The organism is Pseudomonas sp. TWP3-2 (assembly GCF_049897765.1).
Taxonomy (GTDB): domain Bacteria; phylum Pseudomonadota; class Gammaproteobacteria; order Pseudomonadales; family Pseudomonadaceae; genus Aquipseudomonas.
Genome location: NZ_JAFCWW010000017.1, coordinates 1 through 55,279, shown reverse-complemented (window position 1 = coordinate 55,279; position 55,279 = coordinate 1). Strand labels below are relative to the sequence as shown.

Below are 55,279 nucleotides of genomic sequence, written 5' to 3'. Positions count from 1 at the left end.
TGGGGAGCTGGAAGCACTCGTAAGCTATTCGCATTCATCGTCTTGCTGGGCGCGGCTGTGTCGGCTCTGTTCGCTAATGACGGAGCGGCATTGATCCTCACACCCATCGTGATCGCGATGTTACTGGCGTTGCGTTTTTCTCCTGCTGCTACGTTGGCATTCGTCATGGCAGCTGGTTTTATCGCCGATACGGCGAGCTTGCCACTGGTGGTTTCCAACCTGGTCAACATCGTTTCTGCCGACTATTTCGATATCGGCTTCAACGAATATGCTTCGATCATGGTGCCGGTAAACATCGTCAGCGTGGCGGCGACATTAGCCATGCTGCTGTGGTTCTTCCGCAAAGATTTACCGAAGACCTATGACCTCAACCAACTGGACAATCCGGACGAGGCAATCCACGACCGTGCCACTTTTGTCGCCGGTTGGTGGGTGCTGGCACTACTGCTGATCGGCTTCTTTGTCATTGAGCCATTGGGAGTGCCAATCAGCGCCATTGCAGCGGTCTGTGCATTCATTCTCTATGTCATCGCAGCGCGTGGTCACGCCATCAACACAAGCAAGGTGCTCAAAGAGGCGCCATGGCAGGTGGTGATTTTTTCTTTGGGTATGTACCTGGTTGTTTATGGACTGAAGAACGCCGGCCTGACCGACCACATCGCGCAGATCCTGAACGTGTTCGCCGGTTATGGCGTTTGGGGCGCGGCCCTAGGTACAGGACTGCTAACAGCGTTGCTTTCTTCGATCATGAACAACATGCCCACCGTTTTGGTAGGCGCCTTGTCCATTCATGCCGCCGAAGTCGATGGTGTAATCCAGCAAGCGATGGTTTACGCCAACATCATCGGCTGCGACTTGGGCCCGAAGATCACCCCAATTGGGAGCTTGGCCACTCTGTTGTGGCTGCACGTGCTGGCCCGGAAAAACATAACGATCAGTTGGGGTTACTACTTCAAGACTGGGATCGTGCTGACCTTACCTATCCTCGTCGCCACATTGTCCGCCTTGGCACTGCGCCTCAGTTTCTGAATCAAGGAATCGTCTGATGAAAGTCTTGTTCATGTGCACCCACAACAGCTGCCGCAGCATTCTGTCCGAGGCGCTTTTCAACCACCTGGCGCCCGAGGGTGTTGAAGCCGTCAGCTCAGGAAGCTTTCCCAGTGGCCGGGTGAATCAACGCGCATTGCAAACGCTGGAGGCGGCGGGTATCTCCACGGCGGGCTTGAGCAGCAAGGCTTCAGATGCGTTTGAGGGTTCGCCTCCTGACATCGTAATCACGGTCTGTGATCGGGCTGCAGGAGAAGCATGCCCCATCTTCTTCGGCCCAGCCTTGAAGGCACATTGGGGCCTGGCTGATCCGTCCGATGCCACCGGGTCGGAAACAGACATTACCGCAGCGTTCGAAACCACACTCGCCAAAATTCACGAGCGCGTGAGCGCATTTCTTGCGCTGCCATTGAACACCCTTAGCGCTGACCAGTTGAAAGCTGAGCTGAGTCGCATCGGTTCGCTTTAAAGACCAACCGAGGCGGTGCCCAACCTGGCGCCGCCATAGGAGTTTTTATGCAAGACACATTGCCGAACGTACACGCCGACCTGATCGACATTCCTTCGTTAGAGCAACTGTCGCCTCGTACGCCTTCGCTCCATAAACCTCGCATTCTTCTGCTGTATGGATCAACGCGAGAGCGCTCATTCAGCCGGCTAGTCACGCAAGAGGCGGCACGCCTGCTGAATGAGTTTGGCGCTGAAACCAAGATCTTCGACCCATCAGGGCTACCGCTGCCGGATGACGCTCCTGATACACATCCCAAGGTCGCTGAGCTGCGGGAGCTGATGCAATGGTCTGAGGGGCAGGTTTGGTGCTCCCCTGAGCGTCACGGCTCCATGAGCGCAGTTTTCAAGGCCCAAATTGACTGGGTTCCGCTGGCGATGGGCGCTGTACGACCTACGCAAGGCAAAACCCTTGCTGTGATGCAGGTCTGTGGCGGTTCCCAATCCTTTAACGTGGTTAACCAACTGCGGGTACTTGGACGGTGGATGCGGATGTTTACCATCCCTAACCAGTCTTCCGTGGCCAAGGCATTCACTGAGTTCGATGAAGCAGGCCGTATGAAACCTTCCTCGTACTACGACCGTCTCGTGGATGTGATGGAAGAGCTGATGAAGTTCACCCTGTTGTTGCGGGATCGCCAGGATTACTTGGTTGATCGGTACTCCGAGCGTAAAGAGTCCGCCGAAGATCTGTCCAAACGCGTCAACCAGCGCTCCATCTAACGTCAGCACGAGGAAGCGATATGAGCCAGATCACGATCTACCACAACCCCGAATGCGGCACCTCTCGCAACACCTTGGAGTTGATCCGTAACAGCGGGGAAGAACCGACGGTTATCGAGTATCTGAAGACCCCGCCTGATCGCACCACACTTGTCAGACTCATTGGAGATATGGGTATCGGGGTGCGGGCTCTTTTGCGTATCAAAGGCACTCCGTACGAGGAGCTGGGATTGGGCGTTGCATCGCTGACTGACGAGCAGCTCATCGATGCCATGATGGCTCACCCTATCCTGATCAATCGCCCCATCGTCGTGACGCCGTTGGGCACACGTTTGTGTCGCCCGTCAGAGGCCGTTCTAGACCTTCTGCCTCAGGAGCAGAGCGGCAGTTTCGTCAAGGAAGACGGACAAGTCGTCATTGATGAGAATGGCAACAGGGTTTGATCCCTCCCGAAGTACGTGGCCTCGGAGTGCCACTCGCACTCCGCTCGGCCCTCGTTTGCAGTCGACCCGACCAACGATTGCATCTGATTTGACCTGCTCGCTTTGGCAGCATCATAGCAACGAGCGGCCAATAGCAGAGACCTGGTCATCCTGTTCCGCCCTTCCTCCTATTTGAAGCCTCAGTTTCAGCAAATAGCTGTTCATGAGCTTTCCGTCAAACGGCGCTTGCATAGGTATAGGGGGTATACCTATCATGCGCTTATGCACAGTCAGAGGGAGTTCTCCCATGGGCCATATAGCTTCAAACAAAGACGATCTTCTCAAGCGAGTAAAACGCATCGCGGGGCAAATCCAGGCCGTTGAGCGTGCGCTCGAATCGGATGCCGATTGCGCGAAAACCTTGCATCTCGTAGCTGCCACACGTGGAGCTATCAACGGATTGATGGACGAAATTATTGAGGATCACGCCAGAGAGCATGTAGCGAGCCCAACGCTTAGCGATGAAGAGCGCAACAAGGGTGTCGAAGAGCTTCTTGAAGCCATTCGCCGCTACTCCAAATGAAAAATCCAGGTACATGCTCATGAGCAGCAGCCACAACATCGAAATTAACCACGTACATGACCACGTGTTCCTTGGGTCAGCACACGAAGAAAATGCCAAGCGTACCCTTTGGGTTGTGGCGCTAACGGTGGTGATGATGGTTGGCGAAATCGTCGCCGGCTATATCACTGGCTCGATGGCTTTGCTTGCCGACGGCTTTCACATGGCAACCCATGCAGGCGCTTTGGGCATCGCTGCAGCTGCCTACGGTTACGCAAAACGCCACGCTTCCAGCAGTCGCTATAGCTTCGGTACGGGCAAGGTTGGAGACTTAGGTGGATTTGCATCGGCGCTCATTCTCGGCATGGTGTCCTTGGTAATCGCCGTAGAGTCGGTCATGCGCCTTTTGCAGCCGACGGAGGTTCAATTCGGAACCGCTACGCTCATTGCGATTGTGGGTTTGATCGTAAACATTGTGAGCGCGCTTCTGCTTGGCCACGGTCACAGCCATGGGCACGATCATGATCATCATGGGCATGGGCATGGTGATAACAACCTGAAATCAGCTTATGTCCATGTGATAGCGGACGCTCTGACCTCCGTCCTGGCAATTGCAGCACTGCTCGCTGGCCGGTATCTCGGATGGGTGTGGCTGGATCCGGTAATGGGCATTGTGGGCGCCATTGTTATTGCGCGTTGGGCATGGAGTTTGATGGGTGTCACCTCTGCTGTACTGCTGGATCAAACTGATGAGCACGTTGCAGATGAGATCCGCGAGCTGGTTGAAAAACCGGGTGATGCAACCATTACAGACCTGCATGTCTGGCGGGTCGGGCCAGAAGCGCATGCGGCTATCGTAAGCGTCCTTGGCGAATCTACTGCGAACGCAGAAAGCATTCGTGAACGACTCAAGCCTGTCCATGAAGTCAGCCACCTTACAGTCGAGTTTCGATTGGTTTGATTAACCGACTCACTGACCCCGACTTCATAGGAACTTGCGATGCCACTTGGGAAACGTGAGCTTGCGCGGATCGAGCGTCGATTAATTACCACGCTCACCGAAGCATGCGAAACAGCGAAAGGGGAGATCGAAGGATTTACTTGGCTCACCCACACCGCCGACATGAATGCGCTGGCTGAAACCCTAAAGGTAATCTGGGTGTTCGAAACTCTGGCTAACAAGAAGCTCGCTCAGGCTAACGCGAAGGCGCGCATTGTTGAGTTGACTGCCATCGCGCTGAATGAGGCCGGCATCAACTTGAACCTTTCAGACCGCAATTTCCGCTTCGACTCTGAGGAGGAATGCCAACGTACGCATGGGGGCAACTGGAAAAATCGTTTGGCTCAAACAAGCGCGGACAAAGGTAACTAACAATGGCTAAAGAAATCGAAAATCCCTGTATCTCAGTTTGCCAGTTGAGTGGTGACCTATGTGTTAGTTGCGGGCGAAGTAAGGAAGACATCAGAAAGTGGAAACGCATGAAACGGCCCGAAAAAATGGCCGCTGTGCAAAGAGCGATTGTGCGATTGAAAGGCCTGAAGAAAGCGCATGCATAATCACTTGCACTGGATGACCGCTATGGGTCGTTCTCTACCGGTCATGTCTAAGCATGTTGCTGGTCTAACCCTCACCGCTCGATGTAGTCAAGCCAGTGCAAAGCTATCTCACTGGCATAGTTTGATGGCACCCGACGTACAGCGGATGCACTTACTGAGATGCGGATTCAAGCTGGGGGAAGAGAATAGGCTCTAGAGGCGGAGTTTCCTGGCACAGCCCGAGCCGCCAGTAACCGACGTCGTGCCATATCCCAAGTTTGAAGCCCACCTCTGGATACGTGCCGATGTGGACGAATCCCAGCGACTCATGAAGACCCACACTGCCTTCATTGGGTTGCGCAATTCCAGCATAAGCTGCGCGATATTGCTGTTTATCTAGCATCGGAAGCAAAGTTTCGTAGAGTTGGCGGCCAATACCCTGACGGCGCGCCGACTCGGCTATGTACACCGTTACGTCCACAGCCCATCGGTAAGCCGGGCGGGCCCGATGTTGGCTTGCATAGGCATAGCCCTTGATTTCTCCTCCCTCTTCGGCAACCAAATAGGGATATGTCTGAAGCGTGGTCGCTATCCGCTGTGCGATTTCCTCAGCGCTTGGCGGGATCTCTTCGAACGAAATTGCCGTTGTTGAAACAATGGGGGCGTAAATGCGCTGGATGCTTACTGCATCTGTTATCACCGCCGTACGAATCTTCAAAGCCATGTGTGTCGTCCCTGATTCTAAACCCTAACATTACCCGTTTTGGATTACCGTTGGACATGAACGAAATAACAAAATGTTCGGTTGAGGCTGACCACCTATGGCCTTCCGGTGCAGGTCTGGGCTCGGACAACAAGGAGTTTGTTGAAAAGTTTGATTGGGCTGGGTCTCGGAGTTCGATCTACATTCCCAGCTCAGCCTCAAGCCGGGCCCCCTTTAAACTTGGCGGAAGCTTTCCGACCGGCAAGGCATGCAATAACCCATGTGCAAGATGCTCGGCGTGCGCGGAATAGATCGCGCCCCGTCCTGACTCAACCGGCCTGTTTGGATTGGCTGTATTCCAGGCGAACCAGCGGGCATATCCAGCACCGCAACTCCACCGAGGTCGAGGTGATTCGAGTTCTCCAGTTAAAAATAATACTTACCTACCGCAGCATCCGCCGCCGTTCCCGCCACAGCCCGAAGTTTTCTTAATCGCTACGCTTTCCACTGTCGCCAGCTGTGCTGGATAGCCCGCGTTCTCCAGGGCCGCAAGCAGCGCTTGGCTGTCCGAATCGCCGCTAACCTTCACCCGTCCGGCTTGTAAATCCACCGCTACGTCACTGACGCCTTCAAGTGGGCGCAACGCTTCGGTGACATGTTTGACACATGAACCACAGCTCATGCCTTGGACTTGCAGTTCAACAGTTTTCATTGGTGACTCCTCACAACAAAGTTGATCATGGAAAGACGGACGCATGAGGCTTTTCTGCGGCGTAGGCTTATCCTCAACCTTGCTGTCATGGCAAGGTCAAGCGGTCGTTTTCACTCAATCAATGGAAGCCTGGCGCAGACGCAAGGCGTTGAATACTACCGACGCCGAGCTCACGCTCATGGCCAGTGCGGCAATGAGCGGTGACAGAAGGTGACCGGTAAGTGGAAAGAACAAGCCGGCAGCCAGTGGGATACCCATGGCGTTGTAAAGGAAGGCGAATGTCAGGTTCTGGTGCATATTTCTCACCGTTGCGACTGACAGGCTGCGAGCACGCAGGATACCGAGCAGATCCCCCTTGACCAGGGTGACCTGAGCGCTGTTCATCGCCACGTCAGTGCCAGTGCCCATGGCGATACCTACATCAGCGCGAGCCAGTGCGGGGGCATCATTGATTCCGTCGCCGGCCATCGCCACCCGGTGTCCGGCTTGTTGCAGAGATGCCACCAGACGTTTTTTATCTTGCGGTTTGACCTCGCCGTGAACCTCCTCGATGCCCAATTGGCGAGCTACGGAGCGAGCAGTCGTAAGGCCATCGCCAGTGGCCATGATGACCTTGACGCCATCCGCCTGCAGACGCTCGACGGCCAGCTTCGTGGTGGGTTTGATGGGGTCGGCAACAGCCAGCAAACCCGCCAGGGCGCCATCGATTGCCAGGTACATGATGCTCGTACCGTCGCCGCGTAGCTTCTCGGCATGTGCTTGCAAGCTCTCGGTGGAAACGCCCGCCTCCTGCATCAACGCGGTATTGCCTAGCATCAGGCGGCGACCCTCCACCTGACCGCTTACACCGATACCTGAGGCTGACTCGAAGGTTTCAGGTGTCACCAGTTTTAGCCCTGCGGCACGAGCCTGCTCGACGATGGCGTGGGCCAATGGATGCTCGCTGCCCTGATCGAGACTTGCGGCCAGGCGCAACACTTCATCCTGAGTAAATCCGTGTACGGCCTCGACGCTATGGAACGCTGGTCGACCTTCAGTGAGGGTGCCAGTTTTGTCGACTATCAAGATGTCTATCTTGCGCAGGTTTTCGATGGCGGCGGCATCGCGAAACAATACGCCACTGCCAGCAGCCTTGCCGGTGGCAACCATGACTGACATCGGTGTCGCTAGGCCAAGGGCACAGGGACAGGCGATGATCATGACCGCGACAGCGTTGATTAGTCCGAACACCCAACTTGGCTGGGGCCCCCACAGCCCCCAGCCGAGTAGAGTCAGCGCGGCGATAGCAATCACCACAATCACAAAGTAACTGGCAATCACATCTGCCAGCCGTTGCATCGGCGCTTTTGAGCGTTGTGCCTGCACAACCATCTGCACAATCTGTGCGAGCAGGGTCGCTGATCCTATCTTCTGCGCCTGCATCACCAGACTGCCGTGGATGTTGAGAGTGGCGCCAATCAGCGCGTCGCCGGCTCTCTTCATGATCGGTATCGGTTCGCCGGTGAGCATCGACTCATCTACAGCGCTTTCGCCTTGTATCACCTGGCCGTCGACAGGCACTTTTTCGCCCGGTCGAACACGTAACGTGTCGCCGCTGTGTACGTGCGTCAGAGGGATGTCTTCTTCCGTGCCATCGGCATTGATCCGTCGCGCAGTTTTGGGTGCCAGTCCAAGCAGCGACTTGATGGCAGCCGAGGTTTGCGAGCGAGCCTTGAGTTCAAGCATCTGGCCGAGAAGGGTCAGTGAGATGATCACAGCCGCCGCTTCGAAGTACACACCGATGCGGCCCTCCATCATGAAGTTGCTGGGGAATACATCGGGGGTCAGGGTGGCCACGACGCTGTAAAGGAAGGCCGCCGCCGTGCCGAGGCCGATTAGCGTCCACATGTTCGGACTTCGCTGAATCACCGAACGCACACCACGCACATAAAACGGCCAGCCAGCCCACAGCACGACGGGAGTAGCCAATCCCAGCTCGACCCAATTTTGCGTGGTGCCATGGAACAACTCCAGGGCATGGCCACCCATTGCCAGCACGGTTACGATCACTGTCAGTGGCAATGTCCACCAGAAGCGCCGGGTGAAGTCCCTGAGTTCTAAGTTCTCTTCTTCCTCCAATTCGGGAATCACCGGCTCCAAGGTCATGCCGCACTTAGGGCAGACGCCGGGGCCGATCTGGCGAATTTCCGGATGCATGGGGCATGTGTATTCAGCGGCACCCGTTAAGGGTTCTGCTGTTGTCTGAGGGATTTGTTCGATTTTCAGTTGAGATATTCGATAACGCTCGGGCGCTGCCCTGAATGTCGTTTGGCATTTCTGGCTGCAGAACCGGTAGTTTTGCCCCTCATATTCCGTGCTGAACTGGCTGTCGTTACTGACGTTCATGCCACATACCGGGTCAAGGGAGTCGGTGGGTTGAGATTCTAAGTTCTGTATTGCGCCGTGCTCTTGACGAACCTCAGGGGTGTGCATGAGCTAACTCCTGTTCGCATCTTTGGTTGAGACTGAGGTTTCGCCGTGATGACTGTGACCACCGTGGTGGTGCCCGAAAAAATGCATCAGCGGGCACAACAGCAAAATCATGTAAGGCAGTAAGCCCAGCATATGGCCGTAGTGTTCTCTTGCTAGATAGAACAGCACGATCACCAGCAGCATGCCCAGCGCTATGCCGGGTTTGCTCCTCAAAAATGTTGGAGCGGTGTTAGCGGAATGTGGTGAATTCATCATGGTTCTGTACTCCTGAGGGAGTGCTGTTTAGTGATACGTCGTAAAGGTGCAACGGGCGGCAGTTTTACCCTTGGCATATTGGCTAAAGTAAAACCGTCGCTGCATTGCCTACAGGCTTGTGCGCGTCACTTGCTCATCGGCATGTTCATCATGCTCGTTTGCTGATCCATCATTTTCATCATCATGTTCATCATTCCCATGTCCATGCCGTCTTTGTTGCCGTCCATGCCCTTGCCATGACAGTTCTTATGCATCACGGCCATGCTGTCCTTCATCGTCTTCATGCTCTCCTGCATGGCGGCGTGTCGCTCGGCTGGGGTCTTGGCTGCGGCTGCCTTGTCGTGTGCAGCCTGCATTTTTTGCATTTGCTCGGTCATGACATTGTTTTGCATCGGCGTAGCTGCCTCGCTTGTCTTGGCGGGCGCGGTCTGCCCCTCCGGGTGATGCTCATCGACTGCCGAGACGATGAGTGGGCTGCTCACGAGCAGGGTGGCGAGGAAAAATTTCAATGTGGCATGCATGGCAATCTCCAAAGGGTCAGGACAACTCAGGTAATACCAAGCCGCGCCAGGTTGGCGCAGTCAGACAGGGCGCCGAGAATCGGCGCGCAGAAGGTCGGATTAATCGTTGAAACGGACGAAAATCAGGCGGGAAGGAGGTCTGGCCGGTAGAGGGCGCCGTAATGCAAGAAAGGCAAAAGCGGAGGGATTGGCGGGATACAAAATCAGCAACGCTGGGATAAGGAGCAGAAACGTCCAACTGAACAGGTCAAATACTTGAAGATGGAGCGAAGGACTTACGGCTATTGCCGCATCGGCGCAGTGCTTAAGGCAACCGAGGGCATGGGCGGCGTGGCTATCGTGATCTTGCGCGGTGTTCAGCGAGACATGAGTTGTAGCCGGATTGTGGCTGGGCTGTACCAGACATCCCTGGGTCGCTGCCAGACCAAACGCTAACACCCACAGCACGACGGCGAGGCGTATGAACGTTGGTTGACGATGGCGAAACCAGAACATGGAGAATCTCCGGTACTGATTAGCAGATTTTGATTTTTCAACATACGCCACATTGAAGTGCCACGGTTGATCTACATCAATTTATGCAGCCGGCTGTCGGTTCGCTGGTGCGGTCAAATTTCATGACGCCGTCGATCTTTCAGATTTTGAGTTTCTCCATGTGCTGTCAAAAGTGTAATCACTGGCTAAGCGTGCTGACAGGTGCGTCCCCTCATCATCCTCATCGAGCTGACGCTCAAACTCTCTGGTTTCATCGAGAGTCAATTCCTTGAAGGAGATGCACTATGAAAGCAACCAACGTTGTGATTCTTACATTCAGCCTGGCTATATCGTCCCTGGCCTTTGCCGAAGGTGGCGGCGACCGTGCGGTTGAGCGCATGGAACGAGCTCGCGAGACGGCAATGGCCACCGGAAAGTCTGCCCCAGGAGCTGGGGCGCAAGAAAATATTGCACAACAAAAGCTCAAGGCTGAAAAGCAGCCTCACCATTGCTGAGCCAACCAGCTTACTGAAATGTAATCATCCCGTTTGCTGGCTTATGTCATCTTTCGATACATCAAGCACACCAGCTCGTCTAGCGTTAGCCCTCGGGGGCACGCCCAGTGCGCACATCTAACATTCGACTGACGGGACATGAATCGGTATGCAAGCCAAAACCTCTCGGCGCACCTTTGTGAAGGGACTCACCGCAGGCGGGATTCTCGGTGGTCTAGGCCTCTGGCATACCCCTATCTGGGCCGCCCCTAGAGCGGGCGAGACCAATGTCTTGTTAGGTACAGAGTTTGACCTCTTCATCGGAGAAACACCGGTAAATATTACTGGGAACTCTCGGACGGCCATGACTATAAATGGCGGGATTCCTGGGCCACAGCTGCGCTGGCGGGAAGGCGATACCGTGACGTTGCGGGTCAAGAACCGCCTCAAGGATATGACTTCTATACACTGGCACGGGATTATCCTTCCGGCAAACATGGACGGTGTGCCAGGTCTGAGCTTTCATGGGATTGAGCCTGATGGCATGTACGTTTATCAGTTCAAGGTCAAGCAGAACGGAACGTACTGGTATCACAGTCACTCCGGATTCCAAGAACAGGTTGGTGTATACGGCCCACTGGTCATCGATGCCAAAGAACCTGAACCTTTCGAGTATGACCGCGACCTCGTGGTGATGCTTAGCGACTGGACTGATGAAAATCCTGATTCGCTGATGAAAACACTGAAGAAACAGGCGGACTACTACAACACCCATAAGCGAACAGTGGGTGACTTCATCAATGACGTGGCTGACAAAGGTTGGTCAGCAACCGTCGCTGATCGCAAGATGTGGGCCGAGATGAAGATGAACCCTACTGACATCGCAGACGTCAGTGGTGCGACGTACACCTACTTGATGAACGGACAGTCTCCGGACTCCAACTGGACTGGCACCTTCAAACCTGGCGAAAAGCTTAGGTTAAGGTTCATCAATGGTTCAGCCATGTCCTACTTCGATGTACGTATCCCTGGTTTGAAGATGACTGTTGTGGCTGCTGATGGCCAGTACGTCAAACCTGTAATCGTGGATGAGTTCAGAATCGCCACCGCCGAGACGTTTGACGTGATCGTCGAACCCACGCAAGAGGCCTACACACTGTTTGCGCAGTCGATGGATCGGTCGGGTTACGCCAGAGGCACCTTGGCTATCCGGTCTGGCATGACAGCTCCAGTGCCTGCGCTAGACCCTCGTCCTCTAGTCACCATGGCCGACATGGGGATGGCCGGTATGGATCACGGTGGGATGGCCGGTATGGGCGATATGGCTGGAATGGATCACAGCAAAATGGCCGGTATGGGAGACGACTCGATGCAGGGTATGTCAGGTATGGACGGCGGAGCCATGAAAGATAGCTCTGGTGCTATGCAAGGCATGCCCAGCATGCAGGGAATGGATCACAGCAATGTGCCCATGGGCGGCATGAATGGTATGGGAGAAATGCAGTCGCACCCAGCCACAGAGTCCAACAATCCCCTCGTCGACATGCAAGCAATGTCGACCTCTCCGAAGCTCGATGATCCTGGCATGGGCCTTCGCGACAATGGTCGAAAGGTGCTGACGTACTCTGATCTAAAAAGCACGTTTGAGGATCCAGATGGCCGTGAGCCAAGTCGCACTATTGAACTGCACTTGACCGGTCATATGGAGAAATTTTCCTGGTCTTTCAACGGCGTGAAGTTTTCAGACGCCGAGCCGGTAAAACTGAAGTACGGCGAGCGAGTTCGGTTCGTTCTTGTGAACGACACCATGATGACTCACCCCATCCACCTGCATGGGATGTGGAGCGACCTTGAAGATGAAAACGGGCAATTCCTTGTCCGCAAACACACCATCGATATGCCGCCAGGATCAAAGCGCAGCTACCGGGTGACTGCCGATGCGCTGGGACGCTGGGCCTATCACTGCCATCTCCTATACCACATGGAAATGGGCATGTTCCGTGAAGTGCGCGTGGAGGAGTAAGGAGATGGCTATGAGTAATTTCTTAAGCGGGACTCGCATGCACTCGGCTGTACTCACGGTCGCTCTCACTGCTGGTGTTGCCTTGCCGGCAGCTGCTGAGTCTAGCCAGGGCGTGGCCGCTGGGCAGATGCAGGGCATGGATCACGGCCAAATGCAGGGCATGGATCACAGCCAGATGCAGGGTATGGATCACAGCCAGATGCAGGGTATGGATCACAGCCAGATGCAGGATATGGATCACAGCCAGATGCAGGGCATGGATCACAGCCAGATGAAGGGCATGGATCACAGCAAAAAGGAGGGTATGCAGCCCGCCAAGCAACCACTAACTCAAAGCCGGACTCCGATACCACCACTTACCGATGCTGACAGAGCCGCAGTCTATAACGCCCCTGGTGGTCATGAAGTTCATGACACTGCAATCAACTCATTTTTTATATTTGAGAAACTGGAATGGCAGGATGCTGACGATGGAAGCGCGCTGAACTGGGAAGCACAAGGTTGGATAGGGGGAGATGTTGATCGGCTATGGTTGCGCTCCGAAGGTGAGCGCACCAATGGGAAGACTGAAGAAGCAGAGGTTCAGGCACTTTGGGGCCACTCCATTAGCCCTTGGTGGGATTTAGTCGGTGGGGTTCGTCAAGACTTCAAACCAGGCGACCCACAAACGTGGGCTGCTTTCGGTATTCAGGGCCTAGCGCTCTACAATTTCGAGGCCCAGGCTACTGCTTATCTGGGTGAAGGTGGCCAGACCGCTGCTCGATTGGAGGGTGACTACGACATTCTCCTTACCAATAAGCTGATTCTGCAACCGACGGCAGAATTCAATTTTTATGGCAAAAACGATCCCCAACGTGGAGTTGGATCAGGGCTGTCTGAAAGTGAGATTGGTTTGCGGCTCCGGTACGAAATCTGTCCGCAATTCGCACCTTACGTCGGTGTAACTTGGAATCGGGCTTACGGCAAAACCGCAGACTATGCCCGCGATGAAGGCGAAGATAATAACGAAGCACGCCTAGTGCTCGGCGTCCGAGTGTGGTTCTAAATCGAAGTTAGCGGCACCAAATAATTACCTAACCTCATTACAACAGCTAAGCGCTGTGAGGAGCCTTGCATGTCTGTTTTCAAGTCTTGTGTTGTTGCCGTAGCTATTTCATCCAGCCTACTGCTCAGTGCAGTTGCGCAAGCTCACCCAAAGTTGTTGTCTTCAACTCCGGCTGAAGGTGAGAACGGTCAGGCCCCAGCAAAAATTGAGCTGCACTTTTCCGAGAATTTGGTAACTCAGTTTTCCGGAGCCAAGTTGATCATGACCGACATGCCTGGTATGCCAAACTCACCTATGGGTGTGAAGGCGAGCGTGGCCGGCGGCAGTGATCCTAAAACGATGATCGTTACCCCTGTCTCACCTCTCACAACTGGCACCTATAAAGTGGAGTGGAGAGCCGTTTCGTCCGACACCCACCCGATCACCGGCGCCGTAACGTTCAAAGTGAAATAAGTATGAGCGACTCATTAAATGTGGTGCTGCGATTCGCGCTCTACTTAGACCTGATGCTCCTGTTCGGCCTAGCAGTCTTCGGGCTTTACAGCTTTCGGGGAAAAGAGCGCGTCTCAGGCGCGGTGTTGCATTTTGGGTCGCTACTACCTGGCATCGCTGCTGTTGGTGTGTTTTTGTCGATAGCAACCTTCATCGTCATGGCAAAAAATATGAGCGGCGCATCCGACTGGGCGGAGCTGCTACCCCATCTGGAAATGATGGTGTACGAAACTGAGGTGGGCTATAGCTGGGTGACACGCATGATTTCATTAGCAGTGGTGATTTCTGTCGGAAGTCAGAGCAAGCGATGGCCAACAGGAAGTCTCTGGGTTGCTACCTTGGCAGGCAGTATCGCCTTATCCACGCTCGCGTGGACAGGTCATGGGGCGATGGACGAAGGTACTCAGCGATTCTGGCACTTTGCAGCTGATATTCTGCATCTCCTCGCCGCTGGCGGCTGGATCGGAGCGCTCGCGGCCTTTAGTCTCATGTTGAGGATTAAAGGGGCTAATTCGGAGCAACTCGTTAGAGTGCTGTCACGAGCGCTTAAAGGATTCGAAACAGCGGGCGGATTTATTGTTGGCACAATCATAATTACTGGCGTCGCAAATTATCTCTTCATTGTCGGGCCGACAGTGATCGAACTCGTAACTAGCACCTATGGTATTCTTCTCCTGATTAAAGTCCTGCTTTTCGCCGGCATGATTGGACTTGCTACCCTCAATCGTTTCTTCCTGAGTCCCTCACTAGAGCGCGCTCTAGAAGCAGGGGATTACAGGATGGCAGCAACTGCTTTGAAGAAAAGTGTCTTGATCGAAGCGACCTGTGCTGTCGTCATCGTTTGCTTGGTGGCTTGGCTAGGAACATTGAGCCCCTCAATCGAGATGGCTCAAGGGTGATCCAGGAGCTAGTAGATCCGAGCGACCCCGAGGGTACTCAGATTTTGACATCGACTATCGACTGATCGGGTAGTCAGCGAGCACCTCTTGCGTACCTGCCTTGGTGAGCCCCAGGACTTGATAAGGTTGATTAGTCTGGCCGTAGTCCATACCAGGAGAACCTGCCGGCATGCCTGGCACTGCAATTCCTGCGAGGTCTGAACGCCCCTTCAGCTTCTTGATTTCATCCGCTGGGACATGACCCTCCACGAATTTGCCGTCGATCACAGCCGTATGGCATGAAGCGAGTCCCTGTGGCACGCCCAAGTTCTGCTTGATAGCGCTCATATTGGTTTCCACGTGGTCGACCACCTTGAATCCATTCGATTCGAGGTGCTTGACCCACTCCTTGCAGCATCCGCAGTTCGCGTCACGATGCACATCGATTGTGAGCGGCTCAGCTGCCTGCGCTACACCACAAATCATCAAGGCCACGGCGAGCGATAGCTTTCGTTTGAACATTCGATGTACCCCGTAGCGTTTTAGTATGCGGTTGCTCTGCAAGTCCTAGTCTTGGCCAGCAGTCGTGCTTCCGCAGTGGTTGGAGGCAGGTTAAGCGCAAAAAGCTCAGATCGCTGATTACATTTTTGTAAGCCGCCAGCCACTTCATTTCATCCAGCCCTTCACATACCGACCTGTCGTGGTACTAGGGCGATCCGTTGGCTGTTGAGGCAATTACATTTACGTAAGCTTGCGCACAGTTGTCAGATTGGTAGCACACTAGAACACCGCAAACCGGAGCTTGGGCATGAAACTCTTAGTCGCAGAAGACGAACCCAAAATCGGAATGTACCTACAGCAGGGCCTCGTGGAGGCAGGTTTCAGTGTCGACCGGGTGGTGACGGGGACAGAGGCGCTACATCAAGCGCTGAGCGAGACCTACGATCTCCTGATTCTGGATGTGATGATGCCGGGCGTTGATGGCTGGGAAGTCATTCGGGGTGTACGTGCATCCGGGAACTCAGTCCCTGTGCTTTTTCTAACGGCCAGGGATGGAGTCGATGATCGGGTTAAAGGTTTGGAGTTGGGCGCGGACGACTATCTCGTTAAACCCTTCGCATTTTCCGAGTTACTAGCTCGCGTCAGAAGCTTGCTTCGACGCGGATCCGCCGTGCCCAATCAGACATCTATCAAGATCGGGGATCTGGAGGTCGACCTGCTAAAGCGCCGTGCCTCACGCTCAGGTCGACGCATTGACCTCACCGCCAAGGAATTCTCCCTCTTAGAACTCCTAATGCGCCGTAGAGGGGAAGTCCTGCCAAAATCACTGATCGCATCGCAGGTTTGGGATATGAACTTCGACAGTGATACCAACGTGATCGAAGTAGCAATTCGCCGGCTCCGGGCCAAAATCGACGATGATTTCGACACTAAGCTGATTCAGACCACCAGGGGAATGGGCTACATGCTAGATGCGCCGGATACTGAATGAAGCGTGTATCTCTTACCTTCCGTTTGAGCATGATGTTTGTCTGTGCCGTGGTAGCCGTGCTGGTTGTAGCAGGCTTTACCTTCGATGCGTTTAGTAGACAGCACTTCAAAGCCCTCGACCGTCAAGCGATGACGGAAAAGCTCGAATCCATTCGGCAAATCATGGATGGCGAGGCTGGCTCCGTAGACTCTTCAGAAGTGGTGTTACAACTGCAAGCTCTGCTCGGTGCCCATCAGGAGCTTTCAGCATCGATTGTCACCAAAGGTGGAAGGACGATCTTCGCTACTGCCAACGGAGCTACACAACCTACCGCAGCGGTTCATGAGGCTGGGGAAGGTTTGTTGGAGTGGACGGCTGGCGGCCATACTTACAGAGGCATGAAGGCCCAAGTTCATTTAGTGAATGAAGCTGAGCCACTAACCGCATGGTTGAGTATGGACATCACCAGCCATATGCATTTTGTTAAAACTTTGCGCTGGTGGCTGGTCATTGGGCTGGCTATCAGCGCTCTGGTCAGCGCAGCGTTAGGGTGGTTGGTGGCGCGGAGCGGGTTGAAGCCGGTCGCACAAGTGACGCAAGTCGCGGCGTCAATGTCAGCCGGCTCGCTGAAGGAGCGCATCCCGATGGACTCGGTGCCTCGTGAGCTTGAGAGCCTTGTATCTTCTTTCAATGCCATGCTTGCTCGCCTAGAAGAGTCTTTTGTTCGGCTGTCCAATTTTTCAGCCGATATTGCGCACGAGCTACGAACCCCTATCAGCAACCTGCGCACACACACCGAAGTCATCCTTTCACAGAAGCGTGCACCGGACACTTATGAAGAGAATCTCTATTCCAACCTGGAGGATCTCAACCGGCTCTCGAGCATTATTGATGGCATGCTTTTCTTAGCAAAGTCGGACAACGGACTGGTTCTACCTGCCAAAGAGAAAATCGAGTTGCGTTCGGTGGTCGAAAAACTTTTCGAGTATTACCAGTTGCTGGCAGAAGACACCGGAGTAAAGCTACAAGTCTCCGGACACGGCGCGGTCTATGGTGACGGTACGATGTTGGACAGGATGATCTCGAATTTACTTTCTAATGCGCTCAGGTATACGCCACCTGACTGCACTATCTCCGTAAAAATCGAGTCATTGGGTAGAATGATCATCGTGTCAGTGACGAACCTCGGAGAGGAGATAGCAGCAGAGCATCTGCCCCGCCTGTTTGACCGTTTCTATAGAGCTGATCCCGCACGTAGAGATGGTGCTACAAACAATGCTGGGCTAGGTTTGGCAATCGTCAAATCATTGGTTGACGCCCATGACGGCACCGTCGGATGCGTCTCCAGAGACGGCCATACGACCTTTGTGATCCGCTTACCTGCGTGGCCTGCTGACTAAGAACAAAAGAAAGCTCGGGCGCCCCTTCTTGGTGGAACAAGGCCGCATTGCGGCCTTGTTTATTTACGGCGTCACTCGTGTGAATGACCGTGCTCGGCGCTCTCGGAGGTTGCGCCTTTTTCATCGCCTCCGCAGCCGCCCATCAAACCAAGCAAGCAGATCAGGAGCATCGAACGGATCAAAGTAGTTGGGGTGTTCATTGGAAGACTCTTCATAAATGAATGAAATTGAGTGGCATGTGGGCAAGCTGACTCTGCATTTCTGGCAGCAGAGTAGCCTCCGCTGCTCCGGATTACTGTTTGACGCCCAGATAATCGCCGCTGGTTTTCAGTGAAATAGTCACGTCCTTGTTGCTGCGATTACGCCAAAACCATCCATGAGTGCCGTCAAAAATCGCGGTGAACTGCCCCTTGTTATCTTTGACTTGCCTGTCTTTTCCATAACTGTGGAAATAGCCTTTTTCACCGTTGTACGGCTCGCCGTGAGTCTCGTAATTTACTGGCCCACCAACCGCAGTCCATTCATAGCTAACAGTCTTGCCTTTGAGGACTTCAAGTTTGATTTCTTTCCCTTCGCCAGGCTTGAGAGTGACGGTCATTTGATCCGTTTTCAAAGTAGGGGCAAGTGTCGCTACCGGTTTCGCAGTCGGTTGGACTTGCACAACCTGCGGAGCTGGAGCTGGAGCTGGAGCTGGAACGGGGCTTGAAGCGGCTGGTTGAGGTCGCGCTGAATCCGCCAGCGCCTCTTGGGCAAGGATGATCTTCAATTCGCCCATCTGGGTAAGACCCAGTGTTCGGCCCACACCTGTCGGATCAATGGCGTACTCCGAAGGCATGACAACAGTTACCAGAAGACCGGCAGCAACCAGTATTGCAATGACAGTCGAACGTACCAGTTTGCGGGTGCTGGGCAATTCGTTAACAGTAGGAAGCGGAGTATTGAACATGGTCAGAATTCCTTACGCGGAGACAAACAGGCCGGTGATTTGGTAACCCATCAGCAGGAAACCGCCACTCATCATTGCGACGTTGGCGGTGTAGGCATGTCGCCAGAATCCGCCTGTACGCCGCCAATACCCCATCAAAATCAGAATCGTGCTAAGAGCCAGCAATTGGCCGATCTCAACGCCAATGTTGAAGGCGATCAGATTCGGAATCAGGCCATCAGGCGAGATCTCGTACTCCTGAATCTTTGTCGCCAGACCGAAACCATGGAGCAGGCCGAAGATCAGGGTGGCCACTTTGGTGTTGGGTTGGAAGCCAAACCAGCGCTGGAACGCGCCTAGGTTATCGAGCGCCTTGTACACCACTGAGAAACCGATGATGGCGTCGATGATGTAGGAGCTGATGCTGACCTCGGTAAGTACGCCAAGCAGCAGCGTGACCGAGTGCCCTACGGCGAATAAAGTGACGTAGAGCCCCACATCTTTAAGCCGGTAGAGGAAGAAGATCACCCCGAACAGAAACAACAGGTGGTCGTAGCCCGTCATCATGTGCTTAGCGCCCATGTAGATGAAGGGCAGCAGCATGACGCCGGAACTCTCCTGGATAAACCCCTTATCACCTTCAGCGACGGCGTGAGCCATAGCCTCGGGCATCCCGAGAAAAAGTCCGGCGACAACTAAAAACAACAGCAATAGCGGGCGGTGCGATGGCACAGTGAATGCGACAACGCCGCTCAATGAGTGCGAATGCATAGATCAATCCTACGTTGCAGGGATCAAAGGCCGCGTGCGGCCATGGTCAGGATGTGGACGAAGGACGCGGTGGACGCTCGATCAAGAAAATCGGCGGGCGGGGAACGGAATATTGGAGGGCATCGACTCGCACGGACGGCTTTAGCTGTACAGCCAAACTCAACGTGGACGTGAGCTGTGGTGTTTCATGCTGATGGTCTGGAGTCATCGGCGAGTGGTAATGATCTGAGTAGCTTGCGCTCGACGTCTCTGCTTGCTGCTCATGGGAGTGATAGGCGTCTTGCGTGATTTCCCAGGCGGGCGGTTTAGTCGTCACCGACAACGTATAGGTATGCCCGGCCCAAGCCACAAACATGGTGAGAGCAAGTGCGAATACCACTGTCGTTGTCAGGGATCTACTGAACATAGCGTCCGGGTTTAAGTTCGTTTGGAGTGCCGAGTTACGTTTGACCACATCCCCCTAGGGGGGATAGGATGCCAGCGTAATTCATTGAGACCTGAGGCTCAAGTCATGAGTGAGCAAGAACACGAACATAACCATCCCCACACCCACCAAAGTCACGAGGCGATCATTAAGCGCCTCAAGCGGGCAGATGGTCATTTACGCGGCATCATCACCATGATCGAAGAGGGGCGTCAGTGCGTGGACATCGCTCAGCAGCTACATGCTGTCGAAAAAGCGGTGTGCCAAGCCAAACGCACACTCATCCAGGATCACATTGATCACTGCTTGGAGGACACCGTCTCGGCCTTGAACAGTGGTGAACGCGCACCGCTAGAAGCCTTCAAACAGATCACCAAATACCTCTAGGTCTAAATACCCAACTTCGCCGGACTCCAACTAGGCGGCGCTCAGGCACGTTGGTCTTTGAGTCGACTTCCATTGCTAGATCAGCGCGAACGTTTGAGGCGAGTCTTTAGTGTTTGAACTCACTAGCTATTTGGGGCTTTTCCTAGCGGCGTTTGGTGCCGCCACGCTGCTGCCGATGCAGTCTGAAGCGGTATTGGTTGGAATGTTGTTATCCGACCGATACGTCACTTCAATCCTCTTGACGGTCGCCACATTCGGTAACGTGCTTGGCTCTGCAGTGAACTGGATGATAGGGCGTTCCGTTGAAAGATTCCGCCACAAGCGGTGGTTCCCAGTCAGCGAAGCAAAGCTCGAAAAAGCCCAGCATTCCTATCTGCGTTACGGGCGCTGGTCATTATTGCTGAGCTGGGTGCCCATCATTGGTGATCCACTGACGGTCGTTGCTGGAATAATGCGCGAGCCATTCTGGAGTTTCCTGCTGATCGTCACCCTGGCCAAGGGAGCTCGTTATCTCGTGCTGACCGCAGTCACGCTGGGGTGGACATGACAGTTGCTCCTATGACCGTGCAGCCCTCGCGAAAACGCCGAAGCAGCAGCCTGGATCTGATCAAGTGGCTAGCGATGCTCACCATGGTCATCGACCATCTGCGGTTGGTCTGGCCGGACATGACCAACCTTTTCATTCCGGGGAGACTCTCCTTTCCGTTGTTCTGTGTCGCCATTGCAGCAAACGTAGCACGCTCAAAACCGGGTGAGTTGCTGACACCTGCGAGCGGTCGATACCTGGCACTGATGCTGTTGTTCGCTGCCATTTCAGAAGTGCCTTATCGCTACATCAGCACTTCAGGATCATTCAACATAATGGTGACCTTGGCATTAGGGCTAGTAATTGCTTGGGGAGTGCAACATCGCACCCTGTTGAGCGGCGCGATGGCGTTGATTGCGCTCGCAGTGGCCTACGTGTTGAATGATCCACTGATGTACGGCGTCTACGGTGCACTTGTACCTGCGACTGCCTTGATAGCAATCAATAGGCCTGGGGCGCTTTGGTTGTTGCCAGCGGCTCTATCCCTGTTGAGCAATACCCGCAGTAGCAGCATCGTGACCAAGGCGATGGGCCTTGAAGTCTATTCACTGCTGGTCTGGAGCACTGCGTTTGCGGCCCCCTTGATCGGACTTTGGCTGTTGCGTCAGACCTTTTCTTTCAAGGTCTGGCCGGTTCGGCAATGGGGCTACTGGTTCTATCCAGGCCACCTTGCCGCTCTGCAAGCCATACGATTGCTGGTCTGATTTTTCACCAACTAGCCTTGGCAAATCTTAGGAACTTACGATCATTTGTTGGGCCATCGGCGGTGCTGATCATCGATGATGTATGGGTGCTCATGATCCATACCGCCCTGACCCTCGATGTGTGTGTGATCGCCCGACAAATTCTCATGGGTGTGTTTGATCGACTCCTGGTCATGAGCTGGTCGCCAGATCACGATACTTGCCACCAACGCACCCCCTGCGACGACAGCCAGCCCAGCAAATGATGCAGTGAGGCTGATGTTCGCACCCAGCCAACCCGCCAATGGATAGGTAATCAACCAACAGGCATGGGATAAAGCAAATTGGGCGGCAAACAATGCCGGGCGATCTTCGGCATGTGCCGAGCGGCGCAACAGTCGACCGCTCGGAGTCTGGGCCAGTGAGTAGCCCACTCCGAGCACCATCCAAAGCGGTAGTAGGAAACTATAGGTCGTCAGGTTGATGCCTACCGCTAAACCCGCTACCAATATTCCTCCACCAAACAACATGGCCGTTCGGTCTTTGACGTTTTTCAACCGCCGAGGCAAGACCAAGGCAGCAACCATCGATCCGCCACCAAACGCAGCCAGCGCTAATGCCGTAGAACTTTGCGGCAGAGCGAACCGCGACTGAACCAACACCACCGTATTGACGATGACCATGGCACTGGCGGCAGCCACTGTCAGGTTAAGAGCCAGCAGCCCTCGCAAGCGTGGTGTGGCCAGGAATATGCGCATACCACGGGTGGTTCGTTCGTAAATGCTGCGTCGCGGTATCTGCTTCGCCTTAGGTAGCAGCACCGTGGCGACAAGGGCGGCAGAAGCGAGAAAACCGATGACCGTGCCGGCGAATAGGTTATGGAAGCTAATCACGGTCAGCAGTGCGGCGGCGAGCATCGGGCTGGCGACACTTTCGAGATCGTAGGCCAGCCGGGATAACGATAAGGCGCGGGTGTAGTCATCTTCATCCGACAAGATGTCTGGAATGGTCGCCTGGAAGGTCGGAGTAAACGCTGCTGAGGCTGACTGAAGGACGAAAATTAGCACGTAGATTTGCCAAACCTCAGTCACAAACGGTAAAGCCATCGCGACCAGAGCCCGCACCAGATCCAGTGTGACCAGCATGGCTCGACGAGGCAGACGCTCTGCAAAAGCCGCTGCAATCGGCGCAACGCCGATGTAGGCCGTCATTTTGATTGCCAGCGCTGTACCGAGCACCGCGCCCGCTTGGGCACCAGCGAGGTCAAACGCCAATAGGCCCAGCGCGACGGTGGCAAGACCAGTCCCTACGAGCGCAATCACTTGAGCCATGAAGAGATGACGGTAGGGGCGATTGGCTAGGATATTCAGCATGAGAAATCTCACATGGATAGGCATGTAACCGTTAGGTGGTTGAGATCTTTTTTGAAAACGCGACCCACGGGCTATGCTTATGTAGATAGCTTCACATCCCCTCAGGGGGGATATGGGCGATGCTAAACCATAGGTATTAGAAGCTCAAGCGGTAGGTGCGAGCGCCCTATTGAGGGGATGGTCATTCTGCTGACTGTAGTGAGGTGATCGTCGAGCAGTCTCACCGAAGCCTTCCCTAATCCGCTTCGTCGCGCTCGGCCCTCGACTCAATTTTTTGGGCGAGTTGATAGATAAGCACCGACCTTTTTTTGAACGTAGCGTTGTCTTAACTCCATTCCGGCGTTATGGCTATCGAGAGATTTGGCGGTAGGTTGAAGGTGACGTGCTCAATTGTAAGAGCCATTTGCAGCGACTACACTCCAGCCCATGAAACGCTATCTGCGGTTTTGCATCATCTTCATGATCAGCTTGGCGCTTCCCCTCAGCGGGATGGCGGGCGTTCAGGCACCGACAGAACCGTGCCCAATGAAGACGATGGGCATGGCGATGATGGACGACATGGGGATGGACTGCTGCAACGATATGAAAAGCCCTCCCGAGCACGGCAAACCTTGTAAGCCGGGCCAGGAATGCAAGACAGGCGGCATGCTGCAAGTCACGATCTTCAAGCCTCCTGTAACCGTATTCAACCCTGTAGTGCTTTCGTTTTTAAGCGATTCCTTACCTGTAAAGACCTCGTCCGGGGTTTGGCGACCGCCTCGCGTTTGATTCCTGTCCCACGTTGAGCGTCATTCCGCATTAGCGGGATGGACTAACTGCGCGCATGTCTTTTTTCGTGTGCAGTGGATCATCACAGGAATCGCGAACATGAACCCCAAGTGCTATTGCACAGGTTGGCCCCTCGTGGCCGGTCTGGCGGCAAGCGTACTGGCATTGCCGAGCTTCGCTGCCGCATTAACACTCGATGAAGCGTTGCGGCTGGCCGAAAACAATGCGCCGTCGCTGAACGCACAAGACGCGAAAATTCAGGCTGCCAGCAGTGCAGCCATCCCCGCTGGTGAATTACCTGATCCCAAGTTATTGGTGGGTGTGCAGAACTACCCCATTGGCGGCCCGGATCGCTGGAGCATCGACCAGGACTTCATGACTATGCAAATGGTCGGGGTCAGGCAGGAGATGCCCAATAGCGACAAGCGCAAAGCGCGCATCGAGGTCGCCGATGCTGCTGTTGATCGCGCTGCTGCGGAGCGTAGAGTCGAACGTCTGAAGGTACGCCAGTCCACGGCATTGGCCTGGATCAGTAGCTATGCGGTTGAGCGTAAAGATGCGCTGTTCCAGGATTTTTACAAAGAAAACCGATTATTGAACGATGCCGTCCGAGCCCAAATCGCCGGGGGCCGCGCTCAGCTCGCCGATGCGGTGACACCCAAGCAGGAAGCAGCTCAACTGGCGGAGCAACAGGACGATCTGATTCTCCAGAGAGCACAGGCCCGAGCGGCCCTCAAACGCTGGATTGGCTCCGCCGCCAACGACAAGCCTGTGGGCAACTTGCCCGAATGGCCCGTCGACACCTCAAGTTACTCCCATAAACTGCAACACCATCCCGAGTTCGCAGCGTTTGCGCCGATGACCCGCGAAGCGCAAGCCAAGGTTCGTGAAGCCGTGTCGGAGAAGCAGTCAGACTGGAGCTGGGAACTGGATTACCAGCGCCGTGGCCGTGAGTTCGGCGATATGGTCAGCGTGCAATTTTCCTGGGATCTGCCGCTGTTTCCTGACTCTCGCCAAAACCCCAAAATCGCAGCCAAGCAGGCGGAACTCAGTCAGCTTGAGGCCGAGCGCGAAGCCCTGTCACGCGAGCATACCCAGCAATTGGAGACTGAACTTGCTGACTATGAGCGCCTAAATCGTGCCGTGCGACGAAACCAGGAAAGCCTATTGCCGCTGGCCAAGGAAAAGGTCGAACTCAGCATGGCCAGTTACCGTGCTGGCAAAGGCGATTTAAACGCCGTTGTTGCCGCCCGCCGCGAGCTGATCGAGGCCCGTCTCAAGCAGATCGACGTGGAAGAGCAGCGAGCGCTGACGAGTGCGCGGTTGTATTTTGCTTACGGGGAGTCTAGCCAATGATCCTTAAAAAAGGGAACGGGGCATTGCTGGTATGCATCTCGCTGGCATTGGGTGTTGCCGGTGGTTACTGGTTGGCACATCAGCGCATGAACGGAGGATCTGATACCACCCCGGAACAAAGCCTCAATTCACCGGATGAACGTAAGGCCCTGTATTGGTATGACCCCATGTACCCGCAGCAAAAGTTCGATAATCCGGGTAAGTCCCCCTTCATGGACATGCAACTGGTTCCTCAGTACGTCGGTGGCGCAGAGGATCGTGCGACCGTCAATATCGATCCAAGTCTGACCCAGAATCTCGGTCTGCGTTTTGCAACAGTCACCCGTGGAATTTTTGACTCCAGCCTCGATGTGACGGGTGTCTTGGGATTCAACGAACGTGATGTCGCCGTGATTCAGGCACGCACCACAGGCTTTGTGGAGCGGGTCTATGCCCACGCTCCCGGTGACGTGCTCAAAGCCAACGCGGCGTTGGCGGAAATCCTAGTGCCGGAATGGGCCGCTGCTCAGACAGAGTTCCTTGCCCTGAAACGCAGCGGGGACGCTGCCCTGTTGGATGCGGCTCGCCAGCGTCTACGGCTCACAGGAATGCCGGCAGCACTGATTACTCAGGTAGAGCGTGGCGGTAAGGTTCAGCCCTACCTGACTCTCACCAGCCCAATTGGTGGTGTGCTGCAAGAATTGAATGTACGTGCGGGTATGACTGTGGCTACTGGCGATACTCTGGCACGCGTCAATGGCTTGAGCAGTGTCTGGCTTGCCGTGGCCGTTCCAGAATCGGATGCCGGATCGATCACCGTGGGGCAGGCGGTCGAAGTGCGTCTACCAGCCTTCCCAGGGACAATGCTCAGTGGCACAGTCAGCACGATTTTGCCCGAGACCAACCCGGACAGCCGCACTCTTCGCGTGCGCGTGGAACTCCCCAATCCGGAAGGACGCCTCAGACCGGGTTTGACGGCGCAGGTACGCCTGACTCGCTCGACCGGGCAAAGTGTGTTGTGGGTTCCGAGCGAAGCCGTCATCCGCACTGGCCGACGCGCCTTGGTGATGCTCGCCGAAGACGCGGGCCGCTACCGTCCCGTAGAAGTGCACCTCGGGCAGGAAAGCGATGGCAAGACGGCGATAGTGAAAGGTCTGGAAGAAGGCCAGAAGGTGGTTACGTCTGGCCAGTTCCTGCTCGACTCGGAGGCCAGCCTTAAAGGAATTGTTGCAAGCTCGGAGGAAGAGTCACTGCTCAGCGCAGCAACCTCCAGTTTTCATGAGGCGGATGGGCAGATCGTTGAGATCAACGACAAAGAAGTCACACTCGCCCATGGCCCTTTCAAGACGCTGGGCATGCCTGGCATGACGATGACTTTCCCACTCGCCAACCCGGCCCTGATGCAGGGCCTCAATACGGGTGACAAGGTTCGGGTCGCGGTGAGCCAGACTAACGATGGCTTGCGTGTTGAGCGCCTGGATAAATCGGGGGGGCAGCCATGATTGCTGCCCTCATTCGTTGGTCGGTGGCCAACCGATTCCTGGTACTACTGGCGACACTGTTCGTCACGGCTTGGGGCATTTGGTCGGTGCAAAGCACGCCCATCGATGCGCTGCCGGATCTCTCCGATGTGCAGGTGATCATCCGTACACCTTACGCAGGCCAGGCACCGCAGATTGTCGAAAACCAAGTGACTTATCCGTTGGCGACCACCATGCTCTCGGTGCCGGGGGCCAAGACCGTGCGTGGGTATTCCTTCTTCGGTGACAGCTTCGTCTACGTGCTGTTCGAGGACGGGGCTGACCTGTACTGGGCCCGCTCACGGGTGTTGGAGTATCTGAGCCAGATACAAAGTCGGTTGCCAGCCAGCGCCAAGCCCGCGTTGGGGCCGGATGCGACGGGCGTGGGTTGGATCTATCAGTACGCACTGGTGGATCGCGGTGGCGGACACGATCTGGCACAGCTTCGTGCGCTTCAGGATTGGTTCCTCAAGTTCGAACTCAAGACCCTGCCGAACGTTGCGGAGGTGGCCACTGTGGGGGGTATGGTCAAGCAGTACCAGGTGCAGCTTGATCCGCTCAAATTGGCCAGCCTCGGTATCACTCAAGCTGAGGTAATCGAGGCTATCGGCAAGGCCAATCAGGAAACGGGTGGTGCCGTGCTGGAGATGGCAGAGACCGAGTTCATTGTGCGTGCGTCGGGCTATTTAAAGACACTCAATGACTTTCGGGCGATCCCGCTTAAGTTGGGTGCCGGTGGCGTGCCAGTAACTCTTAGTGATGTCGCCACGCTTCAGTTAGGGCCGGAAATGCGGAGGGGCATCTCCGAACTCGACGGCGAAGGTGAGACCGTCGGTGGTGTGGTGATTTTGCGCAGCGGCAAGAACGCTCGCGAAACCATTGCGGCGGTCAAGACCAAACTCGACGAACTGAAAAGCAGTTTGCCGGCTGGTGTGGAAATCGTCACCACCTACGACCGCAGCAAGCTGATTGACCGCGCGGTGGAAAATCTAACCCATAAGCTCATTGAAGAGTTTATCGTCGTCGCATTGGTCTGCGGGATCTTCCTCTGGCACTTGCGCTCATCTCTGGTTGCGATCATTTCGCTTCCGGTGGGAATACTAATTGCCTTCATCGTCATGCGTTACCAAGGGATCAACGCCAACATCATGTCTTTGGGTGGGATTGCCATTGCCATCGGCGCCATGGTCGATGCCGCCGTGGTGATGATCGAGAACGCCCATAAGAAGATCGAGGCCTGGTACGCAGCCAATCCTGGGGAGGAGCTGAAGGGTGAGCGTCATTGGCACGTGATGACAGAAGCAGCGGCAGAGGTAGGCCCGGCACTTTTCTTCTGCCTATTGATCATCACCTTATCGTTCATTCCGGTGTTCACGCTGGAAGCTCAGGAAGGCCGACTGTTCGGCCCATTGGCTTTCACCAAGACCTACGCCATGGCCGCTGCTGCAGGGTTATCGGTCACCTTGGTACCAGTGCTAATGGGTTATTGGATTCGAGGTCGAATTCCCAATGAGCAACATAACCCGCTAAACCGTTGGCTGATCCGGATCTACCAGCCCGCTCTGGATGCGGTCTTGCGTCGACCAAAGATCACGCTGCTGGTAGCGCTATTGGTTTTTGTCAGTGCGCTATGGCCAATGTCGCGTTTGGGCGGCGAGTTTCTCCCCCCGTTGGACGAGGGCGATCTGCTCTATATGCCTTCAGCCCTGCCGGGATTGTCGGCGCAGAAAGCGGCGCAATTGCTGCAACAAACCGACCGCCTGATCAAGACTGTTCCAGAGGTCGACCACGTCTTCGGTAAAGCCGGTCGAGCCGAAACAGCCACCGATCCGGCACCGCTGGAGATGTTTGAAACCACCATTCAATTCAAGCCGCACGAGCAATGGCGCCCAGGCATCACCCAGGAAAAATTGGTGGAGGAACTGGATCGAGTGGTACGAGTTCCTGGGCTAACCAATATCTGGATACCACCGATACGAAACCGTATCGATATGCTGGCTACGGGTATCAAAAGCCCTATTGGAGTGAAGGTCGCCGGCAACAATTTGACGGAAATTGATGCTGTCACCCAAGCAGTCGAGCGCGTTGCCAAAGGTGTGCCCGGTATCAGTTCGGCCTTAGCTGAGCGACTGACCGGTGGCCGCTATATCGATGTGGATATCGACCGTAAAGCCGCAGCCCGCTATGGACTGAATATCGCTGATGTGCAGTCTATTGTGGCTGGTGCTATCGGCGGTGAAAACGTCGGGGAGACCATTGAAGGTCTTGCTCGTTTCCCGATCAACGTCCGTTACCCCCGTGATTGGCGTGACTCGCTCGGCGCCCTGGAGCAGTTGCCAATCTACACGCCGCTAGGCAGCCAAATCACCCTCGGCACGGTGGCGAAGATCAAGATCAGCGATGGGCCACCCATGCTCAAGAGTGAGAACGCACGACCTTCAGGCTGGGTGTATATCGATGTACGTGGTCGGGACATTGCTTCCGTGGTCGCCGATCTACGCCACGCTGTCAATGAACAGGTCAAGCTGCAGCCCGGTATGAGCCTGAGTTACTCGGGGCAGTTCGAATTTCTGGAACGGGCTAACGCACGTCTCAAACTGGTGGTGCCTGCCACGCTGTTGATCATCTTCGTGCTGCTGTATCTGACTTTCGCCCGCTTCGATGAGGCGTTACTGATTATGGCCACTCTGCCATTCGCACTGACTGGAGGAGCATGGTTCCTCTATCTGTTGGGATTCAATCTGTCGGTCGCCACCGGAGTCGGCTTTATCGCCTTGGCTGGGGTTTCTGCCGAGTTCGGCGTGATCATGCTGCTCTACTTGAAGAGCGCTTGGGCCGAACGTGAAGATCTCGGCGACAGCACCGAATCCGGCCTGGTTGCAGCGATTCGTGACGGCGCTGTGCAGCGAGTTCGGCCCAAGGCCATGACCGTAGCGGTCATTATTGCTGGCTTACTACCCATCTTGTTGGGCAGCGGTACTGGTAGCGAAGTGATGAGCCGGATTGCCGCACCCATGGTCGGCGGTATGGTCACGGCACCTTTACTTTCCCTGTTTGTCATTCCAGCAGCCTATCGTCTGATGCGTCGTCGGCACCTCTCAGTTGCACCCATCAAGTCTCAAGGAAAAGTCGTATGAAACTGACTATGATTGCAGTTGCAAGCACCGTATTTGCGCTTTCAATTTCTGTCCACGCTGAGGACATGCCGGGCATGAAAATGGACGGTATGAAGGGCATGGAGATGAAGCAGGATACAAAACAGGCTCAAGTTGCCAATGCCGAGGGAACGATCAAGTCTTTAGATACTACGAAGCATACGGTGACTATCTCCCACGGAGCTGTTCCCGCCGTGCAATGGCCGCCAATGACCATGGCCTTTTCAGTGACAGAAGATCAGCTGACAGCTCTGAAGGTCGGAGACCATGTATCGTTTTCCTTTAAGATAAAGGATGGCAAAGCCGCAATCGTTTCCATTAAAAAATAAGACTGTAGTGATGAGAACTACCAACATTGCCCCTGGTAGACCTCATCACGTTGCTGAAGCAGGCCCTGTTTAACCTTCGGGCGGGGCCGCAATCGGCCTAACTAATACATCCCTGGTCGATTTTTGCCAGCATCTCCTTTACCGAGAGATACCCTGCTTCCGAGCAAGCAAAATCGATCGGTGAACAGCCACCGAACGCCGTTTTGGGCTGGCCCAACCAAGCGTCAGCCTTTTCTTTGTTGCCAAAAACCAGCTCTGCTTGGTGTTGGATCAGTTCAACGTTGTTCACTTTTTGCTCCCTGGCTTTTTTTGCTGCTAGCTCTTTTCAATTAGCCGGCGAGGTGGAAGCAGGGGCCTTGGCGCAATATTCGCGAAACGCCTTGATGCCACGCGTTATGATCAATATTGGCTTAATCATGTAGCGATAGCTGACGAACGCATTGAGCGCGATCCAGGCTAGCTGGTAGGACGAGCCGTGAAACCCTCCGTGGTGCGTGCTGTTTTGCCAGAAGCCATACGCAACAAAAATAGTAAAAATGGCGACCGCCAGAGGCAGGATGCTGAGCCTCCCGAGGGAGACGGCAATAAATGGGAAAGTGACAACCGAACGAACAGCCTCTCCTGCCACTTGCATTGCCCAGATTCTTTTGACCTTGTCTTTACCCAGTTGGGCTGTCACTCGAACCCGATCCCCCGCTCTGACATGCGCGTCCAGCGTATCCGGGATTTCGATCGGTTCGAGTTTTTTGCCGTCAATTTTCCAGAAATGGTAGCTCACCATTTCGCCCCCAAAACCGCGCGATTTTTCGTCGAGCCGGCCGTCTACGATCTGCATTTCCTTCATCTTGAGTCCCTGTCCGTGCGCTTGGAGTGATGGCAAAAGGATATTTCTTCCAAATACTAAGGAATACTTAGTATGCCATCAAGTCAAATCTAAGAATCTCTTAGCCTTTCGGCGATGAGAAAATGAGCACGTTCGGCAAGCGTTTGAAAGAGGCGCGCAAGGTAAGAGGTTTTTCACAGGAGCGTTTGGGGATTGAGGCGGGCATTGAGCCGGCCACGGCTTCTGCGAGGATGAGTCAGTACGAGAAGGGCGTGCATCAGCCTGGGGAAAGCATCGTGAAGCAGATTGCTGCTGTCCTGAATCTGCCGGTGGCGTATTTTTACTGCGAGGATGACGAGACAGCGCATCTGCTGCAGTGCTTTCATTTATTAAAAGCGAAGGATCGCAAGGATGTCGTTGATCTGGTTGAACGACTGGCTCTGGGTGGGTGATGTACGCGCTGGAGAGAAGACTGGATAAGCTATTTTTGACAACACAAGCAAACTACAAGTAGACCCGAAAATGTGACAAAGGAGGCGGGAGATAGTCATGAGTTACTGGGAAATGAAGATGCTAAAGCAGCCCGGATTCGACCCCCAATTGCCAGGGGTCGGATATAAGACTGCCAAAGAGTACAGCCGTAAGCTGGCGAAGGTGGGTAGTGGTTTGTTCGTGGGATGTGGAGCGCTGTTCTTCGTGCCACTTACACAGCCTATGGCGCTAGGATTGGCGGGACTTCTGCTCGGCCTTGCATGCATCGTGGGGCGTAGGTACAACAAGCATGCTCGTGAGTTCGTAAAGCACACCTCATTGCCCCAGCTCATCAAGATTTTTGCCCCTACCTGGCGCTACATGTTGATGACAACCATTCTGCTGGGAGTTGGGCTAGGTCTGAATGAATGGAGCGTTTACGCCGAGAAGAAGGAGATACTCTTAAGCCTGATCGTGTCGGGAGGCTGTTTCGATTTACTTAAAGACTTCCTCTCCGCCACATAGTTATTAATTGAGCGGTTGGTTTTCTCGTTGGTGGTGCTGGCCGTCCAGATAATCCTTGGCATTTACTGGAGGGTCTCTATGAAGGTGTTCATCAGCTCCATTGTTCGTAACTTTGAGTCGTATCGTGCTGCAGCCAGGAAGGCCGTATCGCTGCTTGGGCATGCCCCAGTCATGTGCGAGGACTTTGGGGCAAGGCATACTCATCGTAGGAAGCGTGCATGACGGAGGTCGACCAGGCAGACTTGGTCTTGCTCATTCTGGCAGCGGATTTTGGCTTTCAAACCAGTAGTGGGGAATCAGTTACTCAGCGGGAGTTTCGTCGAGCAAGGGCTGGTCGAAAGCGAATCCTTGCGTTTCTGCAAGACACACATGTTGGGGGCTTGCATAAAGAGTTTCAGTGGGAAGTGTCTGACTACGTCGATGGTCTGTTCCGGGCAACCTTTGGCAGTGGGCATGAACTTTCGGACGGTATCGTCCGCTGTAGATCAATATGTGTTTGACCATACCGGTAGGGATGTACAAATTGAGTGTGAGCAAGGTTAGTTCTAAATAGCCAAAGTTTCGACGCTTATCCGTGACGTCAGCGGCGATCCAGTTGCGAATTCTAGCGAAGGGGGCATTCATCGCTAGAACTCCTGCAAGACTAGTTGCAGCGTGGCGCGCCTGTGATGAGCAGTGTGGTTTTTCTTACTTTCACTGTGTCTCGGGATAACATTCTGCACGTGGCTGCACGTGGCTGCACGACATGCGCCAGATTCATTGGCGCCTCGATCAATTGGACTGGAAATATCGTTTCACTTTGACTAACTTACTGAAATAGTAATGCGGGGTATTACTACCACCAGCCAATAGAAGATTGGCATTGATCTCACATTTGTAAGCGACCTCCGGATCAAGCGAACTCTCGGTAAAAGCAAAGGGCAATCATTTTTGTGAGGGCTCCTTCACGGAGGGCATGGCTTTCATCAAATCCGTCCTGTGAAGCCCTTTAAGACTCGCGTTGTAGATAAAGCGATTGATCACTTCGGATAGCTTATTGTTTAGGATTTTCAGATGCGCAACTTCTTTCTCAAGCCGCGCAATACGTTCTGCGCCATCACGAATCGTCTTGGGGCGCGGAAGGTTAGTAATCCTTTCAAGTTCTTTTTTTAACGAGGCCTTTTTGGCCTGATACGCGAGCTTGACCGTGGGTTTGCCGCTAAGTGCTTGACGGGTCGGAGGGGACTCCCAATTCAGAATCTCCTGTGCCCCCTGGCAAATCGAATTCCAATCCAGTGGATACTTGGTGTCCCAAGTGTTGATCATCTTGCATATGTCACGAATCTGCCGATCAGTGATTACCTTGGGCATTACTGTTTCCTAGATGAGTCCTCAAACAAGCATTTCCAAGCAATCGACCAAGTCTTGGCCGTACTCCAACGCGAGCTGCTCCTTATTCACAAGCTCTACGCCAATCGCGAGGTGCTCTTTATCCAAGAGCCTGATGCCGGCCTGCTTGGCTTTCTCCCCCACAAGCTGAGATTCATGGCTGAAATCTGTGCCAATCAGTTGGATGGGGGATCCATTGGGAATATTAGGGTTTTCCATAATATTGACAAGCTCTACAAGCCTATAAATTTGAGGCGTAGCCTTCTCAATCCACAGCGATGCAGACCGCTCACCTGCGTCGATAGCACGCTCGGCGGCGTCACGAGTCCTAATCATGTTATCTCGATCAGCCTTTATCGCTTCCAACGCAATCTTATCGCCCTTACACGCGAGCAGCTCTGAGCAATTCGTGCAGTCGGCGAATTTGATGCAAGGGCCAGCGCGCCAACTTCGGCGACAAATTCCATAACGGCTCCTGTGGTAAGGGCCACTACCGTAGCTGGCCGTTTCGTCTTCTGTGACGGGAGCTAGGGTTTGATGCTCCTGTTTTGTATCCATTACTGAGGAGGCTCTATTGCGCTTTTGCTCGTCAGACTCATGCAGGTACGTCCGAGTCTGCAGAACCGAGGCTCGCGTACTCCATTCAGTGATGGCCTCGTCGGTCATACCGGCTTGTTTGGCCAAGCGATTTACGAAGTGCCGAAGGCTGTGAGAATTTAGGCGCACGGGGTCGAAGCCATGCTTTGTAAAAAAACATAGAGGTCGCTGGTTCTTTCTATCTTTCTTGATCGCACCGTCGAGTCGCTTGCGGTAGTAATCGGCGTTGAAAGGGGCCAGTAGAACCGGGCTAGTACTCGCTCGTGCACCCATCTGCATATGTCTGAAGCACATCAGCGATTCGCTCATCTTCAGAGGCGCAATTTCGTCACTAGGCTTTTCCTGATAGGGAAAAGCCGGATTTTGAATTCGATGCTGTGCGAGGACAATTTGCCAGAGCGAATCTAGCGTGAAACCCTTAAGTGAGTAGCTGCCAGTATGTTTCTTGATGAAGTCCTCGCAGAACTTTTGCTGGGCGAACCCTAAAGCTTGGGCCACTTGCTCGCGTGTTAGTTCTTGGTCATCGGGGATGTCAGGGCAGGTAGCATGACGATAGAACTTGATTGGATTCGACTCCATATAGAGAGCGAGCCGGCGGCTCTCGGCTGTAATTACTACAAGCCGATCCACTGCCATTTGGGCGACCTCAGACATAGTCGTAGGGATGGGCTTGCGCGTATAGCTCCGTGTTTTCGGGACGTAGTACGCAAGATACCGCTGCAGGTCGCCTTTGGTATCGGTATCAGATCGTAGGCAGTCTGTCCGCCAGCGAAGGGTTTCGCCGATGCGCATCGGAGCCGAGAGAAGTAACGAGGTGATAGACGTCACCATGATGTCACTGTCGTCCAGCTGAGAAACCGGTAGGCTGAACACATCTGCGATACTGAAGAACGCGTCTTGGTTGGCTACCTTCTCCAGCTTCACGGCTGCGGGAGCATTCCCGCCCCGGAGGGAATCATAAGATTTACACCCGACATAAGGGTTTGACCAACGTACAACTTCGTCGGGTACTATTAACTTCTCGGACAGCATGACAAGGATCTGCTGAAGCGAGGCGACTATATTTTGTCTTCCAGAATAGTCCGATAGCAACTGGGTGGCTCGATTATAGTGACTGACTTGGATCTTGGTGATGTCCGGGATCCCCATCTCTTCCACAAGAGCTCTTTCTAAAGCTTTAAAAGCCAAGATTTCCCGGCCGGCATTTCTATGGGCTTTAAGCGTGTGACGGTAGCGCAAATACGATTTTGCGAGGTCGCTAAAGTCTGGGTGTAACAGCTGGTCGTGTGTTGGAACTACCGACGGGTGGAGGCGTCGGTTATCCCAATTGGTAAACCTCAAGCGTCTGGTATTACCATCTGGCCAAGATGTCGCTTGCCAGTTAAATTTCGGTGCATGAGACCAGAGAGTTAGCTGATACTTACAGTAGAGAATGAAATTCCTAAGATTCGTGCGGGGGCTGACCTGAGGATTGGGGTTGAAGCTGACGAGTTTGAGTTGAGGCGCCATTAGTTCTGCTCCCGTTTGACTTTGCACAACGCGATGCATCGCTCTACGGCGCGAATGTCTGCTGACAGGTCGATCGGATTGAGAAGATTGCGCATGCTGCCTGGCTTGATCACTTCATTTTTCTGGGCCTGGCGATATATCAGAGCGTCCAGCACTTCTTCATGAGGAGCGTTGACAAGCGGCTCAAATAATCTGCAACGATAACAGGGGATCGGTACGGATGTCGTAGAGCAGAAGCTAAATTTTCCGCACCTGCCCACGTACTTCAGTTCCCAGTCTTTCGCAAACTCAAGCCGCTTCAAAGGGTCATCAGGATGTGTGGCTTCCGCATCAGATGCGATGATCCGCCCATGGAAAGCTTGAGCGATCGGGGCGAGGCCAGGGGCCAGGAACTTGTCGATTTTCCTAGCCTGCTCAGCAGGATCATTGAAGTAAGACTTCAGAGCGCCGTCGTCATTGTGACCGAGCCAAAAGGACAGGATTGGTCTGGGCACCCCAAGGCGCGCCAACTGACGTACGCGGGTATGTCGAAGCCTTACGGCTGTGACTAAAATTGGCTTGCCAGTTCTTAGGCTTATGGGAAGGGCAGGCGGTGCTGCATAGCTTGTACGTGACTTGTGTCCACTATAAATCAGCATGTTGAATTTGAACTGGATCACTCGGGCAACGTATGTCGGTTGGGCATGGAATAGCTGGTCGCCGAGACTTATCTTTGGATCTAAAAACAGCGTTTCACGCATGTGTTTTTCTGCTTGCAGTACGCGTGCTTTCGTCGTAAATATCGGCAGCAGATCGATGTCTTCCTCGGTCAAACTGAGACCCAGAGTGTTCTCGAACAAAACCCTTATTTCCCTCCGCTGAATCTTAAGCAAATCCCAAAGATGTTCAGCGATCGGGTGGGCCTCAAATCTTCCGCCCCTGAATTCAATGTTTACGAAGTGCTCTTTTGCTGCAGGAAAGTGAATTTCATTTTCAGGGTGCTCGACCAGCTCCTTACGGGTGCCGGACTTCAGGTCACCGAATTTCAGATTGGCCAGTTGACTCGGGCGTCGCGCATACTGCAGTGACAACAAGCGTATGAGCGTTGGCTGGGTCGAGCCTGACAAATCGAAATGATCCCAAGTCGCCTGCAAAACATCTTCATATTCTTGATCGGTTAGCCAACTCTTTTGCGGGTCATCTGACTCGACATTGTTGGAAGTCGTGGGTGCCCCGCCTGCCTGGGACAATAGATTAAGCGCGTCATTAGTAACGACTGAAGGATAGCCGTCTTTCCAGTATTCAAGTAGATATCGAATCTGTCTTTTGAGCCTGCGAAACGTTACGTTTTCTAGAGCTCCACTGATCCACTGACTATTGAATTCATATACGGGATCTTTTTTGGCGACAGTACGCAGTGTGCTTACGACCTGCGTGAGAATAGATGAACTTATCTGGCCATGCCGAACATATGCTAGACATGCTCGCTGGAAAGAATCTTTGATTTCAGGCGAAAAATTCAAGAACAGTAACTTGCAGTTTGCACATTTTTGTCCAAGTACAAGCAACTTGTCATCCAGCCAGAAAATTCTCCCTTCCGCTGCAGTTCTGGCGGTCGCATATAGGTCTAGGGCTATTTCCTCTGGGCCAGCGAAAATCCTGCTGGAAGGTTGGACATTGGCAGCATTATTGGAATATGCGGGTTTTACTGAATTAATCACTTTCTTGGTCGCATAGTGTCTTCGGCCACTTTTCTTCCGACGGTCATTGCCATTTCTCGGCGGTGGCGCTGGTTGTAAATTTTCGCCATGTCAGAACCTTGGACCCAGCCCATCGCCTCCTCCCGACTGCTGGCTTCTTCCTGTTCAGTCATGCCATCAGCGTCAGCGCGCATAGAGAATCTATAGTTCCAGTCGTGACGGAATGCGTGAGCATGAAGGCTTTTTCCTAGGGCCGGAAAAGAATTTCGGAAGTTTAAAAACGCTGAGTTGAATCCATTGATCGAGAGCGCCTGGCCCTCGGTTTGTCCCGATTGATGAACACAGAATAAGAAGGACTCTCCGCTATGGCCTGCGTTATATAAGTCTGCTCGATACTCTCTATATTTCAAAATCTGACTCTCCAACTCTGGCGTAATCGGAACGTCGCGTCCCAATGTCTTGGCGACAGGCTGATTGGCACGGAGGTCTAACTCGTCATCATGGTTTCGCTCGATAACCAGATATGCGCCATCACCACCACTTGCCTCGACGAAATTCTTTAATTTGAGTGACAGTAGTTCACCGCGCCTCATGCCCGTTTCGTACAGGATCCGGAACATAACTATATTTCGCAGCCTAGTGCCATAATGTTGAATTTTGTCCTCTATGCCATGGAAGGGCTCTGCGAATAGGGAAAGAAGTTGGGCGCGAGCAAGTTCAGGAAGTTTTTCATCAAGCAACCGCTGGCTTTTTCGTGCTCTAGATGCGACTCGCTTGAGCTCCCGACTTTTCATGCGAGTAGCTTGGTCTGCAACTAGCTTACGCACATGGATATTGTTGCGATTGGGTAGGAGTTCATCGGTCAGCCAAGCGATATAACTACGGATGTAGAACCAGTAGATATTGAATTTCTCAGCGCTGATGGTCTCCCCTCTATTTCCTTTGCGGCTAGTACGCACATGCGCTGCGAGATCATCAATCTCATGGGGTAGCAGAAGCTCACCTTTGCAGAGCTTCTCCTCAACGCTAAATCCTAGCTCACTTTCCCACTGGCACAGGCGCCGAATGCTGCTCAGGGCGCTCTGCTGGGTTTGGTGGCTGCTGTTCAGTCGCAGAGAGCGGGATATGAAGGCGGTTGGGTAGAACATGGGGATGCCTTCCTCGTCTGGACTGAACAGGAGGGAGAAGCGCTCACCGTCGGTAGCTATGAAGGATCTAATCGAAAAAATCATGTTTACATTGTGGCCGGTGTATTGAGGTAATGCAAAAGGTGTTTACATTTTTTTATGAGGCTGGAGGCTGAGATCCACTCATGGTATGATAAATCATGACGTTTGGAAGGGGCTATGTTTCCATGGTTAACAAATTACATCCACCTCGTACGGTAGTACTCGATACCGAAACCACCGGCATGCCGGTGACCGACGGCCACCGGATTGTCGAGATCGGCTGTGTCGAGCTGATCGGTCGACGCCTGACCGGGCGGCACTTTCACGTGTATCTGCAACCGGATCGCGAAAGTGACGAAGGCGCCATCGGTGTTCACGGCATCACCAACGAGTTTCTGGTCGGCAAGCCACGTTTTGCCGAAGTGGCGGATGAGTTTTTCGAGTTCATCAACGGTGCGCAACTGATCATCCATAACGCGGCGTTCGACGTTGGCTTCATCAACAACGAATTCGCGTTGATCGGCCAGCAGGATCGCGCCGATATCACCAGGCATTGCTCGATCCTCGACACCCTGATGATGGCCCGGGAACGTCACCCCGGTCAGCGCAACAGCCTTGATGCATTGTGCAAACGTTATGGCGTCGACAACTCCGGCCGTGAACTGCACGGCGCCTTGCTCGACTCGGAGATTCTCGCCGACGTCTACCTGACCATGACCGGCGGCCAGACCAGCCTGTCGCTGGCTGGTAATGCTTCCGACGGTAATGGTACGGGCGAGGGCAGCGATAACTCGGCTACCGAGATTCGTCGTCTGCCGGCAGATCGGCAGCCAGGGCGGATCATTCGCGCGACTGAAGATGAACTGGCTGCGCATCTGGTGCGGTTGGAGATCATTGCCAAGTCTGCGGGTGCGCCGGCGTTGTGGACGCAGTTGCTGGAAGCCGAAGCGCAAGCTTGAAGATCAAAAGATCGCAGTACTGACAAGTGGCCACACTCGCGACATTCGCTGCGACCCTCTACCCTGAGGACATTGGCAGACCACCATCCGCCGCCTCAGGACACTGAGCCCCATGTACAAAGATCTGAAGTTTCCGGTGTTGATCGTCCACCGCGACATCAAAGCCGACACGGTTGCCGGGGAGCGCATTCGCGGCATCGCCCGTGAGTTGGAGCAGGAAGGCTTCAGCATCGTCTCGGCCACCGACTACACCGAAGGCCGGCTGGTCGCGTCGACCCACCATGGCTTGGCGTGCGTACTGATCGCCGCCGAAGACGCCAGCACCAACTCTCATCTGCTGCAGAACATGGCCGAACTGATCGGCCTCGCGCGGGTGCGTGCGCCGGATCTGCCGATCTTCGCCCTCGGCGAGCAAGTCACTCTGGAAAACGCGCCGGCCGATGCGATGGCCGAGCTCAATCAGTTGCGCGGCATTCTCTATCTGTTCGAAGACACCGTACCGTTTCTCGCCCGGCAAGTGGCGCGGGCCGCACGCAAGTATCTGGATGGTTTGCTGCCGCCGTTCTTCAAGGCGCTGGTGCAGCACACGGCTGACTCAAATTATTCGTGGCACACCCCCGGGCATGGCGGCGGCGTGGCGTATCACAAGAGTCCGGTGGGGCAGGCGTTTCACCAGTTTTTCGGTGAAAACACTTTGCGCTCGGACTTGTCGGTGTCGGTGCCGGAACTCGGATCGCTGCTCGATCACACCGGGCCGCTGGCCGAGGCGGAAGAACGCGCAGCGCGCAATTTCGGCGCTGATCACACGTTTTTCGTGATCAATGGCACCTCGACCGCGAACAAGATCGTCTGGCATTCGATGGTCGCCCGTGATGATCTGGTATTGGTCGACCGCAACTGCCACAAATCGGTACTGCATTCGATCATCATGACCGGCGCAATCCCGCTGTATCTGTGCCCCGAGCGTAATGAACTGGGAATCATCGGCCCGATTCCGCTCAGCGAATTCAGCCGCGAATCGATTCAGGCCAAGATCAACGCCAGCCCGCTGACCAAGGGCCGCGAGCCGAAAGTCAAACTGGCGGTGATCACCAACTCGACCTATGACGGCCTGTGCTACAACGCCGAGCTGATCAAGCAGAGCCTGGGCAACAGCGTCGAAGTGCTGCATTTCGACGAAGCGTGGTACGCCTACGCGGCGTTTCATGAGTTTTTTGCCGGACGCTACGGCATGGCCACTTCGCGCAGCGCGGACAGCCCGTTGGTGTTCACCACGCATTCCACACACAAGCTGCTGGCGGCGTTCAGTCAGGCCTCGATGATTCATGTGCAGGACGGTGGGGCGCGGCAGCTCGATCGCGATCGTTTCAACGAAGCGTTCATGATGCACATCTCCACCTCGCCGCAATACAGCATTATCGCCTCGCTGGACGTGGCCTCGGCGATGATGGAAGGCCCGGCCGGGCGTTCGCTGTTGCAGGAAACCTTCGATGAAGCTTTGAGCTTTCGCCGCGCGCTGGCCAATTTGCGCCAGCACATTGCTGCTGACGATTGGTGGTTCTCGATCTGGCAGCCGCCGGGCGTCGAAGGCATTGATCGAGTACAGACCGCAGACTGGCTGCTGCAACCCGGCGCGGAGTGGCACGGCTTCAGTGACGTCAGCGACGATTACGTACTGCTCGATCCGATCAAGGTCACGCTGGTCATGCCCGGCCTGAATGCGGGCGGCGCGCTGAGCGACAAGGGCATTCCCGCAGCCGTGGTCAGTAAATTTCTCTGGGAACGCGGATTGGTGGTGGAGAAAACCGGGCTGTATTCGTTCCTCGTGTTGTTCTCCATGGGGATCACCAAGGGCAAATGGAGCACGCTGCTCACCGAACTGCTGGAATTCAAACGCAGCTACGACGCCAATGTCAGCCTCGCCACTTGCTTGCCGTGCATAGGCCAGAAAGACCCCGAGCGTTATCGCGGCATGGGCTTGCGCGATCTGTGCGATCAGTTGCACGCCTGCTACCGCAGCAACGCCACCGCCAAACATCTCAAGCGTATGTACACCGTGCTGCCGGAAATCGCCATGAAACCGGCATATGCCTACGATCATCTGGTGCGCGGCGAAGTCGAGGCAGTGCCGATTGATGATCTGGAGGGCCGCGTGGCCGCCGTGATGCTGGTACCGTATCCGCCGGGTATTCCGTTGATCATGCCCGGTGAGCGCTTTACCGAAGCGACCCGCTCGATCATCGATTACCTGAAATTTGCCCGTACGTTCGATGCAAGTTTTCCCGGTTTCGTTGCCGATGTGCACGGGCTGCAACATGAAGATGAGGGCAATGGGCGGCAATACACCGTCGATTGCGTCAAGGAATGAGGACTTATCCGAGCATGCAACCTGCCGTGAATCCAAAATACCCGGGCCTGTCGGTGCGCGTCGCCGATGAAGGTTTTGCGCCTTATATCTGGGGCAGCGATTTCAGTTTCGAGGTCGCCGCTTACGGCGAAGCGCTGATTGGCAAGCCGGTCGAGCAATGGCCGGTGACGCCGATCGTGCCGTATCGCAAGTGCTATGGCATCGATCCCGAGGAGTTCAGCAGCTATCGCGATGCTACTGACAGCGCGATCTTTATGGCCTGGCTTGATGACGAGCCGGTCGGCCATCTGGTGATCAGCACTAACTGGAACGGCTTTGCGCACATTGACGAACTCGCGGTGCATGCCCCGGCGCGCCGCCATGGCGTGGCCAAAGCGTTGCTGGATGTGGCGCAGTTCTGGAGTCGCAAGAAGAAGCTGCCGGGGATCATGCTCGAAACTCAGAACAACAACCTCGGCGCCTGTCGTTTATACGAGCGCAGCGGTTATGTGGTCGGCGGGATTGACCACATGCGCTATCGCGGGATTGATCCGAACACCGCTGAAGTGGCGTTGTTCTGGTACCGATTGTTCGATAACCCGCTGGAAAATCCGATCAACTCGCCAGCATCGCCGCGGCTTGTTCCGTAATAATGGTGAGCAGAGTATCAATCGCCGACGAAGGTGCGGCGTGCTTGAAGGTCAACGCATACAGGCTGATCGGCACCGCCGGTGACAGCGGGCAAACGTCGAGACCTGCGGCCCGCGCGCCAAGCGCGGTGAACGGGTCGACGATGGCCAAACCTTCGCCGGCCTCGACCATGCTGCCCATCATCTGATGAGTCTGCACGCGGGTCTGAATCACCGGTGCCGGGTGCAAAGCCTGGAGCTTGTGCTCCAGCGCCGGACTGAGCGGGTCCTGGCCTTCAAGGCCGACCAGCGCTTGACCAGCCAGATCCTGCAATGAAATGTACTTCTGCTTCGGTTGCAGCCAACCGTGGGGCGCGAGCAATTGCAGCTTGCCTTGGGCCAGCGGCTGGCAATCGATGTCGGGATGTTCGGGATCGTGCAGGCTCAAGCCCAGATCGCTTTCACGCAACAACAGACTGCGCACGATATCGCGGGTCGGCAGGCTGAGCAGGGTGCACGGCGCATCGGGCAGGCGCCGACGCAGGGCGGCCAGGCTTTGCGGCAACAGTTGCTGAGTAAGCGGCGGGGTGCCGATGACGCGCAGAGGCGGGGCGAGGTATTGCTTGAGGCTGCTGGCCAGGCGTTGCACCGGCTCCAGCGCTTCGTAGATATGCGCGATTTCTGCCTGCAATGCGCGGGCTTCGGCAGTCGCCGTCAGTCGCCCGCGCACGCTGGCGAACAGCATGAAACCCAACTGACTCTCGGCTTCGCGCAGTCGCTCTTCGACTTCAGTCACCGGCAATTGCAGCCATTCGGCGGCAGTGCCTACGTGACCGGTCTGCAACAGCGCCTGAATCACTTCGATATGACGTAAACGCATGCGTGAAGTCCATGTCCGAGCAGTTGGGGTCAGTGGCTGAATCCTACCCCAACTCTGCGATTAAGACTTCTGCTCATAACGGCCAGTTATGAGGCGGCAATCGGCTCAGGTTCGCGGGTCAGGATAATGCCCGACTGAACCAGCTTGAATTCAGCGTCATCAAGTTTCTCGATGCGATCGCCAATGGCCAGTTTGTAAGTGGTGACGGGCTCCGTGCCGGTGATTCCGTCCGCCGACGGAGTGGATTCCTGGAACTCATGCACGGAATAAACGCGGCCTTCCGCATCTCTTGCATGGAACTGACCGACGAGTACTGCTGCCATCTGCTTAAAACCTCTGGAGATAAAACACTTGATTTGCGGCTTGGTAGACCGTCATCTAGCGCTGTAAGTTTTCCTACAGGAAAAAAATATTCAGGACGCGGGAATTTACCCTCGTCGTCTGGTGGAACCGTCGCCGGATCATCTATAACTACAGCCTCCTCCCACGCACAGTCGAGAGTCTTCCCATGAGCAATGTCTATAACGTCGCTGTAGTCGTCGGCAGTCTGCGCAGAGCCTCGATCAACCGCAAAGTCGCGCTGGCACTGGCGGAACTGGCACCGGCCAACCTCAAGCTGAGCATTGTCGAAATCGGCGATCTGCCACTCTACAACGAGGACATTGACGGCGATTCACCGCCCGCAGCCTACAGCACTTTCCGGGAAAAAGTGGCTTCATCCGACGCGGTGCTGTTTGTCACACCCGAATACAACCGTTCCGTGCCGGCGCCGTTGAAGAATGCGATTGACGTTGGTTCACGGCCTTATGGCAAAAGTTGCTGGAGCGGCAAGCCCGGCGCGGTGATCAGTGTTTCGCCGGGTGCGATCGGCGGTTTCGGCGCGAATCAGCATCTGCGCCAGTCGTTTGTGTTTCTCGATGTGCACTGCATGCAGCAGCCGGAAGCCTATCTGGGCGGCGCGGGGTCGGCGTTTGACGAGGCGGGCAAGCTGAGTGAATCGGTGAAGCCGTTTTTGCAGAAATTCATCGATGCGTACGGCCAGTTCGTCGAACAACACAAAAAGTGATTTGCCAGAAATTTCTTGTGGTGAAGAGATAGTCCCTCCACCACAGGTATTCCTCCTACTAAATATTTTGTTGAACAAGGCTGTCTTGCATGCTCGCTGCGTCACTGATTTTCCTGCTGACCATCACTCTCGTCATCTGGCAACCCAAAGGCCTCGGGGTCGGCTGGAGTGCAATGTTCGGCGCCATCCTGGCGCTGATTTTTGGCGTGGTCCACCTGAGCGATATCCCGCTGGTGTGGCAGATCATCTGGAATGCCACCGGCACCTTTGTCGCGCTGATCATTATCAGTCTGCTGCTCGACGAAGCCGGGTTCTTCGCCTGGGCTGCGCTGCACGTGGCGCGTTGGGGGAAGGGCAGTGGACGCAAGCTGTTTGCGTTCATGGTGCTGCTCGGCGCGCTGGTTTCGGCGCTGTTCGCCAATGACGGCGCGGCGCTGATCCTCACGCCGATCGTGATCTCCATGCTGCTGGCGTTGCGTTTTTCGCCGGCGGCAACCTTGGCGTTCGTCATGGGCGCAGGCTTCATTGCTGATACCGCCAGTCTGCCGCTGGTGGTGTCGAACCTGGTCAACATCGTTTCGGCCGACTTCTTTGACATCGGATTCAACCGCTATGCGGCGGTGATGGTGCCAGTCAACTTCGTCAGCGTGGCGGCGACGCTGGGCATGTTGCTGTGGTTCTTCCGCCGTGACATTCCCAAGGCTTACGACCCTGAGCAACTTGAACAGCCACACACCGCGATCCACGACAAAGCCACGTTCTACGCCGGTTGGGCGGTGTTGGCGATTCTGTTGATCGGTTGTTTTGCGCTGGAGCCGCTGGGCATTCCGATCAGCGCGATTTCTGCAGTGTGCGCGGCTTTGCTGTTGGGGATTGCCGCGCGCGGGCACAGGATTTCCACGCGCAAGGTGCTGAAGGATGCGCCGTGGCAGATCGTGATCTTCTCGCTGGGCATGTATTTGGTTGTCTACGGGCTGCGTAATGCGGGGCTGACGGATTATCTGGCGGGTTGGCTGAATGTCTTCGCTGGTTACGGCATTTGGGGCGCGGCGCTGGGCACCGGGGTGCTGACGGCGTTTTTGTCATCGATCATGAACAATATGCCGACGGTGTTGATCGGCTTGCTGTCGATTGATGCCAGTCAGGCCAGCGGCGTGGTCAAGGAAGCAATGATTTACGCCAACGTGATCGGCAGCGATCTGGGGCCGAAGATCACGCCGATTGGCAGTCTGGCGACGTTGCTCTGGTTGCATGTGCTGGCGCGCAAGGGGATTCAGATTGGTTGGGGGTATTACTTCAAGGTCGGGATTGTGCTGACGGTGCCGGTGTTGCTGGTGACCTTGGCGGCTCTGGTTCTGCGGTTATCCATTTAGACCGGGTCGGCTTCATCGCTGGCAAGCCAGCTCCCACAGGGAATGCATTGCAAATTGAGGGAGTAGCCAGTTCCCACAGGTTCTGTGTTCACCGCGAAACCTGTGGGAGCTGGCTTGCCAGCGATGAGGCCGGTTCAGACAAAGCAAATCTCAGGACTGGCCCGGCACATTCGGCCAAAGGTCGGAGACCAGAAACAAGCGCTCAGCCTCTTCCCATTCTCCTTGACCATTTTCGATCAGGCGCACCATCAACTGCGCCGGGGCCAATGGCTCCAGCTCATCCAGCCACCTCTGCAAATGCTCGACGCTCCAGGTCTGGTCCGCCGGGTAATGCGCCGGCGCCAGCCAGGCGTGGCGGGGCAGGGGTTGCCAGCGTCCGGCCGGGCGTTGCGCGACAAACGCCGGCCAGTCTTTCTGATGCAACCAACTGCCACGCAAATGCTGCGGATGCGCGCCGCTCGGCGATTGCGCCTGACCGGGCCACGGATACAGCAGATAACCGCCCAGCCACAGCTGCGCGCTGAACTCGCCGATATCCAGCCGCGCCAGCACTTCGCGGCTTTCCGGGCGCGCCGAGATCGGCAGTTGATGCTGACTCAGATGCGCCAGTTTGCGATCCAGCCGATCATGGCAACCCGGCCCCAGCCACTGCGCCGAATCACGCCCGTCGCCATTTTGCGGGCCGAGATAGAGTTTGATCGCCAGTTCCAGATGATGCACGCCGTCGCGGTCGCGCAGCAGCATGTCCAGCTCGCCAAGGGTGTGGCCTTCGCGGCGGATCGGCAGATTTGCGGCGATCAATTCGATGCCCGGCGCATGCTGCACGGCAAACTGCCACAAGCGCTCGTAATACAGGCCCAGCCGCCGCGTGCGCGCCTGCGCCAACCAATGCAGCAGGCCATAACTGTCGCGGTCGAGCGCGCGTAACCAATGCTCCAGACGCTGGGGATCGTCCACCCACTCGCTGCCGGCCAGCGGATGCCGCTGCGGCCACGGCGTAATGGCAAGCATCGGCGGGGCGAGGATCACCCACGCCAGATCGCGCACCTCGGGGTGGCGCAATCGGTGGGGCAACTGGAGCAAATCGGGAAATAGGATCATCTTGCGAGCATAGCCGCAAACACCGGCGCCTCCTTGAGGCTGAAAGGATTTTGTCTATCGCAGGCTTTCGCCCATAATCGGCCTTTTCGCACCCGACACCCGCAGGAGCCCCATGGAGCAATTTCGTAATATCGGCATCATCGGTCGCCTCGGCAGTTCGCAGGTGCTGGATACCGTCCGCCGACTGAAACGCTTTCTGCTCGATCGGCACCTGCATGTGATCCTCGAAGACACGATTGCCGAAGTCCTGCCGGGGCATGGCCTGCAAACCTCGTCGCGCAAGATGCTCGGCGAAGTCTGCGACATGGTCATCGTGGTTGGCGGTGACGGCAGCCTGCTCGGCGCCGCGCGGGCGCTGGCCAAACACAATATTCCAGTACTCGGGATCAACCGGGGCAGCCTCGGTTTTCTGACCGACATTCGCCCGGACGAGTTGGAAGTCGAAGTCGCCAAGGTGCTCGACGGCCATTATCTGGTGGAAAACCGCTTCCTGCTGCAAGCCGAAGTGCGCCGGCACGGCGAGGCCATCGGTCAGGGCGACGCGCTCAATGACGTGGTGCTGCATCCCGGCAAATCGACGCGGATGATCGAATTCGAGCTGTACATCGACGGCCAGTTCGTCTGCAGCCAGAAGGCTGACGGCCTGATCGTCGCCACGCCGACCGGTTCCACCGCGTATGCGCTGTCCGCCGGCGGGCCGATCATGCACCCCAAGCTCGATGCCATTGTGATCGTGCCGATGTATCCCCATATGTTGTCGAGCCGGCCGATTGTGGTCGATGGCAACAGTGAGCTGAAAATCGTCGTGTCCAAAGATATGCAGATTTATCCGCAAGTTTCCTGCGACGGGCAGAACCATTTCACCTGCGCGCCGGGCGATACCATCACCGTTAGCAAGAAAGCGCAGAAGCTGCGTCTGATTCATCCGCTGGATCACAACTATTACGAAGTGTGCCGCACCAAGCTCGGTTGGGGCAGCCGCTTGGGCGGTGGAGGCGAGTGATGCTCGATCCCGCGCGTAGTTACGATCTGATCGGTGACGTGCACGGTTGCGCTCTGACCCTTGAGCACTTGCTCGACCGCCTCGGTTATCACAAACAGGCTGGCGTCTGGCGGCACCCGTCGCGCATGGCGGTGTTTGTCGGCGACATCATCGACCGCGGCCCGCGCATTCGCGAAGCACTGCACATCGTCCACGACATGGTCGCGGCCGGTCAGGCGCTGTGCATCATGGGCAACCATGAATTCAACGCGCTCGGCTGGAGCACGCCGGCACTGCCGGGCAGCGGCAAGCAATTCGTGCGCGAACACACGCCACGGCATGCACGACTGCTGCACGAAACCCTGACCCAATTCGAAGACCATCCCGGCGACTGGCACGACTTTCAGCAGTGGTTCTACGAGCTGCCGCTGTTCGTCGATGCCGGACGCTTTCGTGTGGTCCACGCCTGTTGGGATGCCGGCCTGATCGAGCCATTGCGCGCTTTGTCCCCGAATGGTTGCATTGACGAACATTTCCTCCAGGCCTCGGCCGTGCCCGGCAGTTTTGCCTGCACCGTGTTTGATCGGCTGTTGCGCGGCACTGACATGCCACTGCCTGATGGCCTGACCATGACCAGCGGCGACGGTCTGGTGCGTTCGTTCTTCCGTACCAAATTCTGGGAAGACGACCCGCAGACCTACGGCGACATCGTGTTTCAGCCCGATGCGTTGCCTGAACCGGTTGCGCAAAAACCGCTGACTTCCAGCGAAAAAAACAACTTGCTGCGCTACGGCGAAGACCAGCCATTGCTGTTCGTCGGCCATTACTGGCGCAGCGGCAAACCGGCGCCGATCCGGCCGAACCTCGCCTGTCTGGATTACAGCGCAGTGCTTTACGGCAAACTCGTGGCCTATCGTCTGGATCAGGAAACCCGCCTCGATCCGCAGAAATTTGTCTGGGTCGATGTCGAGCGGCCGGAGGTGCTGCGATGACCCCGGGCCGGACGTTCAATTTGTTCAATCTGCAACTGGCTGTCACAAGGATTCACCATGGATGACACGACGCTGGATCAACTGGAGGCCGCTCTGCTGGCCTCGCCGGGAAACGTTGCGCTGATCACCTTGCTGCTCAAGGCGTGTCTTGAGCGTGGTGACCACGCGCGCGGGCTCAAGCTGATTCCCGAAGACCTGCCGCAACTCAAGGATGCCGAAGCGCTGCAACCGGTTGCGGCCCAGCTGTATCTGGCGGCCGGACAGGCGCAGAAGGCGCTGGACGTCGCGGTTGGCGATGACCCGGCGTTGCGCCTGTTGCGCGCGCGGGCGCTGGCAGATCTCGAACGTCTGAAGGAGGCTCAGGTTGAATACCGCGCGGCCATCGACGCCAATCCGTCACTTGAAGACATGGTGCTGTGGCGCCGGCTCAACGTGTCGGTGGTGGACTTTGCGGGCGGCGAGGGCCGTCCGAAGTTGCGGGTGATCTCCAACGATGACACCGACCAGACCGAAGTCCGCCGTCTGCTGGTGCCGGAAGACAAAACGGTCACCTTCAGCGATATCGGTGGTCTCGACGATCTGAAAAAGACCATCCACAAGAAGATCATCCTGCCGTATCAGAAACCCGGTCTGTTCGAACGCTTTCGCAAGCGTGTCGGCGGCGGCGTGCTGCTGTACGGCCCGCCGGGTTGCGGCAAGACTTTGCTGGCGCGGGCCACGGCCGGCGAGTGCAACGCGAAGTTCTTCAATATTGCGATTTCCGATGTGCTGGACATGTACATCGGCGAATCCGAGCGCAAGTTGCATGCGTTGTTCGAGCAGGCGCGGGCGCAGGCGCCGGCGGTGATGTTCTTCGATGAAGTCGAGGCGCTCGGCGGCAAACGCTCCAACACCCGCGAGTCGACGTCGTCGAAACTGGTCAGCACGTTCCTGTCGGAAATGGACGGCTTCGCGAAAAACAACCATGGCGTGCTGATCCTCGCCGCGACCAACGTGCCGTGGTCGGTGGATTCGGCGTTCCGCCGTCCCGGTCGCTTTGACCGCGTGCTGTTCGTGCCGCCACCGGATCGTCCTGCGCGGGAAAACATGCTGCAAATGATGGTCAAGGGCCGGCCGCTGGCGGCGGATATCGATTTTGCTTTTCTCGCCAAACATACCTCGGGATTCTCCGGGGCCGACCTCGGTGAGCTGGTGGAAACCGCCGCTGACGAAGCCATTGAAGAATCGATCAATGAAGGCTCCGAGCAGCCGATCTGTGACCGGCATTTCAAGCAGGCCCTGAAAGAAGTGCGTCCGACTACGCTGGAGTGGCTGACCACGGCGCGCAACTACGCGCGTTATGCCAACGAAGGCAATCAGTACGATGAAGTGCTGGCCTTTCTCGACAAACATGGCAAGGGACGCTGATGGCCAGCCAGAATTTTTACCGGATTGAAGACGAACCGCGCCCGGGTGGCCTGGCGCGATTTGCCGTGTCGCCGTTCTGGCCGCTGCTGGCGCTGATGATGGGCGGGGCTTGGCTGGGCTTGCCGTGGTTCGTGCTGAACTCGATTGCGGTGGGCAGCCCGACGCGCGTGCGCGAATGGATCTGGGTCGGCGTCGGCGCGGTGGGCAGCCTGCTGATCGGCCTGGCGCTGATCAGTCTGTTGAACAACGGCTATCTGAGCACTCAGGCGCAGATTCAATACGCCTTGCTGGTGCTGGTGGTGTGGAAACTGACCATTGGCTATGTGCTGTTCACCCTGCAAAACGCGACCATCGAGCTGTATCAGTATTACGGCGGCGTATTGAATCGCTTCGCGCCGCTGGTGGCGCTGGGTGGCGCGTTCGTGCTCAAGGGCTTCGTGGTCAAACTGGTGCCTGCCACCCTTTGGTATCTGGTGGTGAGCTGATGAACACTTCGCATCTGTTACAAGTCGCTTATCAGCGTCTGGATTCCGGGCATTTCGACGGCGCCATCGACAGCCTTCGCCAGTTATTGGCTGATGATCCCGAGTGCTCGGAGGCGCACGCGCTGCTGGCGCTGTGCCTGATGAACATGCGCCGTCTGCACGCTGCGCGGCATGAGGCTGCGCTGGCACTGGCGATGGACCCTGCGTTGCCGCTGGCGCATTACGCCGCCGCGCACACCGCCATGGCCTCGCGTCAGTTCAAGATTGCCGAGCAGCATTTGCTGCAATTGCTCGACATGGAACCCACCGACCCGCGCTATTACCGCAGCCTCGCCGATCTGTTCCAGCTCACCGGTCGCTTGAGTCAGAGCCAGCCGTTGCTGGAAAAAGCGCTGGAGCTGGAGCCGGATGCCGCCGCCAACCTGGTGGCCATGGCCGAATACCATTTGGCCTGCGGACACTGGGAGCAGGCCGAAGGCTTTGCCCGTCAGGCGTTGCAGGCCGATCCCGGGCATGCCGCTGCGGTAATCGTGCTCGGTCGTTTGCGTCTGCGTCAGGGCGATGTCAATGGCGCGCGCGAGCACGCGATCTGGGCCTTGCAGGAAAACGCCAACAACGTCTCGGCGCTGAGCCTGCTGACCGCGGTCAAGGCGCGCAGCAATCTGTTCATGGGCTTCTGGTGGCGCTTCAACAGTTGGCTGACCGAGCGCAGCACCACGCGGGCGATCATCTTGTTGCTGGCCATGTTCGTGGTGTATCGCGTCATCGTGATCACGGTCACGGCGCAGGGTTATCCCGGTGCCGCCGAGGTGATCGACTGGCTCTGGCTGGGTTTCGTCCTCTATACCTTCACCGCGCCGCAGATTTTCAAGCGCGCGATGGAGAAGGAACTGACCCAGGTAAAACTTTCAAGAGAGTTCTAGGACGGCAGGCGTTACGCCCGTCGCTTCGCTCGCTGACCTGATGCCCGGCACTGTGCTGGCGCATCAGCGTCGTTAAACTAGCGACATTTTTTGGAGAGTGTTCAACATGTCGTCTTTTGCCGAATTGATTAAAAACATCACCCCCGATATCTACCAGAGCCTGAAACTGGCGGTGGAAATCGGCAAATGGGCGGACGGTGGCAAGCTCACCGCCGAACAGCGCGAATTGTCGTTGCAGGCGATGATCGCCTGGGAAATCGACAACCTGCCTGAAGACCAGCGCACCGGTTACATGGGCCCGCAGGAATGCTCGTCGAAGTCGATCGAAGTGCCGAATATCCTGTTCAAGTCGGACGCCATCCATTGATCGAGATTGGCCGCGGTGCAATCAGCAAAATGTCGGCGCGCCTCGACGGGCCGAATGTGCAATACGCGTTTCGTCTGGATGACGTCGAGGTGCCGGTCAACCCGTTGATCGGCAAATCGCTGCGTCTGGAGTTCCTTGGGGCAATCCACTGCTCGCATTGCGGGCGCAAGACCAAAACCAGTTTCAGCCAGGGTTATTGCTACCCGTGCATGACCAAACTGGCCCAGTGCGACCTGTGCATCATGAGCCCGGAGCGCTGCCACTTTGATGCCGGCACCTGCCGTGATCCGGCGTGGGGCGAGCAGTTCTGCATGACCGACCACGTGGTGTACCTGGCGAATTCGTCGGGGATCAAGGTTGGCATCACCCGCGCTACGCAATTGCCGACCCGCTGGATCGATCAGGGCGCCAGTCAGGCGTTGCCGATCATGCGCGTCTCGACGCGTCAGCAATCGGGCTTCGTCGAAGACCTGTTCCGCAGCCAGGTGGCCGACAAGACCAACTGGCGTGCACTGCTCAAGGGCGATGCGGTGGCGGTGGATCTGGCGCAGGTGCGTGATCAGTTGTTCGAGAGCTGTGCCGAAGGCTTGCAAGGTTTGCAGGAACGTTTCGGTTTGCAGGCGATTCAGACGATTGCCGATGTCGAACCTCTGGAAATCCGCTACCCGGTCGAGCAGTACCCGGCCAAGATTGTCAGCTTCAACCTGGACAAGAACCCGATTGCCGAAGGCACGCTGCTGGGGATCAAGGGCCAGTACCTGATCTTCGACACCGGCGTGATCAATATTCGCAAGTACACGGCCTATCAGCTCGCCGTGCATCAATAAGGACTCCAGCATGCGCACCGAACAACCGAAGATGATTTACCTGAAGGACTATCAGGCGCCCGAGTACCTGATCGACGAAACGCACCTGACCTTCGAGTTGTTCGAGGACCACAGCCTGGTCCATGCGCAACTGGTGATGCGCCGCAACCCGACGCGTGGTCCGGGCCTGCCGCCGCTGGTGCTGGATGGTCAGCATCTGGAGCTGCTGTCGGTGACGGTGGCCGATAAGGCGCTGTCCGAAGGCGACTACGAGCTGAGCGAAGACCACCTGACCCTGCACCCGACCAGCGAAAGCTTCACGGTCGATACCAGCGTCAAGATCCACCCGGAAACCAACACCGCGCTGGAAGGCCTGTACAAGTCCGGCACGATGTTCTGCACCCAGTGCGAGGCCGAAGGTTTCCGCAAGATCACCTATTACCTCGACCGCCCGGACGTGATGAGCAAATTCACCACCACCGTGGTCGCCGAGCAACACCGCTACCCGGTGCTGTTGTCCAACGGCAACCCGATTGCCTCAGGTCCCGGCGAAGACGGCCGGCACTGGGCGACCTGGGAAGATCCGTTCATGAAACCGGCGTACCTGTTTGCGCTGGTGGCCGGGGACTTGTGGTGCGTTGAAGACAGTTTCACCACCATGTCCGAGCGCAACGTGGCGCTGCGCATTTATGTCGAGCCGGAAAACATCGACAAGTGCCAGCACGCCATGACCAGCCTGAAGAAATCGATGCGCTGGGACGAAGAGGTCTACGGTCGCGAATACGATCTGGACATCTTCATGATCGTCGCCGTGAACGACTTCAACATGGGCGCGATGGAGAACAAGGGCCTCAACATCTTCAACTCCAGCGCCGTACTGGCTCGCGCCGAAACGGCGACTGATGCCGCGCACCAGCGGGTCGAAGCGATCGTCGCCCACGAATATTTCCACAACTGGTCGGGCAACCGCGTGACCTGCCGCGACTGGTTCCAGCTGTCGCTCAAGGAAGGCTTCACCGTTTACCGTGACGCGGGCTTCTCCGCCGACATGAACTCGGCCACGGTCAAGCGCATTCAGGACGTGGCCTACCTGCGTACCCACCAGTTCGCCGAAGATGCCGGCCCGATGGCCCACGCCGTGCGCCCGGACAGCTTCATCGAGATCTCCAACTTCTACACCCTGACCGTGTACGAAAAGGGCTCGGAAGTGGTCGGCATGATCCACACCTTGCTCGGCGCTGAAGGCTTCCGTAAAGGCAGCGACCTGTACTTCGAACGTCACGACGGCCAAGCCGTGACCTGCGACGACTTCATCAAGGCTATGGAAGACGCCAATGGCGTTGACCTGACCCAGTTCAAACGCTGGTACAGCCAGGCTGGTACGCCGCGTCTGGCGGTCAGCGAGTCTTACGACGCGGCCGCGAAAACCTATAGCCTGACCTTCCGCCAGAGCTGCCCGGAAACCCCGGACAAGGTTGAGAAACTGCCGTTCGTGATCCCGGTGGAATTGGGCCTGCTCGATTCCAAAGGCGCGGCTATTGCTTTGCGTCTTGCCGGTGAAGCCAGCGCTCAGGGCACCTCGCGAGTGATCTCGGTAACCGAAGCCGAGCAGACTTTCACCTTCGTCGACATCGCTGAACAACCGCTGCCGTCGTTGCTGCGTGGTTTCTCGGCACCGGTGAAACTCGGCTTCCCGTACAACCGTGATCAGTTGATGTTCCTGATGCAGCACGACAGCGACGGTTTCAACCGCTGGGATGCCGGTCAGCAACTGTCGGTGCAAGTGCTGCAAGAGCTGATTGCCCAGCAGCAGAAGGGCGAGACGCTGGCCCTTGATCCGCGTCTGGTCTCGGCCCTGCGCAGCGTGCTGTCGGACGAATCGCTGGACCAGGCAATGGTCGCGGAAATGCTCTCGTTGCCGGGTGAGGCGTATCTGACTGAAATCAGCGAAACGGCTGACGTCGACGCGATCCACATCGCCCGCGAATTCGCGCGCAAGCAATTGTCCGAAGGCTTGTTCGAAGCGCTGTGGTTGCGTTACCAGGCCAATCGCGATCTGTCGAAGAAAACCCCGTACGTGGCCGAAGCCGAGCACTTCGCTCGCCGCGCGTTGCAGAACATTGCGCTGTCGTACCTGATGCTCAGCGGCAAACCGGAAGTGCTGGCGGCGACGCTGGAACAGTTCGAAACCGCCGACAACATGACCGAACGCCTGACCGCGCTGGCGGTGTTGGTCAACTCGCCGTTCGAAGAGCAGAAGGCTGCGGCACTGGCGAGTTTTGCCGAGCAGTTCAAGGACAATCCGCTGGTCATGGATCAGTGGTTCAGCGTGCAGGCCGGCAGCACCTTGCCGGGCGGTCTGCAGCGGGTGAAGGCGCTGATGCAACATCCGGCGTTCACCATGAAGAACCCGAACAAAGTCCGCGCGCTGGTCGGCGCCTTTGCCGGGCAGAACCTGATCAACTTCCACGCGGCGGATGGTTCGGGGTATCGCTTTTTGGCGGATCTGGTGATCGAGTTGAACGGCTTTAACCCCCAGATTGCTTCGCGCCAATTGGCGCCGCTGACGCGCTGGCGCAAGTATGACGGCGCTCGTCAGGCGTTGATGAAGGCTGAGCTTGAGCGGATCTTGGCGTCAGGGCAGCTGTCGAGTGATGTGTATGAGGTGGTAAGCAAAAGCCTGGCTTGAGAGATTGGCTCAAAAGCTTTCCCCTCACTGTAGAGACCGGCACATCCTTTACACATTAGACCGGGGACATCGTTTACACCTTTACAGGCTTGATACGCGTTTGGCATCGCGTTCAAGCCTGCCTAAACAGAAGTTGCAA

Annotated in this window: 57 protein-coding genes and 1 pseudogene (1 of these 58 cut by a window edge); 39 read left to right on the top strand and 19 right to left on the bottom strand. The window is 55.9% G+C overall.

Annotated features, from left to right (window positions below; translation table 11 throughout):
* From ACP7EE_RS21275 to ACP7EE_RS21240, 8 genes are all read left to right on the top strand, one after another.
* Positions 1–1,029: the 3' portion of an arsenic transporter gene (locus tag ACP7EE_RS21275; RefSeq protein WP_426236528.1), read on the top strand. Its footprint begins 255 nt before the window's first position; the window shows 1,029 of its 1,284 coding nt (coding positions 256–1,284); the start codon falls outside the window, past its left edge; the stop codon is at positions 1,027–1,029.
* Between the two features lie 16 nt (positions 1,030–1,045).
* Positions 1,046–1,516, top strand: coding sequence for an arsenate reductase ArsC (locus ACP7EE_RS21270; protein WP_426236526.1), 471 nt, complete (start codon positions 1,046–1,048; stop codon positions 1,514–1,516).
* 47 nt (positions 1,517–1,563) lie between these two features.
* Positions 1,564–2,277: an arsenical resistance protein ArsH gene (gene arsH / locus ACP7EE_RS21265; protein ID WP_128775131.1), complete on the top strand. Its 714-nt coding sequence runs from the start codon at positions 1,564–1,566 to the stop codon at positions 2,275–2,277.
* A 20-nt stretch (positions 2,278–2,297) separates the two neighbouring features.
* The gene (gene arsC / locus ACP7EE_RS21260) at positions 2,298–2,720 is read left to right on the top strand and encodes an arsenate reductase (glutaredoxin) (RefSeq protein ID WP_426236523.1); all 423 of its coding nucleotides are present in this window, start codon (positions 2,298–2,300) and stop codon (positions 2,718–2,720) included.
* Between the two features lie 286 nt (positions 2,721–3,006).
* Entirely contained in the window at positions 3,007–3,282 is a 276-nt protein-coding gene (locus ACP7EE_RS21255; RefSeq protein ID WP_080725266.1) for a metal/formaldehyde-sensitive transcriptional repressor, read from the top strand.
* Positions 3,283–3,301: 19 nt separating this feature from the next.
* Entirely contained in the window at positions 3,302–4,222 is a 921-nt protein-coding gene (gene dmeF / locus ACP7EE_RS21250) for a CDF family Co(II)/Ni(II) efflux transporter DmeF (RefSeq protein WP_426236521.1), read from the top strand.
* A gap of 39 nt (positions 4,223–4,261) precedes the next feature.
* Positions 4,262–4,633 carry a hypothetical protein gene (locus ACP7EE_RS21245; protein WP_426236519.1) on the top strand — a complete coding sequence of 124 codons (372 nt, stop codon included), beginning with the start codon at positions 4,262–4,264 and terminating at the stop codon, positions 4,631–4,633.
* A 2-nt stretch (positions 4,634–4,635) separates the two neighbouring features.
* On the top strand, positions 4,636–4,818 hold the full coding sequence (locus tag ACP7EE_RS21240) for a DUF1289 domain-containing protein (RefSeq protein WP_426236517.1): 183 nt from the start codon (positions 4,636–4,638) through the stop codon (positions 4,816–4,818).
* A gap of 151 nt (positions 4,819–4,969) precedes the next feature.
* On the opposite strand, the gene ACP7EE_RS21235 is transcribed toward ACP7EE_RS21240, so the two are convergent.
* The 6 genes from ACP7EE_RS21235 to ACP7EE_RS21210 all read right to left on the bottom strand — a co-directional run bounded on the left by ACP7EE_RS21235 (position 4,970) and on the right by ACP7EE_RS21210 (position 9,955).
* Entirely contained in the window at positions 4,970–5,521 is a 552-nt protein-coding gene (locus ACP7EE_RS21235; RefSeq protein ID WP_426236515.1) for an arsinothricin resistance N-acetyltransferase ArsN1 family B, read from the bottom strand.
* A gap of 418 nt (positions 5,522–5,939) precedes the next feature.
* Positions 5,940–6,212: a heavy-metal-associated domain-containing protein gene (locus tag ACP7EE_RS21230; protein ID WP_426236512.1), complete on the bottom strand. Its 273-nt coding sequence runs from the start codon at positions 6,210–6,212 to the stop codon at positions 5,940–5,942.
* 114 nt (positions 6,213–6,326) lie between these two features.
* The gene (locus ACP7EE_RS21225) at positions 6,327–8,597 is read right to left on the bottom strand and encodes a heavy metal translocating P-type ATPase (RefSeq protein WP_426236613.1); all 2,271 of its coding nucleotides are present in this window, start codon (positions 8,595–8,597) and stop codon (positions 6,327–6,329) included.
* Positions 8,598–8,687: 90 nt separating this feature from the next.
* Positions 8,688–8,939 (bottom strand): DUF2933 domain-containing protein, encoded by a 252-nt coding sequence (locus ACP7EE_RS21220; RefSeq protein WP_426236510.1) that lies wholly within the window; start codon positions 8,937–8,939, stop codon positions 8,688–8,690.
* A 125-nt stretch (positions 8,940–9,064) separates the two neighbouring features.
* The gene (locus ACP7EE_RS21215; protein WP_426236508.1) at positions 9,065–9,460 is read right to left on the bottom strand and encodes a hypothetical protein; all 396 of its coding nucleotides are present in this window, start codon (positions 9,458–9,460) and stop codon (positions 9,065–9,067) included.
* Between the two features lie 99 nt (positions 9,461–9,559).
* Positions 9,560–9,955: a hypothetical protein gene (locus ACP7EE_RS21210; RefSeq protein ID WP_426236506.1), complete on the bottom strand. Its 396-nt coding sequence runs from the start codon at positions 9,953–9,955 to the stop codon at positions 9,560–9,562.
* Between the two features lie 284 nt (positions 9,956–10,239).
* Here ACP7EE_RS21210 and ACP7EE_RS21205 point away from each other — a divergent pair, with 284 nt between their 5' ends.
* The 5 genes from ACP7EE_RS21205 (at position 10,240) to copD (ending at position 14,887) form a co-directional block, all read left to right on the top strand.
* The gene (locus ACP7EE_RS21205) at positions 10,240–10,449 is read left to right on the top strand and encodes a co-regulatory protein PtrA N-terminal domain-containing protein (protein ID WP_426236504.1); all 210 of its coding nucleotides are present in this window, start codon (positions 10,240–10,242) and stop codon (positions 10,447–10,449) included.
* 148 nt (positions 10,450–10,597) lie between these two features.
* Positions 10,598–12,451 (top strand): copper resistance system multicopper oxidase, encoded by a 1,854-nt coding sequence (locus tag ACP7EE_RS21200; RefSeq protein WP_426236502.1) that lies wholly within the window; start codon positions 10,598–10,600, stop codon positions 12,449–12,451.
* Positions 12,452–12,461: 10 nt separating this feature from the next.
* Positions 12,462–13,496, top strand: coding sequence for a copper resistance protein B (locus ACP7EE_RS21195; protein WP_426236500.1), 1,035 nt, complete (start codon positions 12,462–12,464; stop codon positions 13,494–13,496).
* A 69-nt stretch (positions 13,497–13,565) separates the two neighbouring features.
* A complete protein-coding gene (gene copC / locus ACP7EE_RS21190) occupies positions 13,566–13,949 on the top strand; it encodes a copper homeostasis periplasmic binding protein CopC (protein WP_426236499.1) in 384 nt (127 codons plus the stop codon).
* Positions 13,950–13,951: 2 nt separating this feature from the next.
* Positions 13,952–14,887, top strand: a complete 936-nt coding sequence (copD, locus tag ACP7EE_RS21185; protein ID WP_426236498.1) for a copper homeostasis membrane protein CopD — start codon at positions 13,952–13,954, stop codon at positions 14,885–14,887.
* A 54-nt stretch (positions 14,888–14,941) separates the two neighbouring features.
* On the opposite strand, the gene ACP7EE_RS21180 is transcribed toward copD, so the two are convergent.
* Positions 14,942–15,388, bottom strand: a complete 447-nt coding sequence (locus ACP7EE_RS21180; protein ID WP_426236497.1) for a DUF411 domain-containing protein — start codon at positions 15,386–15,388, stop codon at positions 14,942–14,944.
* Between the two features lie 286 nt (positions 15,389–15,674).
* On the opposite strand from ACP7EE_RS21180, the gene ACP7EE_RS21175 reads away from it, so the two are divergent.
* Together ACP7EE_RS21175 and ACP7EE_RS21170 are read left to right on the top strand one after the other, a co-directional pair.
* A complete protein-coding gene (locus tag ACP7EE_RS21175; RefSeq protein WP_426236496.1) occupies positions 15,675–16,358 on the top strand; it encodes a heavy metal response regulator transcription factor in 684 nt (227 codons plus the stop codon).
* Entirely contained in the window at positions 16,355–17,737 is a 1,383-nt protein-coding gene (locus ACP7EE_RS21170) for a heavy metal sensor histidine kinase (protein ID WP_426236495.1), read from the top strand. Before ACP7EE_RS21175 ends, ACP7EE_RS21170 begins: the two co-directional genes overlap by 4 nt.
* A gap of 292 nt (positions 17,738–18,029) precedes the next feature.
* Here the strand turns inward: ACP7EE_RS21170 and ACP7EE_RS21165 are convergent, their stop codons facing one another.
* Together ACP7EE_RS21165 and ACP7EE_RS21160 are read right to left on the bottom strand one after the other, a co-directional pair.
* Complete coding sequence (locus ACP7EE_RS21165) at positions 18,030–18,683, bottom strand: transmembrane anchor protein (RefSeq protein ID WP_426236494.1); 654 nt, start codon at positions 18,681–18,683, stop codon at positions 18,030–18,032.
* Between the two features lie 12 nt (positions 18,684–18,695).
* On the bottom strand, positions 18,696–19,433 hold the full coding sequence (locus tag ACP7EE_RS21160) for a HupE/UreJ family protein (protein ID WP_426236493.1): 738 nt from the start codon (positions 19,431–19,433) through the stop codon (positions 18,696–18,698).
* A 511-nt stretch (positions 19,434–19,944) separates the two neighbouring features.
* Between ACP7EE_RS21160 and ACP7EE_RS21155 the strand changes: the two genes are divergently transcribed.
* The 3 genes from ACP7EE_RS21155 to ACP7EE_RS21145 all read left to right on the top strand — a co-directional run bounded on the left by ACP7EE_RS21155 (position 19,945) and on the right by ACP7EE_RS21145 (position 21,534).
* Positions 19,945–20,244: a metal-sensing transcriptional repressor gene (locus ACP7EE_RS21155; protein WP_426236491.1), complete on the top strand. Its 300-nt coding sequence runs from the start codon at positions 19,945–19,947 to the stop codon at positions 20,242–20,244.
* A gap of 109 nt (positions 20,245–20,353) precedes the next feature.
* Positions 20,354–20,791 (top strand): YqaA family protein, encoded by a 438-nt coding sequence (locus ACP7EE_RS21150; protein ID WP_426236489.1) that lies wholly within the window; start codon positions 20,354–20,356, stop codon positions 20,789–20,791.
* Positions 20,792–20,802: 11 nt separating this feature from the next.
* Complete coding sequence (locus ACP7EE_RS21145; RefSeq protein WP_426236487.1) at positions 20,803–21,534, top strand: TraX family protein; 732 nt, start codon at positions 20,803–20,805, stop codon at positions 21,532–21,534.
* A 41-nt stretch (positions 21,535–21,575) separates the two neighbouring features.
* Here ACP7EE_RS21145 and ACP7EE_RS21140 read toward each other — a convergent pair whose 3' ends face one another.
* The gene (locus ACP7EE_RS21140; RefSeq protein WP_426236485.1) at positions 21,576–22,886 is read right to left on the bottom strand and encodes an MFS transporter; all 1,311 of its coding nucleotides are present in this window, start codon (positions 22,884–22,886) and stop codon (positions 21,576–21,578) included.
* A 426-nt stretch (positions 22,887–23,312) separates the two neighbouring features.
* On the opposite strand from ACP7EE_RS21140, the gene ACP7EE_RS21135 reads away from it, so the two are divergent.
* From ACP7EE_RS21135 to ACP7EE_RS21115, 5 genes are all read left to right on the top strand, one after another.
* A complete protein-coding gene (locus ACP7EE_RS21135) occupies positions 23,313–23,654 on the top strand; it encodes a hypothetical protein (RefSeq protein ID WP_426236484.1) in 342 nt (113 codons plus the stop codon).
* A 99-nt stretch (positions 23,655–23,753) separates the two neighbouring features.
* The gene (locus ACP7EE_RS21130; RefSeq protein WP_426236482.1) at positions 23,754–25,010 is read left to right on the top strand and encodes a TolC family protein; all 1,257 of its coding nucleotides are present in this window, start codon (positions 23,754–23,756) and stop codon (positions 25,008–25,010) included.
* The gene (locus ACP7EE_RS21125) at positions 25,007–26,491 is read left to right on the top strand and encodes an efflux RND transporter periplasmic adaptor subunit (protein ID WP_426236480.1); all 1,485 of its coding nucleotides are present in this window, start codon (positions 25,007–25,009) and stop codon (positions 26,489–26,491) included. Before ACP7EE_RS21130 ends, ACP7EE_RS21125 begins: the two co-directional genes overlap by 4 nt.
* Complete coding sequence (locus tag ACP7EE_RS21120) at positions 26,488–29,646, top strand: efflux RND transporter permease subunit (protein WP_426236478.1); 3,159 nt, start codon at positions 26,488–26,490, stop codon at positions 29,644–29,646. The genes ACP7EE_RS21125 and ACP7EE_RS21120 overlap by 4 nt, the downstream gene beginning before the upstream one ends.
* Positions 29,643–29,993: a copper-binding protein gene (locus ACP7EE_RS21115; RefSeq protein WP_426236476.1), complete on the top strand. Its 351-nt coding sequence runs from the start codon at positions 29,643–29,645 to the stop codon at positions 29,991–29,993. The genes ACP7EE_RS21120 and ACP7EE_RS21115 overlap by 4 nt, the downstream gene beginning before the upstream one ends.
* 97 nt (positions 29,994–30,090) lie before the next feature.
* On the opposite strand, the gene ACP7EE_RS21110 is transcribed toward ACP7EE_RS21115, so the two are convergent.
* Positions 30,091–30,282 carry an antitoxin Xre/MbcA/ParS toxin-binding domain-containing protein gene (locus ACP7EE_RS21110; RefSeq protein WP_426236474.1) on the bottom strand — a complete coding sequence of 64 codons (192 nt, stop codon included), beginning with the start codon at positions 30,280–30,282 and terminating at the stop codon, positions 30,091–30,093.
* A 36-nt stretch (positions 30,283–30,318) separates the two neighbouring features.
* Positions 30,319–30,837 (bottom strand): hypothetical protein, encoded by a 519-nt coding sequence (locus tag ACP7EE_RS21105; RefSeq protein WP_426236472.1) that lies wholly within the window; start codon positions 30,835–30,837, stop codon positions 30,319–30,321.
* A 122-nt stretch (positions 30,838–30,959) separates the two neighbouring features.
* Here ACP7EE_RS21105 and ACP7EE_RS21100 point away from each other — a divergent pair, with 122 nt between their 5' ends.
* The 3 genes and pseudogenes from ACP7EE_RS21100 to ACP7EE_RS21090 all read left to right on the top strand — a co-directional run bounded on the left by ACP7EE_RS21100 (position 30,960) and on the right by ACP7EE_RS21090 (position 32,312).
* Positions 30,960–31,268 (top strand): helix-turn-helix domain-containing protein, encoded by a 309-nt coding sequence (locus tag ACP7EE_RS21100; protein WP_426236470.1) that lies wholly within the window; start codon positions 30,960–30,962, stop codon positions 31,266–31,268.
* 97 nt (positions 31,269–31,365) lie between these two features.
* On the top strand, positions 31,366–31,812 hold the full coding sequence (locus tag ACP7EE_RS21095) for a hypothetical protein (RefSeq protein WP_426236468.1): 447 nt from the start codon (positions 31,366–31,368) through the stop codon (positions 31,810–31,812).
* A 78-nt stretch (positions 31,813–31,890) separates the two neighbouring features.
* Positions 31,891–32,312: pseudogene (locus ACP7EE_RS21090) on the top strand (DUF4062 domain-containing protein).
* A gap of 424 nt (positions 32,313–32,736) precedes the next feature.
* Here the strand turns inward: ACP7EE_RS21090 and ACP7EE_RS21085 are convergent.
* Genes ACP7EE_RS21085 through ACP7EE_RS21070 form a run of 4 tightly spaced genes read right to left on the bottom strand, consistent with a single transcriptional unit; the run spans position 32,737 to position 38,113 of the window.
* Positions 32,737–33,162: a hypothetical protein gene (locus ACP7EE_RS21085; RefSeq protein ID WP_426236466.1), complete on the bottom strand. Its 426-nt coding sequence runs from the start codon at positions 33,160–33,162 to the stop codon at positions 32,737–32,739.
* A 21-nt stretch (positions 33,163–33,183) separates the two neighbouring features.
* On the bottom strand, positions 33,184–35,286 hold the full coding sequence (locus ACP7EE_RS21080) for an integrase (protein ID WP_426236464.1): 2,103 nt from the start codon (positions 35,284–35,286) through the stop codon (positions 33,184–33,186).
* Positions 35,286–36,986, bottom strand: coding sequence for a site-specific integrase (locus ACP7EE_RS21075; protein WP_426236462.1), 1,701 nt, complete (start codon positions 36,984–36,986; stop codon positions 35,286–35,288). The genes ACP7EE_RS21080 and ACP7EE_RS21075 overlap by 1 nt, the downstream gene beginning before the upstream one ends.
* Positions 36,983–38,113: a tyrosine-type recombinase/integrase gene (locus ACP7EE_RS21070; protein WP_426236460.1), complete on the bottom strand. Its 1,131-nt coding sequence runs from the start codon at positions 38,111–38,113 to the stop codon at positions 36,983–36,985. Before ACP7EE_RS21070 ends, ACP7EE_RS21075 begins: the two co-directional genes overlap by 4 nt.
* Positions 38,114–38,319: 206 nt before the next feature.
* Between ACP7EE_RS21070 and dnaQ the strand changes: the two genes are divergently transcribed.
* The 3 genes from dnaQ (at position 38,320) to ACP7EE_RS21055 (ending at position 42,090) form a co-directional block, all read left to right on the top strand.
* Positions 38,320–39,093, top strand: coding sequence for a DNA polymerase III subunit epsilon (gene dnaQ, locus ACP7EE_RS21065; RefSeq protein ID WP_426236458.1), 774 nt, complete (start codon positions 38,320–38,322; stop codon positions 39,091–39,093).
* 112 nt (positions 39,094–39,205) lie between these two features.
* Positions 39,206–41,461: an Orn/Lys/Arg decarboxylase N-terminal domain-containing protein gene (locus ACP7EE_RS21060; protein WP_426201502.1), complete on the top strand. Its 2,256-nt coding sequence runs from the start codon at positions 39,206–39,208 to the stop codon at positions 41,459–41,461.
* Positions 41,462–41,475: 14 nt separating this feature from the next.
* Positions 41,476–42,090 carry a GNAT family N-acetyltransferase gene (locus ACP7EE_RS21055; protein WP_426236455.1) on the top strand — a complete coding sequence of 205 codons (615 nt, stop codon included), beginning with the start codon at positions 41,476–41,478 and terminating at the stop codon, positions 42,088–42,090.
* Here ACP7EE_RS21055 and ACP7EE_RS21050 read toward each other — a convergent pair.
* Positions 42,056–42,949: a LysR family transcriptional regulator gene (locus ACP7EE_RS21050; RefSeq protein ID WP_426236453.1), complete on the bottom strand. Its 894-nt coding sequence runs from the start codon at positions 42,947–42,949 to the stop codon at positions 42,056–42,058. The two genes, ACP7EE_RS21055 and ACP7EE_RS21050, sit on opposite strands and share 35 nt — an antisense overlap.
* Positions 42,950–43,035: 86 nt before the next feature.
* On the bottom strand, positions 43,036–43,272 hold the full coding sequence (locus ACP7EE_RS21045) for a hypothetical protein (protein WP_420648870.1): 237 nt from the start codon (positions 43,270–43,272) through the stop codon (positions 43,036–43,038).
* Positions 43,273–43,457: 185 nt separating this feature from the next.
* Between ACP7EE_RS21045 and ACP7EE_RS21040 the strand changes: the two genes are divergently transcribed.
* Positions 43,458–44,015, top strand: a complete 558-nt coding sequence (locus tag ACP7EE_RS21040) for an NADPH-dependent FMN reductase (RefSeq protein ID WP_426236451.1) — start codon at positions 43,458–43,460, stop codon at positions 44,013–44,015.
* 89 nt (positions 44,016–44,104) lie between these two features.
* Positions 44,105–45,388, top strand: coding sequence for an arsenic transporter (locus ACP7EE_RS21035; RefSeq protein ID WP_426236449.1), 1,284 nt, complete (start codon positions 44,105–44,107; stop codon positions 45,386–45,388).
* 150 nt (positions 45,389–45,538) lie between these two features.
* On the opposite strand, the gene ACP7EE_RS21030 is transcribed toward ACP7EE_RS21035, so the two are convergent.
* Positions 45,539–46,489, bottom strand: a complete 951-nt coding sequence (locus tag ACP7EE_RS21030) for a DUF1853 family protein (RefSeq protein ID WP_426236447.1) — start codon at positions 46,487–46,489, stop codon at positions 45,539–45,541.
* 112 nt (positions 46,490–46,601) lie between these two features.
* Here ACP7EE_RS21030 and ACP7EE_RS21025 point away from each other — a divergent pair, with 112 nt between their 5' ends.
* The 8 genes from ACP7EE_RS21025 (at position 46,602) to pepN (ending at position 55,140) form a co-directional block, all read left to right on the top strand.
* The gene (locus ACP7EE_RS21025; RefSeq protein WP_085733063.1) at positions 46,602–47,492 is read left to right on the top strand and encodes an NAD(+) kinase; all 891 of its coding nucleotides are present in this window, start codon (positions 46,602–46,604) and stop codon (positions 47,490–47,492) included.
* Entirely contained in the window at positions 47,492–48,463 is a 972-nt protein-coding gene (locus ACP7EE_RS21020) for a metallophosphoesterase (RefSeq protein WP_426236445.1), read from the top strand. The genes ACP7EE_RS21025 and ACP7EE_RS21020 overlap by 1 nt, the downstream gene beginning before the upstream one ends.
* A 57-nt stretch (positions 48,464–48,520) precedes the next feature.
* Positions 48,521–49,870, top strand: a complete 1,350-nt coding sequence (locus ACP7EE_RS21015) for an ATP-binding protein (RefSeq protein ID WP_426201491.1) — start codon at positions 48,521–48,523, stop codon at positions 49,868–49,870.
* Positions 49,870–50,355 (top strand): hypothetical protein, encoded by a 486-nt coding sequence (locus tag ACP7EE_RS21010; protein WP_420648864.1) that lies wholly within the window; start codon positions 49,870–49,872, stop codon positions 50,353–50,355. The genes ACP7EE_RS21015 and ACP7EE_RS21010 overlap by 1 nt, the downstream gene beginning before the upstream one ends.
* On the top strand, positions 50,355–51,278 hold the full coding sequence (locus tag ACP7EE_RS21005) for a tetratricopeptide repeat protein (protein WP_426236443.1): 924 nt from the start codon (positions 50,355–50,357) through the stop codon (positions 51,276–51,278). The genes ACP7EE_RS21010 and ACP7EE_RS21005 overlap by 1 nt, the downstream gene beginning before the upstream one ends.
* Before the next feature lie 106 nt (positions 51,279–51,384).
* Positions 51,385–51,645 carry a YeaC family protein gene (locus ACP7EE_RS21000; RefSeq protein WP_420648862.1) on the top strand — a complete coding sequence of 87 codons (261 nt, stop codon included), beginning with the start codon at positions 51,385–51,387 and terminating at the stop codon, positions 51,643–51,645.
* Positions 51,642–52,472 carry a DUF2797 domain-containing protein gene (locus ACP7EE_RS20995; RefSeq protein ID WP_420648861.1) on the top strand — a complete coding sequence of 277 codons (831 nt, stop codon included), beginning with the start codon at positions 51,642–51,644 and terminating at the stop codon, positions 52,470–52,472. Before ACP7EE_RS21000 ends, ACP7EE_RS20995 begins: the two co-directional genes overlap by 4 nt.
* Positions 52,473–52,482: 10 nt before the next feature.
* Entirely contained in the window at positions 52,483–55,140 is a 2,658-nt protein-coding gene (gene pepN / locus ACP7EE_RS20990; RefSeq protein WP_426236441.1) for an aminopeptidase N, read from the top strand.
* Positions 55,141–55,279 lie beyond the last annotated feature (139 nt).

What these genes read in the sequence shown, in the direction of transcription:
- ACP7EE_RS21050 (WP_426236453.1), bottom strand. Translation starts at nt 42,949, where the DNA reads ATGCGTTTACGTCATATCGAAGTGATTCAGGCGCTGTTGCAGACCGGT.
- ACP7EE_RS21170 (WP_426236495.1), top strand. Translation starts at nt 16,355, where the DNA reads ATGAAGCGTGTATCTCTTACCTTCCGTTTGAGCATGATGTTTGTCTGT.
- arsH (WP_128775131.1), top strand. Translation starts at nt 1,564, where the DNA reads ATGCAAGACACATTGCCGAACGTACACGCCGACCTGATCGACATTCCT.
- ACP7EE_RS21200 (WP_426236502.1), top strand. Translation starts at nt 10,598, where the DNA reads ATGCAAGCCAAAACCTCTCGGCGCACCTTTGTGAAGGGACTCACCGCA.
- ACP7EE_RS21130 (WP_426236482.1), top strand. Translation starts at nt 23,754, where the DNA reads ATGAACCCCAAGTGCTATTGCACAGGTTGGCCCCTCGTGGCCGGTCTG.
- ACP7EE_RS21135 (WP_426236484.1), top strand. Translation starts at nt 23,313, where the DNA reads ATGAAACGCTATCTGCGGTTTTGCATCATCTTCATGATCAGCTTGGCG.
- ACP7EE_RS21180 (WP_426236497.1), bottom strand. Translation starts at nt 15,388, where the DNA reads ATGTTCAAACGAAAGCTATCGCTCGCCGTGGCCTTGATGATTTGTGGT.
- ACP7EE_RS21195 (WP_426236500.1), top strand. Translation starts at nt 12,462, where the DNA reads ATGAGTAATTTCTTAAGCGGGACTCGCATGCACTCGGCTGTACTCACG.
- ACP7EE_RS21160 (WP_426236493.1), bottom strand. Translation starts at nt 19,433, where the DNA reads ATGCATTCGCACTCATTGAGCGGCGTTGTCGCATTCACTGTGCCATCG.
- ACP7EE_RS21030 (WP_426236447.1), bottom strand. Translation starts at nt 46,489, where the DNA reads ATGATCCTATTTCCCGATTTGCTCCAGTTGCCCCACCGATTGCGCCAC.
- copD (WP_426236498.1), top strand. Translation starts at nt 13,952, where the DNA reads ATGAGCGACTCATTAAATGTGGTGCTGCGATTCGCGCTCTACTTAGAC.
- ACP7EE_RS21140 (WP_426236485.1), bottom strand. Translation starts at nt 22,886, where the DNA reads ATGCTGAATATCCTAGCCAATCGCCCCTACCGTCATCTCTTCATGGCT.
- ACP7EE_RS21125 (WP_426236480.1), top strand. Translation starts at nt 25,007, where the DNA reads ATGATCCTTAAAAAAGGGAACGGGGCATTGCTGGTATGCATCTCGCTG.
- ACP7EE_RS21095 (WP_426236468.1), top strand. Translation starts at nt 31,366, where the DNA reads ATGAGTTACTGGGAAATGAAGATGCTAAAGCAGCCCGGATTCGACCCC.
- ACP7EE_RS21220 (WP_426236510.1), bottom strand. Translation starts at nt 8,939, where the DNA reads ATGATGAATTCACCACATTCCGCTAACACCGCTCCAACATTTTTGAGG.
- ACP7EE_RS21225 (WP_426236613.1), bottom strand. Translation starts at nt 8,597, where the DNA reads ATGAACGTCAGTAACGACAGCCAGTTCAGCACGGAATATGAGGGGCAA.
- ACP7EE_RS21025 (WP_085733063.1), top strand. Translation starts at nt 46,602, where the DNA reads ATGGAGCAATTTCGTAATATCGGCATCATCGGTCGCCTCGGCAGTTCG.
- ACP7EE_RS21235 (WP_426236515.1), bottom strand. Translation starts at nt 5,521, where the DNA reads ATGGCTTTGAAGATTCGTACGGCGGTGATAACAGATGCAGTAAGCATC.
- ACP7EE_RS21055 (WP_426236455.1), top strand. Translation starts at nt 41,476, where the DNA reads ATGCAACCTGCCGTGAATCCAAAATACCCGGGCCTGTCGGTGCGCGTC.
- ACP7EE_RS21070 (WP_426236460.1), bottom strand. Translation starts at nt 38,113, where the DNA reads ATGTTCTACCCAACCGCCTTCATATCCCGCTCTCTGCGACTGAACAGC.
- arsC (WP_426236523.1), top strand. Translation starts at nt 2,298, where the DNA reads ATGAGCCAGATCACGATCTACCACAACCCCGAATGCGGCACCTCTCGC.
- ACP7EE_RS21240 (WP_426236517.1), top strand. Translation starts at nt 4,636, where the DNA reads ATGGCTAAAGAAATCGAAAATCCCTGTATCTCAGTTTGCCAGTTGAGT.
- ACP7EE_RS21270 (WP_426236526.1), top strand. Translation starts at nt 1,046, where the DNA reads ATGAAAGTCTTGTTCATGTGCACCCACAACAGCTGCCGCAGCATTCTG.
- ACP7EE_RS21085 (WP_426236466.1), bottom strand. Translation starts at nt 33,162, where the DNA reads ATGCCCAAGGTAATCACTGATCGGCAGATTCGTGACATATGCAAGATG.
- ACP7EE_RS21175 (WP_426236496.1), top strand. Translation starts at nt 15,675, where the DNA reads ATGAAACTCTTAGTCGCAGAAGACGAACCCAAAATCGGAATGTACCTA.
- ACP7EE_RS21045 (WP_420648870.1), bottom strand. Translation starts at nt 43,272, where the DNA reads ATGGCAGCAGTACTCGTCGGTCAGTTCCATGCAAGAGATGCGGAAGGC.
- ACP7EE_RS21040 (WP_426236451.1), top strand. Translation starts at nt 43,458, where the DNA reads ATGAGCAATGTCTATAACGTCGCTGTAGTCGTCGGCAGTCTGCGCAGA.
- ACP7EE_RS21035 (WP_426236449.1), top strand. Translation starts at nt 44,105, where the DNA reads ATGCTCGCTGCGTCACTGATTTTCCTGCTGACCATCACTCTCGTCATC.
- ACP7EE_RS21060 (WP_426201502.1), top strand. Translation starts at nt 39,206, where the DNA reads ATGTACAAAGATCTGAAGTTTCCGGTGTTGATCGTCCACCGCGACATC.
- ACP7EE_RS21245 (WP_426236519.1), top strand. Translation starts at nt 4,262, where the DNA reads ATGCCACTTGGGAAACGTGAGCTTGCGCGGATCGAGCGTCGATTAATT.
- ACP7EE_RS21230 (WP_426236512.1), bottom strand. Translation starts at nt 6,212, where the DNA reads ATGAAAACTGTTGAACTGCAAGTCCAAGGCATGAGCTGTGGTTCATGT.
- dnaQ (WP_426236458.1), top strand. Translation starts at nt 38,320, where the DNA reads ATGGTTAACAAATTACATCCACCTCGTACGGTAGTACTCGATACCGAA.
- ACP7EE_RS21210 (WP_426236506.1), bottom strand. Translation starts at nt 9,955, where the DNA reads ATGTTCTGGTTTCGCCATCGTCAACCAACGTTCATACGCCTCGCCGTC.
- ACP7EE_RS21005 (WP_426236443.1), top strand. Translation starts at nt 50,355, where the DNA reads ATGAACACTTCGCATCTGTTACAAGTCGCTTATCAGCGTCTGGATTCC.
- copC (WP_426236499.1), top strand. Translation starts at nt 13,566, where the DNA reads ATGTCTGTTTTCAAGTCTTGTGTTGTTGCCGTAGCTATTTCATCCAGC.
- ACP7EE_RS21115 (WP_426236476.1), top strand. Translation starts at nt 29,643, where the DNA reads ATGAAACTGACTATGATTGCAGTTGCAAGCACCGTATTTGCGCTTTCA.
- ACP7EE_RS21120 (WP_426236478.1), top strand. Translation starts at nt 26,488, where the DNA reads ATGATTGCTGCCCTCATTCGTTGGTCGGTGGCCAACCGATTCCTGGTA.
- ACP7EE_RS21105 (WP_426236472.1), bottom strand. Translation starts at nt 30,837, where the DNA reads ATGAAGGAAATGCAGATCGTAGACGGCCGGCTCGACGAAAAATCGCGC.
- ACP7EE_RS21215 (WP_426236508.1), bottom strand. Translation starts at nt 9,460, where the DNA reads ATGCATGCCACATTGAAATTTTTCCTCGCCACCCTGCTCGTGAGCAGC.
- pepN (WP_426236441.1), top strand. Translation starts at nt 52,483, where the DNA reads ATGCGCACCGAACAACCGAAGATGATTTACCTGAAGGACTATCAGGCG.
- ACP7EE_RS21100 (WP_426236470.1), top strand. Translation starts at nt 30,960, where the DNA reads ATGAGCACGTTCGGCAAGCGTTTGAAAGAGGCGCGCAAGGTAAGAGGT.
- ACP7EE_RS21080 (WP_426236464.1), bottom strand. Translation starts at nt 35,286, where the DNA reads ATGGCGCCTCAACTCAAACTCGTCAGCTTCAACCCCAATCCTCAGGTC.
- ACP7EE_RS21155 (WP_426236491.1), top strand. Translation starts at nt 19,945, where the DNA reads ATGAGTGAGCAAGAACACGAACATAACCATCCCCACACCCACCAAAGT.
- dmeF (WP_426236521.1), top strand. Translation starts at nt 3,302, where the DNA reads ATGAGCAGCAGCCACAACATCGAAATTAACCACGTACATGACCACGTG.
- ACP7EE_RS21205 (WP_426236504.1), top strand. Translation starts at nt 10,240, where the DNA reads ATGAAAGCAACCAACGTTGTGATTCTTACATTCAGCCTGGCTATATCG.
- ACP7EE_RS21020 (WP_426236445.1), top strand. Translation starts at nt 47,492, where the DNA reads ATGCTCGATCCCGCGCGTAGTTACGATCTGATCGGTGACGTGCACGGT.
- ACP7EE_RS21000 (WP_420648862.1), top strand. Translation starts at nt 51,385, where the DNA reads ATGTCGTCTTTTGCCGAATTGATTAAAAACATCACCCCCGATATCTAC.
- ACP7EE_RS21010 (WP_420648864.1), top strand. Translation starts at nt 49,870, where the DNA reads ATGGCCAGCCAGAATTTTTACCGGATTGAAGACGAACCGCGCCCGGGT.
- ACP7EE_RS21255 (WP_080725266.1), top strand. Translation starts at nt 3,007, where the DNA reads ATGGGCCATATAGCTTCAAACAAAGACGATCTTCTCAAGCGAGTAAAA.
- ACP7EE_RS21165 (WP_426236494.1), bottom strand. Translation starts at nt 18,683, where the DNA reads ATGTTCAATACTCCGCTTCCTACTGTTAACGAATTGCCCAGCACCCGC.
- ACP7EE_RS21145 (WP_426236487.1), top strand. Translation starts at nt 20,803, where the DNA reads ATGACCGTGCAGCCCTCGCGAAAACGCCGAAGCAGCAGCCTGGATCTG.
- ACP7EE_RS21015 (WP_426201491.1), top strand. Translation starts at nt 48,521, where the DNA reads ATGGATGACACGACGCTGGATCAACTGGAGGCCGCTCTGCTGGCCTCG.